The organism is Streptomyces kunmingensis (assembly GCF_039533535.1).
Taxonomy (GTDB): domain Bacteria; phylum Actinomycetota; class Actinomycetes; order Streptomycetales; family Streptomycetaceae; genus Streptomyces; species Streptomyces kunmingensis.
On the sequence record NZ_BAAATS010000001.1, the window covers coordinates 311143 to 367170 of the forward strand.

Annotated in this window: 56 protein-coding genes (1 of these 56 only partly in view); 33 read left to right on the forward strand and 23 right to left on the reverse strand. The window is 71.6% G+C overall.

The features are described from left to right. Positions 1-191: 191 nt before the first annotated feature. Genes ABD366_RS01315 through dapD form a run of 4 tightly spaced genes read left to right on the forward strand, consistent with a single transcriptional unit; the run spans position 192 to position 3543 of the window. Positions 192-1583, forward strand: a complete 1392-nt coding sequence (locus ABD366_RS01315; RefSeq protein ID WP_324775485.1) for a hypothetical protein — start codon at positions 192-194, stop codon at positions 1581-1583. Between the two features lie 54 nt (positions 1584-1637). Next, positions 1638-1958: a DMT family transporter gene (locus tag ABD366_RS01320; RefSeq protein ID WP_324775484.1), complete on the forward strand. Its 321-nt coding sequence runs from the start codon at positions 1638-1640 to the stop codon at positions 1956-1958. Further along, the gene (locus ABD366_RS01325; RefSeq protein ID WP_324775482.1) at positions 1958-2494 is read left to right on the forward strand and encodes a TetR/AcrR family transcriptional regulator; all 537 of its coding nucleotides are present in this window, start codon (positions 1958-1960) and stop codon (positions 2492-2494) included. The genes ABD366_RS01320 and ABD366_RS01325 overlap by 1 nt, the downstream gene beginning before the upstream one ends. Positions 2495-2553: 59 nt before the next feature. Beyond that, entirely contained in the window at positions 2554-3543 is a 990-nt protein-coding gene (gene dapD / locus ABD366_RS01330; RefSeq protein WP_324775480.1) for a 2,3,4,5-tetrahydropyridine-2,6-dicarboxylate N-succinyltransferase, read from the forward strand. On the opposite strand, the gene dapA is transcribed toward dapD, so the two are convergent. Further along, positions 3540-4427: a 4-hydroxy-tetrahydrodipicolinate synthase gene (gene dapA / locus ABD366_RS01335; protein WP_324775478.1), complete on the reverse strand. Its 888-nt coding sequence runs from the start codon at positions 4425-4427 to the stop codon at positions 3540-3542. The genes dapD and dapA overlap by 4 nt on opposite strands. 212 nt (positions 4428-4639) lie before the next feature. Between dapA and ABD366_RS01340 the strand changes: the two genes are divergently transcribed. The 3 genes from ABD366_RS01340 to ABD366_RS01350 are packed head-to-tail and all read left to right on the forward strand — an operon-like array spanning position 4640 to position 5756. Further along, the gene (locus ABD366_RS01340) at positions 4640-4930 is read left to right on the forward strand and encodes a hypothetical protein (RefSeq protein ID WP_324775476.1); all 291 of its coding nucleotides are present in this window, start codon (positions 4640-4642) and stop codon (positions 4928-4930) included. Beyond that, positions 4927-5079, forward strand: coding sequence for a hypothetical protein (locus ABD366_RS01345; protein WP_324775474.1), 153 nt, complete (start codon positions 4927-4929; stop codon positions 5077-5079). Before ABD366_RS01340 ends, ABD366_RS01345 begins: the two co-directional genes overlap by 4 nt. After that, positions 5076-5756: a hypothetical protein gene (locus tag ABD366_RS01350; protein ID WP_324775472.1), complete on the forward strand. Its 681-nt coding sequence runs from the start codon at positions 5076-5078 to the stop codon at positions 5754-5756. The genes ABD366_RS01345 and ABD366_RS01350 overlap by 4 nt, the downstream gene beginning before the upstream one ends. Here ABD366_RS01350 and ABD366_RS01355 read toward each other — a convergent pair. Further along, complete coding sequence (locus ABD366_RS01355) at positions 5753-7579, reverse strand: endonuclease/exonuclease/phosphatase family protein (RefSeq protein ID WP_324775470.1); 1827 nt, start codon at positions 7577-7579, stop codon at positions 5753-5755. The two genes, ABD366_RS01350 and ABD366_RS01355, sit on opposite strands and share 4 nt — an antisense overlap. A 275-nt stretch (positions 7580-7854) precedes the next feature. Between ABD366_RS01355 and ABD366_RS01360 the strand changes: the two genes are divergently transcribed. Continuing rightward, positions 7855-9300, forward strand: a complete 1446-nt coding sequence (locus ABD366_RS01360; RefSeq protein ID WP_324775468.1) for a hypothetical protein — start codon at positions 7855-7857, stop codon at positions 9298-9300. A 199-nt stretch (positions 9301-9499) separates the two neighbouring features. Here the strand turns inward: ABD366_RS01360 and ABD366_RS01365 are convergent, their stop codons facing one another. The 3 genes from ABD366_RS01365 to ABD366_RS01375 all read right to left on the reverse strand — a co-directional run bounded on the left by ABD366_RS01365 (position 9500) and on the right by ABD366_RS01375 (position 11425). Further along, positions 9500-9946, reverse strand: coding sequence for a hypothetical protein (locus ABD366_RS01365; RefSeq protein ID WP_324775466.1), 447 nt, complete (start codon positions 9944-9946; stop codon positions 9500-9502). Positions 9947-9974: 28 nt separating this feature from the next. Then, on the reverse strand, positions 9975-11114 hold the full coding sequence (locus ABD366_RS01370) for a chymotrypsin family serine protease (protein WP_411293870.1): 1140 nt from the start codon (positions 11112-11114) through the stop codon (positions 9975-9977). Between the two features lie 62 nt (positions 11115-11176). Next, the gene (locus tag ABD366_RS01375) at positions 11177-11425 is read right to left on the reverse strand and encodes a hypothetical protein (protein ID WP_324775462.1); all 249 of its coding nucleotides are present in this window, start codon (positions 11423-11425) and stop codon (positions 11177-11179) included. Positions 11426-11730: 305 nt separating this feature from the next. Between ABD366_RS01375 and ABD366_RS01380 the strand changes: the two genes are divergently transcribed. Next, positions 11731-13191, forward strand: coding sequence for an alkaline phosphatase PhoX (locus ABD366_RS01380; RefSeq protein WP_324775460.1), 1461 nt, complete (start codon positions 11731-11733; stop codon positions 13189-13191). Between the two features lie 4 nt (positions 13192-13195). On the opposite strand, the gene ABD366_RS01385 is transcribed toward ABD366_RS01380, so the two are convergent. Next, positions 13196-14671 (reverse strand): amino acid permease, encoded by a 1476-nt coding sequence (locus ABD366_RS01385; protein ID WP_324775537.1) that lies wholly within the window; start codon positions 14669-14671, stop codon positions 13196-13198. Positions 14672-14798: 127 nt separating this feature from the next. Between ABD366_RS01385 and ABD366_RS01390 the strand changes: the two genes are divergently transcribed. Continuing rightward, entirely contained in the window at positions 14799-16037 is a 1239-nt protein-coding gene (locus ABD366_RS01390; RefSeq protein ID WP_344440895.1) for a TerD family protein, read from the forward strand. A 10-nt stretch (positions 16038-16047) separates the two neighbouring features. Here ABD366_RS01390 and ABD366_RS01395 read toward each other — a convergent pair whose 3' ends face one another. The 7 genes from ABD366_RS01395 to ABD366_RS01425 form a co-directional block, all read right to left on the reverse strand. Further along, positions 16048-16269, reverse strand: coding sequence for a hypothetical protein (locus ABD366_RS01395; protein ID WP_324777174.1), 222 nt, complete (start codon positions 16267-16269; stop codon positions 16048-16050). 74 nt (positions 16270-16343) lie between these two features. After that, positions 16344-17333 (reverse strand): zinc-dependent alcohol dehydrogenase family protein, encoded by a 990-nt coding sequence (locus ABD366_RS01400; protein ID WP_324777175.1) that lies wholly within the window; start codon positions 17331-17333, stop codon positions 16344-16346. Beyond that, a complete protein-coding gene (locus ABD366_RS01405; RefSeq protein WP_324777177.1) occupies positions 17330-18163 on the reverse strand; it encodes a carbohydrate ABC transporter permease in 834 nt (277 codons plus the stop codon). Before ABD366_RS01405 ends, ABD366_RS01400 begins: the two co-directional genes overlap by 4 nt. Then, a complete protein-coding gene (locus ABD366_RS01410) occupies positions 18163-19104 on the reverse strand; it encodes a carbohydrate ABC transporter permease (RefSeq protein WP_324777179.1) in 942 nt (313 codons plus the stop codon). Before ABD366_RS01410 ends, ABD366_RS01405 begins: the two co-directional genes overlap by 1 nt. After that, positions 19101-20474, reverse strand: a complete 1374-nt coding sequence (locus ABD366_RS01415) for an ABC transporter substrate-binding protein (protein WP_324777181.1) — start codon at positions 20472-20474, stop codon at positions 19101-19103. Before ABD366_RS01415 ends, ABD366_RS01410 begins: the two co-directional genes overlap by 4 nt. 153 nt (positions 20475-20627) lie before the next feature. Continuing rightward, positions 20628-21389, reverse strand: coding sequence for a DeoR/GlpR family DNA-binding transcription regulator (locus ABD366_RS01420; RefSeq protein ID WP_324777183.1), 762 nt, complete (start codon positions 21387-21389; stop codon positions 20628-20630). Positions 21390-21648: 259 nt separating this feature from the next. Next, a complete protein-coding gene (locus ABD366_RS01425; RefSeq protein WP_324777185.1) occupies positions 21649-22503 on the reverse strand; it encodes an NAD-dependent epimerase/dehydratase family protein in 855 nt (284 codons plus the stop codon). Positions 22504-22750: 247 nt separating this feature from the next. On the opposite strand from ABD366_RS01425, the gene ABD366_RS01430 reads away from it, so the two are divergent. From ABD366_RS01430 to ABD366_RS01500, 15 genes are all read left to right on the forward strand, one after another. Continuing rightward, entirely contained in the window at positions 22751-23707 is a 957-nt protein-coding gene (locus tag ABD366_RS01430; RefSeq protein ID WP_324777187.1) for a 5-dehydro-4-deoxyglucarate dehydratase, read from the forward strand. Continuing rightward, positions 23704-24864: a hypothetical protein gene (locus ABD366_RS01435; RefSeq protein ID WP_324777189.1), complete on the forward strand. Its 1161-nt coding sequence runs from the start codon at positions 23704-23706 to the stop codon at positions 24862-24864. The genes ABD366_RS01430 and ABD366_RS01435 overlap by 4 nt, the downstream gene beginning before the upstream one ends. An 89-nt stretch (positions 24865-24953) precedes the next feature. Then, entirely contained in the window at positions 24954-25523 is a 570-nt protein-coding gene (locus tag ABD366_RS01440; protein ID WP_324777191.1) for a TIGR03086 family metal-binding protein, read from the forward strand. Between the two features lie 227 nt (positions 25524-25750). Then, on the forward strand, positions 25751-26431 hold the full coding sequence (locus tag ABD366_RS01445; RefSeq protein ID WP_324777193.1) for a GntR family transcriptional regulator: 681 nt from the start codon (positions 25751-25753) through the stop codon (positions 26429-26431). Then, on the forward strand, positions 26428-27342 hold the full coding sequence (locus ABD366_RS01450) for a dihydrodipicolinate synthase family protein (RefSeq protein WP_324777195.1): 915 nt from the start codon (positions 26428-26430) through the stop codon (positions 27340-27342). Before ABD366_RS01445 ends, ABD366_RS01450 begins: the two co-directional genes overlap by 4 nt. Beyond that, complete coding sequence (gene araD, locus ABD366_RS01455; RefSeq protein WP_324777197.1) at positions 27339-29081, forward strand: L-arabinonate dehydratase; 1743 nt, start codon at positions 27339-27341, stop codon at positions 29079-29081. The genes ABD366_RS01450 and araD overlap by 4 nt, the downstream gene beginning before the upstream one ends. Positions 29082-29190: 109 nt before the next feature. Further along, positions 29191-30123, forward strand: coding sequence for a carbohydrate ABC transporter permease (locus ABD366_RS01460; protein ID WP_324777199.1), 933 nt, complete (start codon positions 29191-29193; stop codon positions 30121-30123). Between the two features lie 125 nt (positions 30124-30248). Beyond that, entirely contained in the window at positions 30249-31034 is a 786-nt protein-coding gene (locus tag ABD366_RS01465; RefSeq protein ID WP_324777234.1) for a carbohydrate ABC transporter permease, read from the forward strand. After that, on the forward strand, positions 31031-32254 hold the full coding sequence (locus ABD366_RS01470; protein WP_324777201.1) for a Gfo/Idh/MocA family protein: 1224 nt from the start codon (positions 31031-31033) through the stop codon (positions 32252-32254). The genes ABD366_RS01465 and ABD366_RS01470 overlap by 4 nt, the downstream gene beginning before the upstream one ends. After that, positions 32251-33111 (forward strand): DUF6807 domain-containing protein, encoded by an 861-nt coding sequence (locus ABD366_RS01475; RefSeq protein ID WP_324777203.1) that lies wholly within the window; start codon positions 32251-32253, stop codon positions 33109-33111. The genes ABD366_RS01470 and ABD366_RS01475 overlap by 4 nt, the downstream gene beginning before the upstream one ends. After that, the gene (locus ABD366_RS01480; RefSeq protein WP_324777205.1) at positions 33108-34691 is read left to right on the forward strand and encodes a glycoside hydrolase family 43 protein; all 1584 of its coding nucleotides are present in this window, start codon (positions 33108-33110) and stop codon (positions 34689-34691) included. The genes ABD366_RS01475 and ABD366_RS01480 overlap by 4 nt, the downstream gene beginning before the upstream one ends. Beyond that, positions 34688-36037: an ABC transporter substrate-binding protein gene (locus ABD366_RS01485; protein WP_324777207.1), complete on the forward strand. Its 1350-nt coding sequence runs from the start codon at positions 34688-34690 to the stop codon at positions 36035-36037. Before ABD366_RS01480 ends, ABD366_RS01485 begins: the two co-directional genes overlap by 4 nt. Before the next feature lie 94 nt (positions 36038-36131). Continuing rightward, the gene (locus ABD366_RS01490; RefSeq protein WP_411293913.1) at positions 36132-36977 is read left to right on the forward strand and encodes a rhamnogalacturonan acetylesterase; all 846 of its coding nucleotides are present in this window, start codon (positions 36132-36134) and stop codon (positions 36975-36977) included. Between the two features lie 82 nt (positions 36978-37059). Next, positions 37060-38367, forward strand: coding sequence for a pectate lyase family protein (locus ABD366_RS01495; protein ID WP_324777211.1), 1308 nt, complete (start codon positions 37060-37062; stop codon positions 38365-38367). A gap of 104 nt (positions 38368-38471) precedes the next feature. Next, on the forward strand, positions 38472-39611 hold the full coding sequence (locus tag ABD366_RS01500) for a pectinesterase family protein (protein WP_324777213.1): 1140 nt from the start codon (positions 38472-38474) through the stop codon (positions 39609-39611). Positions 39612-39684: 73 nt separating this feature from the next. Here ABD366_RS01500 and ABD366_RS01505 read toward each other — a convergent pair whose 3' ends face one another. Beyond that, positions 39685-39912, reverse strand: a complete 228-nt coding sequence (locus tag ABD366_RS01505; RefSeq protein ID WP_324777215.1) for a hypothetical protein — start codon at positions 39910-39912, stop codon at positions 39685-39687. 232 nt (positions 39913-40144) lie between these two features. Here ABD366_RS01505 and ABD366_RS01510 point away from each other — a divergent pair, with 232 nt between their 5' ends. Further along, the gene (locus ABD366_RS01510) at positions 40145-40948 is read left to right on the forward strand and encodes an HAD family acid phosphatase (protein ID WP_324777217.1); all 804 of its coding nucleotides are present in this window, start codon (positions 40145-40147) and stop codon (positions 40946-40948) included. A 41-nt stretch (positions 40949-40989) separates the two neighbouring features. On the opposite strand, the gene ABD366_RS01515 is transcribed toward ABD366_RS01510, so the two are convergent. The 3 genes from ABD366_RS01515 to ABD366_RS01525 are packed head-to-tail and all read right to left on the reverse strand — an operon-like array spanning position 40990 to position 43276. Continuing rightward, complete coding sequence (locus tag ABD366_RS01515; RefSeq protein WP_324777219.1) at positions 40990-41826, reverse strand: pectate lyase; 837 nt, start codon at positions 41824-41826, stop codon at positions 40990-40992. A gap of 56 nt (positions 41827-41882) precedes the next feature. Then, on the reverse strand, positions 41883-42710 hold the full coding sequence (locus tag ABD366_RS01520; RefSeq protein WP_324777221.1) for a hypothetical protein: 828 nt from the start codon (positions 42708-42710) through the stop codon (positions 41883-41885). Next, on the reverse strand, positions 42707-43276 hold the full coding sequence (locus tag ABD366_RS01525) for a SigE family RNA polymerase sigma factor (RefSeq protein ID WP_324777224.1): 570 nt from the start codon (positions 43274-43276) through the stop codon (positions 42707-42709). Before ABD366_RS01525 ends, ABD366_RS01520 begins: the two co-directional genes overlap by 4 nt. Before the next feature lie 260 nt (positions 43277-43536). Between ABD366_RS01525 and ABD366_RS01530 the strand changes: the two genes are divergently transcribed. Next, positions 43537-44358 (forward strand): hypothetical protein, encoded by an 822-nt coding sequence (locus ABD366_RS01530; RefSeq protein WP_324777225.1) that lies wholly within the window; start codon positions 43537-43539, stop codon positions 44356-44358. On the opposite strand, the gene ABD366_RS01535 is transcribed toward ABD366_RS01530, so the two are convergent. The 5 genes from ABD366_RS01535 to ABD366_RS01555 form a co-directional block, all read right to left on the reverse strand. Next, entirely contained in the window at positions 44294-45754 is a 1461-nt protein-coding gene (locus ABD366_RS01535) for a penicillin-binding transpeptidase domain-containing protein (protein ID WP_324777227.1), read from the reverse strand. The genes ABD366_RS01530 and ABD366_RS01535 overlap by 65 nt on opposite strands. Positions 45755-45819: 65 nt before the next feature. Further along, positions 45820-46491, reverse strand: coding sequence for a response regulator transcription factor (locus ABD366_RS01540; protein ID WP_324777229.1), 672 nt, complete (start codon positions 46489-46491; stop codon positions 45820-45822). Between the two features lie 83 nt (positions 46492-46574). Continuing rightward, the gene (locus ABD366_RS01545; RefSeq protein ID WP_344440906.1) at positions 46575-47837 is read right to left on the reverse strand and encodes a sensor histidine kinase; all 1263 of its coding nucleotides are present in this window, start codon (positions 47835-47837) and stop codon (positions 46575-46577) included. After that, positions 47834-48814 carry a hypothetical protein gene (locus tag ABD366_RS01550; protein WP_324767920.1) on the reverse strand — a complete coding sequence of 327 codons (981 nt, stop codon included), beginning with the start codon at positions 48812-48814 and terminating at the stop codon, positions 47834-47836. Before ABD366_RS01550 ends, ABD366_RS01545 begins: the two co-directional genes overlap by 4 nt. A 97-nt stretch (positions 48815-48911) precedes the next feature. Then, positions 48912-49718 carry an IclR family transcriptional regulator gene (locus ABD366_RS01555; protein ID WP_324767919.1) on the reverse strand — a complete coding sequence of 269 codons (807 nt, stop codon included), beginning with the start codon at positions 49716-49718 and terminating at the stop codon, positions 48912-48914. 128 nt (positions 49719-49846) lie between these two features. Between ABD366_RS01555 and ABD366_RS01560 the strand changes: the two genes are divergently transcribed. The 6 genes from ABD366_RS01560 (at position 49847) to ABD366_RS01585 (ending at position 55714) form a co-directional block, all read left to right on the forward strand. Next, on the forward strand, positions 49847-51379 hold the full coding sequence (locus ABD366_RS01560) for an aldehyde dehydrogenase (NADP(+)) (protein WP_324767918.1): 1533 nt from the start codon (positions 49847-49849) through the stop codon (positions 51377-51379). A gap of 5 nt (positions 51380-51384) precedes the next feature. Further along, complete coding sequence (locus ABD366_RS01565) at positions 51385-51996, forward strand: DUF1349 domain-containing protein (protein WP_324767917.1); 612 nt, start codon at positions 51385-51387, stop codon at positions 51994-51996. A gap of 74 nt (positions 51997-52070) precedes the next feature. Next, a complete protein-coding gene (locus ABD366_RS01570) occupies positions 52071-52787 on the forward strand; it encodes a DsbA family oxidoreductase (protein ID WP_324767916.1) in 717 nt (238 codons plus the stop codon). 46 nt (positions 52788-52833) lie between these two features. Further along, on the forward strand, positions 52834-53967 hold the full coding sequence (locus ABD366_RS01575) for an aminotransferase class V-fold PLP-dependent enzyme (RefSeq protein WP_324767914.1): 1134 nt from the start codon (positions 52834-52836) through the stop codon (positions 53965-53967). Between the two features lie 14 nt (positions 53968-53981). After that, complete coding sequence (locus ABD366_RS01580; RefSeq protein WP_411293670.1) at positions 53982-54593, forward strand: sigma-70 family RNA polymerase sigma factor; 612 nt, start codon at positions 53982-53984, stop codon at positions 54591-54593. After that, positions 54593-55714 carry a maleylpyruvate isomerase family mycothiol-dependent enzyme gene (locus ABD366_RS01585; RefSeq protein WP_324767912.1) on the forward strand — a complete coding sequence of 374 codons (1122 nt, stop codon included), beginning with the start codon at positions 54593-54595 and terminating at the stop codon, positions 55712-55714. The genes ABD366_RS01580 and ABD366_RS01585 overlap by 1 nt, the downstream gene beginning before the upstream one ends. 172 nt (positions 55715-55886) lie before the next feature. On the opposite strand, the gene ABD366_RS01590 is transcribed toward ABD366_RS01585, so the two are convergent. Beyond that, positions 55887-56028: the end of a MarR family winged helix-turn-helix transcriptional regulator gene (locus ABD366_RS01590; RefSeq protein ID WP_324767910.1), read on the reverse strand. Its footprint extends 389 nt past the window's final position; 142 of the gene's 531 nt are visible here — the last part of the coding sequence; its start codon lies off the right edge, out of view; the stop codon is at positions 55887-55889.

Here is a 56028-nt window from a genome sequence, read left to right on the forward strand (position 1 = left end):
GTCTGCCCTCACACGTTTCGTTGCCGGGCGCCGCTCCGTCGTGGTTGCTCGCGCCCACGCGGCGGAGCCGCACATCGATACAGCCCCGCGCCTCTACCGGCGCTGTTCGACCCCTGTACGCAAAGTAGACGCCCGCCGTTGGCGTACGGAGCGGAACCTTCCGTCGACATCAGGTCGACGAAGGAGCCCCCGTGCCGCATCCCGCCCCGCGCACCCGCATACGCCGCGCGAGCGTCGCCGCCGCCACCAGTGGCCTGCTCACGCTGGCCGCCGGCCTCCCGGCGAGCGCCGCCGCCTCGGCCACACCGACGATCTCGCTGTCGGCCGCCTACCTCAGCGGAGCGGTCGGCGGGACCGGTGAGCCCACCCTCACCGTGAAGGTCGCCCAGAGCGGCACCGACGCCGCCGCGCTCACCGTCACCGCGAGCGCCAGCAGCAGGACGTCCGTCGCCCGGACCACCGACGTGAGCGTCACCGGGACGGGTTCGAGCCGCACCGTGTCCGTCGCCGCGCGCGGTCAGGGGTACACGGACCTGACGCTGAAGGTGACGGGCAGCGGAGGCTCCTCGGCGACCACGAAGCTGCACTACGCCGCGTCGGCAGCGGTGAGCGGCGCCGCCGGCACGCGGTACTTCACCGGTTCGTCCGACGCGTCCGCCGCCGTCGACGTGGGCGGCGGCTATCTCGTCGTGGCCGACGACGAGTCCAATGTGCTGCGCCTCTACAACGGCGCGGTGTCCGGTGCGCCGGTGAAGACCTGGGACATGTCCTCGAAGGTCGACGCCGACAAGGAGATCGACATCGAGGGCGCCGCGCGCGTCGGCAACCTCATCTACTGGACGGGCTCGCTCGGCAACAACAAGGACGGCGAGTACAAGGCGGACCGCAACACCGTCTTCACCACGACGGTCAGCGGTTCCGGCGCCGCCACCGAGCTGACGTACGCGCACGCCTACAAGAAGCTGCGCGACAAGCTGGTCGACTGGGACGAGGACAACGGGGACCGGTACGGGTTCGCCGCCGGGACCGGGGACGGCCAGGCGCCCAAGCAGATCGACGGGTTCAATGTGGAGGGGCTGGAGTTCGCCCCCGGCTCCACGACCACCGCGTACCTCGGTTTCCGGGCGCCGCTCGTGCCGCCGAAGGGCGGGGGCAAGGGCCTGATCGTGCCCGTCACCAACGTCGACAAGGTCCTGGCGAGCGGTTCGGCGCCGGTGTTCGGCACCCCCATCGAGCTCGACCTGGGCGGGCTCGCCGTGCGCGACATACGTAAGAACGCCGCGGACCAGTACCTGATCCTGGCCGGCAGCTGGGCCGCCGACGACAACTCCGACCCCTACGCCCTGTACACCTGGGACGGCGTCGCCGGGCACGCGCCGGTCAAGGACGTGGACCTGCCCACCACCGATCCGGGCGGCTGGGAGGCAGTCGTCTCAGTGCCGGACCTCTCCGTGCCCGGGCAGCGCGCCCAGCTGATCACCGACGCGGGCTCCGCCGATCTGTACGGCGACGGCACCGAGGCCAAGGACCTGGACCACGACGAGTGGAAGAAGGCGCGGGCGGCCCTGTTCACGGTGTCGTAGGCCCGTCGCGCTCTTTGTGTACGGGCGTACGCAACGATACGTACACTCGTACGCATGGGATATGTGCTGCTGGCCGGCGCCATCGCCGCGGAGGTGGCCGCCACCACCGCCATGAAGTACAGCGAGGGGTTCAGCAGGCTCTGGCCCTCGCTGATCACCGTCACCGGATACGTGATCGCGTTCGCGCTGCTCGCCCAGACGCTGAAGACCGTCCAGATCGGTACCGCGTACGCGATCTGGGCGGGCGCCGGCACCGCGGTCATCGCCGCCATCGGCATGATCTTCCTCGGTGAGGGCCTCAGCCTCGCCAAGGTCGCCGGGATCCTGTTCGTCATCGGCGGCGTCGTGCTGCTGAACCTGGGCGGGGCGCACTGATGCCGCGGCGCTACGACCCCGAGCGGCGCCAGCGGATCATCGACGCGGCGATCCGGGTGGTGGGGGAGAAGGGGATCGCCGGGCTCAGCCACCGCACCGTCGCCGCCGAGGCCGATGTGCCGCTGGGCTCCACCACGTACCACTTCGCGACGCTCGACGAGCTGATGGTGGCCGCGCTGCGGCAGGCCAACGAGGGGTTCGCCAAGGTCGTCGCGGCGCGCGGTGCCTTCGACGACCCGCGCCGCGACCTCGCCGACGAGCTCGCCGGGCTGCTCGGCGAATGGCTGGGCGGCGAGCGCACCGGCGTGGAGCTGGAGTACGAGCTGTACCTCGCCGCGCTGCGCAGGCCCGCGCTGCGTCCCGTCGCCGCCGAATGGGGCCAGGACCTCGCCGGCCCGCTCGCCGAACGCACGGACCCGGTCACCGCCCGCGCCCTGGTGGCCCTCCTGGACGGCATCTGCCTGCAAGTGCTGCTCACCGGCGGGGAGTACGACGCCGCGTACACGCGGGAGATGCTGGCCCGGCTCATTCCGTAGCCCGAGACGGGGCCGAGGCTGGTTGGCCTCGGTGACCCCGGGCCGGTTAGGTTGCCCTCATGACCGACACGACTGCTACTCGTTCCACCGGCGCCGTCGCCGCAGGCCTCGCCACCGTCACCACCGACGGCACCGTTCTCGACACCTGGTTCCCGGCGCCCGAGCTCGTCGCCGAGCCCGGCCCGGCCGGCACGGAGAAGCTCTCCGCCGACAAGGCCGTCGAGCTGCTCGGCGAAGGCGCCGCCAAGGCCATCGGCCCGGACGCCCGCCGCGGCGTGGAGATCGTCGCCGTACGTACGGTCATCGCCTCCCTCGACGACAAGCCGCTGGACGCGCACGACGCGTACCTGCGACTGCACCTGCTCAGCCACCGTCTCGTCCGCCCGCACGGCCAGAACCTCGACGGCCTCTTCGGCCTCCTCACCAACGTGGCCTGGACCTCGCTCGGCCCGGTCGCCGTGGACGACGTGGAGAAGGTGCGGCTCAACGCCCGCGCCGAGGGCCTGCACCTCCAGGTCACCTCCGTCGACAAGTTCCCGCGGATGACCGACTACGTCGCGCCCAAGGGCGTGCGCATCGCCGACGCCGACCGGGTCCGCCTCGGCGCGCACCTCGCCGGGGGCACCACGGTCATGCACGAGGGCTTCGTGAACTTCAACGCGGGCACGCTCGGCACGTCGATGGTCGAGGGCCGCATCTCCGCGGGCGTCGTCGTCGGCGACGGCTCGGACATCGGCGGCGGCGCCTCCACCATGGGCACGCTGTCCGGCGGCGGCAACGTCCGCATCGTCATCGGCGAGCGCTGCCTGATCGGCGCCGAGGCGGGCGTCGGCATCGCGCTCGGCGACGAGTGCGTGGTCGAGGCCGGTCTCTACGTCACCGCGGGCACCCGCGTGACCATGCCCGACGGCCAGATCGTCAAGGCCCGCGAGCTCTCCGGAGCCTCGAACATCCTCTTCCGCCGCAACTCGGTGACCGGCACCGTCGAGGCCCGCCCGAACAACGCGGTGTGGGGCGGCCTCAACGACGTGCTGCACAGCCACAACTAGGAGAGCAGTACCTCGTACGCCGCTCGCAACCCGTCGACCGCCTGCCGGTCGGCGGGGCGCAGCGGCGGGCGGACCGGGCCGCCGCCGGGCAGACCGAGATCGGCCAGCAGCGCCTTGGCCGTCACGGTGCCGGGCAGGCCCGCGCTCATCATCAACTCCGTGAGTGGGATGGTGTGTTGCTGGTGGCGCGCGGCCAGGGCGGTGTCGCCCGCGTCGAACGCGTCGATGATCGCCCGGAAGGCGCCGGGCACCACGTTCGCCACGGTCGAGACGTAGCCGGCGCCGCCGAGGGCGTACAGCGCGAGGACGTACTCGTCGCAGCCCGTGTAGTACGCGAGATCCGTCGCGGCCATGACCTTCTGGGTACCGAGGAGGTCGTACGCGCAGTCCTTCACGGCGACGATGCGCGGGTGCTCCGCCAGGCGCAGCATCGTGTCCGGCTCGATACGGGTGCCGGTGCGGCCGGGGATGTCGTACAGCATCACCGGCAGGTCCGTCGCGTCCGCCAGCGCGCGCAGGTGCTCCTCGACGGCGTCCTGCGGCGGGCGGCTGTAGTACGGAGGGGCCGCCAACAGGCCGTCGGCGCCCGCCTGTCGGGCCTGCCGGGCGAGGTCGAGCGTGTGCCGGGTGTCGGCCGTGCCCACACCGGTGAGGACGGCCGCCCGCCCGCCGGCCGCCTCGCGCACCGCCCGCACCAGGTCCGCCTTCTCGGCGTCCGTCGTGGTGGAGGACTCGCCGGTCGTGCCGGACAGCACGAGGCCGTCGCAGCCCTCGGTGACGAGCCGGTCGGCCAGCTTCTGCGCGGCCTCCAGGTCGAGGGCGCCGCCCTCGGTGAAGGGCGTGACCATGGCGCACAGGGCGCGGCCGAAGTTCGTGTCGCTCATGGGAGCAGTGTCGGCGGCCCCACCGTGAAGCTCCACTTAAATCTGCTACGAGGTCGAGCGGAGCAGCGCTGAAGGTTGCGGGGAGCGGGGGGCGTCTTCCGGACCTTTTGAGCGATTTTTGGCCGAGAGGGCGTCTTCAGGTTGCGCGGCCGGGCTCCGATGAACTCCACAGAAGGTGTCGACCGGTTCATAAGAGGTTCGTGGTGCGAGACGTGGCGACCGCCCTGGCCATGCCCCTGCTGATGTGCGCGAGCGGGATCTACGCGGCGGGCGACGCGTGGTGGCGCCGCCGGCGCAGGTCATCGGCGTCGTATGTGCAGGTGAGGCGGGACCGGGCGGCGGAGCGGGCGGTCGCGGTGGCCGAGGCGGTGGTGGCCGACGAGTACGCGTTGCTCGTCGCCGACGGCGCGGACGCTGATGCCAAAACGTCCGGCATGCGCCACCATGAGAGGCCGGTGACCGACGACCGCGTCGCCGAAGGCCGTTCAGGGGAGGCAGCATGAGGCTCGGCAAAGCACTCGCCACCGGGATCGCCGAAGAAGCGCCGCGCGAGGCCGGGAAGAGTGAAGCAGGCCCGCAGGACCAGGAGTTGACGATCGGGGCGACCGTCGACGAACTGCCGGAACCCGTCGAGGTCCCGGCCGCCCGATGAGGCCCCGGCTCCCCGACGAACGCCCGACGGAGCCGCCCACCGGATACAAGATCGCCCACCCCGTGCTCGACGCCGACGGTGGGTGCGCCGGGTTCCTCGGCGTCTCCCTCGGCGCGGCCGCGCCCTACCGCGTGCTCGACGAGGCGCGCTGCGTCTACGGCCGCCGCCACCGGGCCCCGCACCGGCGCTGCGACTGCGGCTTCCACTGCGTGCACGAACGCCGGGTCGCCGCGGGCCTGTTGGTCCAGGCGGAGTACCGCAAGGCCGTACTGCTCGAGGTCTCGGTCCTCGGCTCCTACATCCGCTTCGAGCGGGGCTTCCGCTACGAGCGGCAGCGGGTGCGGACCGCGACCGTCGGCCCCTGCCCGTGCGGCGCGACGGCCTCCGTGCTGGCCGACGCCGGCTGGGGCCGGGACGGGCGCCGGGTCCTGGAGGCGGCGTGCGGCGGCTGCGCGGGCGGCCGGCGGCGCTGGACGCTGGACACGTTCGCGCGGCTGGCCGGGGACGGGCTGACGGTGTGGGCCGAGCCGGGCACCGGGCCGGTGGGCCCGGCACCCGACATGCCGGAACTGGTCGCCGAGGCGGCCCTGTTGCAGGCCCGGCTCGACTGGTTCCAGGGGCAGTTGTCACGCCTCGGCAGAGCGATGGGCGGCGACGGCCCGCACCCGAGAGACTAAGGACGCAGGCGCAGTACCTGCGGGTCGTGGTCGCTGATCTGGTCGTGGAACTCGCTGTTGATGTGCACGCTGTCGTAGCGGAACGCGGCCTTCTTCCGGATCGAGGGGCTGATCAGGATCTGGTCGAGGACCTGGCTGTTGCCCTGGTAGTCGTAGGTGTACCGCTCACTGCGCGGCAGCGACTTGATCGCCGACCAGAGCGCTCCGCCGTCCTCCAGGCGCTGCGCCGTCCCGGAGAACTCGAAGTCGTTGATGTCACCGAGCGCGATGACGTCGGCGTTCTTCTGGACCTTCAGGACGGACTTCACGAAGGAGTTCACGGACACCGCCTGCGCGTGGCGCTGCGTCTCCGAGCTGCGCGCCGGGGGCTGGAACTGCGAGGTCAGGCCCTGGTCACCGCCCTTCGACGCGAAGTGGTTGGCGATGACGAAGACGGTCTTCCCGCGGAAGGTGAACTCGCCGGCGAGCGGCTTGCGGCTGTTCTTCCAGGCCTCGTTCGCCGGGTCGATACGGCCGGGCGATGCGGTGAGCGCGGCCTTGCCGTGGCTGCGGACCACGCCCACGGGCGTCGTGGCGTCGCCGCCCGCCCGGTCCGTGAACGACACGCGCTCGGGGTTGAAGAGGAACGCCTGGCGGATGTTGCCGCCGGGCTCGCCGCCGTCCTGCTTGTCGACCGGGTCTATGGAGCGCCACTCGTAGCGGGGACCGCCCGCCGCGACGACCGCGTCGATCAGCTTGCCAAGGGTCACGTCGGCGGCGACCGTGCCGTCGTCCTTCGCGCCGTTGTTGTCCTGGATCTCCTCCAGGGACACGATGTCGGGCGACTTCAGGTTGTCCACGATCGCGGCCGCGTGCTCCTCGAACGTGGCGTCCGTCGGGTCGAGGTTCTCGACGTTGTACGTCGCCACGGCCAGCTCGCCCGACGTCTGCGCCCGGGTCGTCTCACGGGCGAGTCCCGACTGCTTCAGGGTGCCAAACTCCCGTGCCACCAGCGTGTATCCACCGTACTGGCTGAAGTCGAGCGGGCCCTCGGTGCTGCCGTACAGGACATCGCCGACGTTCGCCGCGGGGAAGTCGGCGGCCGCGCCCAGGGACTGGATCTGGAGGCGGCCGGTGTTCTGCGAGGTGTACGAGCCGTACCGGGCGCCGCCCCGCGCGGTCGGGTTCTCGGCGGGCTTGACCGTGACCCACAGCTCCGCGTACGGGTCGCTGGCGGTGACCACGCGCGAGGAGCCGATCCGGATGTTCTGGCCCTCCAGGGACTCGTAGTAGTCGAGGGCGTACTTCTTCGGCCGCAGGGTCAGGCCGTTGACCGAGCCGTTGGCCGCCGGGTCGCCCGCGGGCGTGTACGCGGCCGGGACCGACTTGGCGCCGACCGTCGTGACCGGCACCTCGTTGCCGGAGGAGACCACGGCCACCGTCGGCTTGGTGATCTCGGTGAGCGACTGGTTGCCGGACGAGGCGCCGCCCGGGACGTACTCGGACACCGTGCCCGAGACGGTCACCGCGTCGCCCACCTGCACGGCCGGTGCGGAGCCGGTGAAGACGAAGACGCCCTCACTGGTGGCGGGGTCGTCGTCGGGCGCCGTGTCCTGGAACCAGAAGCCACGGGACGAGCCGTACGTTCTGACCCCGGTCACCACCCCCGTCACACCCGCGACCTGCTGGCCGGCGAGCGGGGACGTGCGGGTGGCGCCCTGGATGTCGTGGATGGCGACGGTGGCCGCGTGCGCGGGGGACGTCACGACGACGGCACCGGTGGCGCAGCACGCGGTGGTGACGGCGAGAGCGGCGAGGCGGGAGCGGGAGAACACAGAGAACACAGAGGACACAGGGTGCGCGGACTTGCTCGGCAAGGGGATCCCTCCGGGGACGTGCGAGTGGCGAGCGCCGGGACGAGGGCGGAACGAGGCGGGAGCGCGAGGTGGCTCTACGCTTTCTACGCGCGTCAATCTCTTTCCTGCGCCCGGGAGTTGTCAAGGTTTCGCGGGTGTCTCCCGGGCGACCGAAACCTGACGGGTACATGAACCGGGCAGCAAAGGGTCAAATCCGTCTAGGCTGAGCGGTCGCACCGTACGCCTCTGAGGAGAACCAGCCGATGTCAGACAGCTCCCCCCTGCCGCCGGTCCGGCTGCCCGCCGAAGCGGAGCTGGCGCGGGACGCCCTTGCCAGCCCCCTCCTGTCCCGCGCGGTGCGTCTCGCCCGCTGGGCCGGGCCCGACACCCGGGTCGGTGCCGGCGGTGAGCTCGCCGAGGAGCAGCTGCCCGCCGCCGCGGCCGAGCTGGGACTGAGCGGCGACGAGGACGGCGCCGCGCACACGAGCGAGGCGTGGAACATCGCCGTCGACACCGGCCTGGTCGAGGTCGTCGACGAGGAGGAGGGCACCGTCGCCGTCGGCGAGGAGCTCGGCACCCTCACCGCGGGCAGCCCCTCGGACGTGCTCGGCCTGTGGCTCGGCGCCCTCGACGTGGTGCTCGCCGACGCCACCGTGCCCGACCTCGACGACCTCGCGGGCGCCCTGGAGGAGAGCGGCGAGATCGACTTCTCGGAGCTCGACTGGGACCCCGAGGCGGAGGCCGAGTTCCTTGAGGGCGTGCTCGGCAATCTGTACCTGCTGACCGTCACCGACGGCGGCGCCGGGGACGGGCCCGTCCCGCTGCCCGCGCTCGCCGCGTCGATGATCGTGCCCGACGACATGGGGGAGCCCACCGACGACATCCTGGAGCAGGTGTCGGACGCGATGATGCGGCTCGACGACCAGTTCCGGCTGCTCGAACCGATCGGCCTCGTGGAGTTCCAGCCGGTCGACGAGGCACTGATGGCCGAGGTCGACGCCGACGAGCCGGTCGCCGGCCCCGATGAGTCTCTTGCCGAGGCGGACGTCGCCCGGTACGGCATGGTGCGGCTCACCCCGCTCGGCCTGTTCGGGATCCGCTCGCGGATGCTGGAGGCGGGGGTGCCCGCGCCCGCCGTCGGTGACCTCGTCGACAAGGGCGCGGGCACGCTGCTCGACGGCGTCTCCACGTTCCCGCAGGCGGCCGCGCAGGCCGAGATCGAGCAGTGGCTGGCGCGGCGTGAACCGCTGGATGCGGCCCGGGAGCTGCTCGCCGCTGCGCGCGGCGCCGACGCGGGCGCGCCGCTGCGCCGGCTCCGCTGCCAGCAGGCGCTCTCGCTGGTCGGCGCCGAGGCCGAACCGGCGCTGCGCGAGGTCCTCGACGACGCCGAGCTGGGCGGCCTCGCCCGGGTCTGGCTCGCCGAGCACGGCGTTGCGGACGTACCCGCGCCGTCGGAGGACCTGATCTTCTGGCTCACCGTCGACACGATCGCCGCGCAGCTCTCCCTGGAGGGCAACTCGGACGAGCTGCAGGCCCTGGTCGAAGGCCTCGCCGCGCAGCACAGCGGCTTCTTCTCGGCGGCGTGGCGGGTCGAGCACCCCGCCACGGCCGATGTCCTGGAGGCGATGGGCCGCCTCCACCCGGACAAGAAGGTGGCCAAAGAGGCCCGTAAGGCGGCTTTCAAAGCGAGGTCGGCCTCCGCCGGTTGAGCGGGTTTCAGTGATACCCCGCCCCCTGGGGCGCGGGGAACTGCGCGACCAGCCACGTACCAGCCGCACGCGCCGTGACACCTCGCGAGGCAGACGCGTCTGCGGACCGGTGCGGGCTGAGCGCGCAGTTCCCCGCGCCCCTTTCGGGGCGGGGCCCGGTGAGGGCCACCTCGATCCTCACCGGCCCACTCCCCACCCCCTAACAGAGATACCGCGTCGTGTGCTTGAACGACGAGCTCGCTCCGTCGAACCCGTACGTGCCCCGGTACGCCGGAGGGTTCTGGTACTCGCCGACCACGGTGATGGTGTTGGCGCAGGACCCCTGGCCCGAGCGCTTCGCGTCGAGGCGGAGCGTGTCGCCGATGAAGCCGCCCGTGATGTCCCACGGGGCGCCGCAGATACCGGACGTGATCTGCCCGCCGGTCACCACGTAGGGGTGCGTGTTCGGGTTGACCTTCGCCGTGATGGCGAAGGTGACCGCGCCGTTGTTGAGCTGGAGCTTGCACTCGACCGTGACCGCCTCCGCGGACACGTCCTGCTGCGCGGCGAACGCCTCGTCCCGCGTCTTGACCTCCGCGCCCTGCGGATTGTGGAAGCGGTGCTCGCCGCGGGACTGGCCCTTCTGCTTGCGTGCCTGAGTCGTCATGGACCGGCCTCCCTTCGGGATTCGGGTGTCAGGCGAGCTGTTCGGAGATCTCGACGCGCAGCAACGCGCGTACGTTCTCGATGTGGTTGAGGATGGTGACCTGCGGCGAACCGGCGTACAGCAGACCCACCGCCACGTTGTCGAGCGAGGTCACCAGGGACCCCGAGTCGCCGCCGGCCGACATGCTCGTGGTCACGATCTGGTCCTTGAACCGGGCCGTGCCGGCCGTGCCGTAGTTGACGTCGACCGTCGCGTCGACGGCCATGATCCGGCCGAAGGAGATGTTCGTCGTGCGGCCCGTCTTCTTCACGAGGTCGCCGACCGCGACGTTCGCCTTGCGGCGCCAGGCGCGCGGAGCGCCGCTGAAGTACTGCTCACGGGTGGCGTCCTCGAACTGGACTTCGCCGAGGGCGCAGTCGACCACGTTGTTCTGCTGCTCGAGCGGCGTCTGCGGAGCGAACTGGATGGTGATGAACCGGGACAGCACCGCGATGCGGTCCGCGGGGTCCGTGCCGCCGTCGAAGCGGCCGGGCTGCACGATGGGGCTGCCCAGCTGGGCCCGGTTGGAGTCGGCGAGGACGTGGTTGTTGGAGAGGACGTAGAACTTCGCCGGGGTGCCGAGCCCGGGGCCCGGCGGGTCCACCGTCGCGCCCGGCAGGAAGTCGTAGACCACGCTGCCGAGGGTGCCGGCGGTGACGGCCACGTTGCCGACCGAGAAGCCGGAAGGGGCGGGCCGCATCCGGCGGACGAGGACCTGCGGCTCGAACGTGCCGAGTCCGCCGATCTCCTCGAGCCGGGGCCGGCCGAACCCGGCGAACTGCTGGGTGACGCCGCCGTCGGGCCCGTAGCCGACGCCTTCCTCGGTGCGCGCGCCGGCCGGCCTGAGCTGGCGGCGCTGGGCGGAGATCTGGCCGACGGCCACGATGTCGGTGGGGGTGCCGTCGTCCATCTGCCGCGGGATCACATCGCGTTCGGGCAGCATCGATTCGGGCAGTTTCTGGGTCACGAAGACCAGGACGGCGGGCTCGCCCGTGGGCTGCCCGTCGCTCCACTTCACGCCGTGGCCGAAGCCGACCACGTTGGCCAGCGGCGCCTCGCGCCGCAGGAAGTCACCGGTCGCCTGCTGGCGGGAGCTGTCGCTGAGCTGACCGCCCGCGGGTCCTCGCATCAATTCGGGCTGGTTCACGCCGGACCACCTCTTCCCCTGACTTTCGCCTGAGTACGAGGTCCCTACGACTCGCCGTCCGCTCCGTCCTGAGCGTGGACGGCGCCGATCGCGAGGACGCGCACCGGCACCCCGTCGAGTTCGTCGGGAACCACGTCGTGCGCACCGAGCCGGTCGCGGGGCACCTTCCGGGTGACGAAGACGACGATCACGTCCGCGCCCGAGTGCTCGTCCCTGCCGGTACCGACTCCGGTGACATGGGCCAGCTTCAACAGCCGGCCCTCATGGAGATCGCGTGCCTGACGTGCGTCCACTGGGCTCGCCACCCCCTAGGCGGGTGATGCAGTGATGCAGGTACCGCCTGTCTATTGCCGCTGAGCAGGGTGGTCAAGGCGTTCCGCGTGAAATCTTGGGATCGGCCGTGATATGTGCTTGTTGACCTTCTTTACGAAGATTCTTCCCGCCACCCGGAGGTTCACGGAAGTCTTGGAAGCGGGCCCCTGGACGTAGGACGGTGTTCAACCGCCGTTCAGGCACAGGCGGGAGCGTGTGGCCGGAAACAGGGTCCGCGACCCCACCCGGCCCCGCCCCCGTTCACCGTCAGCAGGAGACAGCCACCATGTCACTCACTCGCAGGGACTTCGCCGTACGTTCCGCGGCCACCGGCGCGGGCGTCGCTCTGGCCGGGTCCGTCGGCGCCCTCGCCACGGCGCCGGGCGCGCTCGCCGCCACGGACGACGCCGACGACGCCGCCCTGGCCGGCAAGGGCCATGGTCACGGCCACGGCCATCACGGCGCCGGCTACGGTCCGCTGCGCTCCGACCCCAAGGGCATCCTCGCGCTGCCCGCCGGCTTCTCGTACAAGATCATCACGTACTGCGGGAAGACCAAGCTGGAGTCCGGCGAGTTCACGCCGTCCAACCACGACGGCACCGCCACCTTCGACGGCCCGCGCGGCGCCACCCTCCTCGTCAACAACCACGAGCTGGCGGGCGCCCGCGCCTCCTGGCCGCACCCGGTGCCGCTCACCGAGGGCCTGGTCTACGACCCGATGGCGGCCGGCGGCTGCACGGTCGTCGAGGTCCGCCGCGGCGGCGAGGTCGCCGAGTGGGTCGGCATCGCGGGCACCGCCACCAACTGCGCGGGCGGCTCCACCCCTTGGCACACCTGGCTGACCTGCGAGGAGACCGAGGACAAGGCCGGCAAGAACGGCTTCACCAAGGACCACGGCTACGTCTTCGAGGTCGACCCCGCCGACAGCCGCGCCAACCGCTCCCCGAAGCCGATCAAGGCGTTCGGCCGGTACGCGCACGAGGCGGTCGTCATCGACCCCAAGCGCGGCCACGCGTACCTCACCGAGGACGCCTCGGGCCCCAACGGCCTGCTCTACCGCTGGGTGCCGCCGCACGGCTTCCACCACGGCCGCGGCAAGCTGCGCACCCTCGCCGACGACGCGGGTGTGCTCCAGGCCTTCAAGTGCTTCGACTCCGGCGGCCGCTTCGTCGACGACCTGTCGCGCGCCACGAAGACCGGCACGGTCTACGGCGTGGACTGGGTCGACGTCCCCGACCGCGACGCCAAGACGGTCTCCACCCGCAAGCAGTTCAAGGACGGCGAGATCACCCGCGCCCGCAAGCTGGAGGGCATGTGGTGGGCGGACGGCGGCGCCTACGTCGTCGCCTCGTTCGCCCGTGACGAGAGCCCCGTCGCCCACGACGGCCAGGTCTGGTTCTACGACCCGAAGCGCCGCACGATCACGCTGAAGGTGCTGCTCGGCGTCAACCCGGACCCGTCCGTCGACGGCGCCTTCGACGGTCCGGACAACATCACCGTCTCCCCGTACGGCGGTCTGGTCATCGCCGAGGACGGCGAGGGCGTCCAGCACCTGTTCGGCGCCACCGAGCGTGGCAACACGTACCCGATCGCGCGCAACGAGCTGAACATCGGCACCGAGGAGGACCCGGAGTACAGCGAGTTCACCGGCGTCACGTTCTCCCCTGACGGGCGCACCCTGTACGCCAACATCCAGACGCCCGGCATCATGCTGGCGATCACCGGCCCCTGGAAGCGCCAGCGCTGATCTCTCAGCCCAGCGGGTCCACCGGGGGCGCCTCCTGTTCGGCGGCGATCCGGTGGACCCGTCGCCGTACCGCGAACCAGCCGCCCGTCAGGGCGAGCGCGATCGGGATCAGCAGCAGCACCGTGTCGCGGCCCGCGCCGTCCGTGTCGAACCACATCATCACGAGCACCGCGAGCAGGAACGCGATCGTCGTCAGCTCGATCCACGGCGAGGCCCACAGCCGGAACGCGGGCCGCCGCACGAGCCCCTGCTTCGCCCGCCGGACGAAGACCAGATGGCAGATCATGATCATGCACCAGGTGGAGATGACGCCGAGCGAGGCGACGTTGGTGACGATCCCGAACGCGTCCTCGGGCAGCCACGCGTTCAGCGCGACGCCGAGCAGCGCCACCGTCGCCGTCAGCAGGATGCCCGCGTACGGGACATGGCTGCGGCTCATCCGCGCGGTGAAGGACGGTGCCGAACCGGCCATCGCCATCGAGCGCAGGATGCGGCCGGTCGTGTAGAGGCCGGAGTTGAGGGACGACATCGCGGCCGTGAGCACGACCAGGTTCATGATGCCGCCCGCCGCCGGCACCCCGATCTTCGACAGGACCGTCACGAACGGGCTCTCGCCGGCCGAGTACGCCGTCCACGGCAGCAGCAGCGTCAGCATCACGACCGAGCCGACGTAGAAGATGCCCACCCGCCACATGATCGAGTTCACGGCCTTCGGCACGACCGTCGCCGGATCCTCCGTCTCGCCCGCCGTCACCCCGACCATCTCGACGGCCGAGTACGCGAAGATCACCGTCTGCGTGATGAGGACGACGGGCAGCACACCCATCGGGAACCAGCCCCCGTGATCACCGATGAGCGAGAGACCCGCCGCGTGGTCCGCGATCTCCTTGCGCGAGGCGAGGAAGAAGATGCCGATCAGCAGGAACACCACGATCGCGGTGACCTTGACGATGGCGAACCAGAACTCCATCTCGCCGAAGCTCTTCACGGAGATCAGGTTCACGGTGAGCACGATCGCCAGCGCGATCGCCGCCAGCACCCACTGCGGGACCGACGTGAACATCGACCAGTAGTGCACGTACAGCGCGATCGCCGTGATGTCGGCCATCCCGGTGGTCGCCCAGTTCAGTACGTACATCCAGCCCGCGACGTAGGCGCCCTGCTCGCCCAGGAACTCGCGGGCATAGCTCACGAACGAGCCCGACGACGGGCGGTGCACCACGAGTTCGCCGAGGGCCCGCACCACGAAGAACGCGAACACACCGCACACCGCGTACGCGATCGCCAGCGCGGGGCCGGCCTTGGCGAGGTTTCCGCCCGCGCCGAGGAAGAGCCCCGTGCCGATCGCGCCGCCGATCGCGATCATGCTGATGTGGCGTGGCTTGAGGGCCTTGCTGTAGCCGAGGTCGCCCGCGTCGGAGACCCCCTCGGCGGTGGTGGGATCGTCCGGCGGAGTTCCATGATGAGAGCTTTTGTGCAGGTTCACGCCGGAAACTCTCGCATTGCGCGTCGCTCTGACGGTGGCGCCGTCAGCGGGGCCCGGAAGAAAAAGTCCTGGGTAAGGGAACGGTAAAGCGGACCCGCTCGTTACCCCTGGCATGACAGCTATGACCCCAGGTTCGAACATCCCGCTCACGGCCCAGCGTGTCGCGGTGGACGTCTCGGCCCCCGTGCGGCTCGACGTGTCGGGCCTGCTGCTCACCGCCGACGGCAAGGTGCGCTCGGACGACGACTTCATCTTCTACAACCAGCCCGCGGGCCCCGGTGTCACGTACACCTCGGGCGGCGGCACGAGCCCCGACTCGATCACGGTGGACACGGCCGCCGTCCCGCCGGGCATCGAGAAGATCGTCGTCACCGCGAGCCCCGACGCCGCGGGCCAGACGTTCCAGGGCATCGAGCCGACGGCCACGGTCCGCAGCGCGGACGACGGCGCGGTCCTGGCCACGTTCACGCCGCCGCAGCTCGGCGCGGAGACGGCACTGGTCGTCATCGAGGTCTACTTGCGCAACGGGGCGTGGAAGGCCCGCGCCGTCGGCCAGGGTTACGCCGACGGGCTCGCCGGTATCGCCACCGACTTCGGCGTATCGGTCGAGGAACCGGCCGCGCCCGCGGCCCCTGTCGCCCCGCCCGTCGCGGCTCCGGCCGCCAGTCCCGCCGCCGCCATGCCCGCGCCGACCACCCCGCCGGTCGACCCGCGCATCGCCCCGCCCCCGCCGCCCGCCGCGGCCCCGGCCGCCGCGCCCGCCGCTCCCGCGCCCGGCTCGGGGAAGATCAACCTGGACAAGGGCCGCGTCTCCCTCCAGAAGAACCAGACGGTGTCGCTGGTCAAGGGCGGCAAGCCGCTGCTGAGCCAGGTCAAGATGGGCCTCGGCTGGGAGCCCGCGTTCCGCGGCAAGGACATCGACCTGGACGCGTCGGTCATCGCGTACGGCCCGCAGCGCAACCACGTGGACAGCTGCTACTTCGGCAAGCTCTCCATCGTGAACGGCGCGATCAAGCACTCCGGTGACAACCTCACGGGTGAGGGCGCCGGCGACGACGAGGTGATCGTCGTCGACCTGGGCCGCCTGCCGCAGGACGTCACGGGCCTGGTCTTCACGGTGAACTCGTTCTCGGGCCAGAAGTTCACCGACGTCGCCAAGGCGTACTGCCGGCTGCTCGACGCCGCGACCGGTGAGGAGCTGGTCCGCTTCGACCTGACGAGCGCGGAGGCGCAGACCGGCGTGATGATGGCCAAGCTCATCAAGCAGTTCTCCGGCGAGTGGGAGATGACGGCGATGGGCGACTTCGTGAAGTCCCGCACGGTGCGCGGCATGGTCAAGCCGGCGGCCCAGGCGCTCTGACGGAGCTCTGTCAGCGCTGGTTGCGCGGGTGGGAGCGGGCCTGGCGTTCGTTGCCCCGGCGGTAGTTGCCGGTCCAGCGGGCCATGACCAACTGGGCGTCCCCTGACGTCACTTCGGCCAGGAATTGCTCCGCCCGCGCACCGCGCAGCACACCCGCGTCACGTCCCGCGTGGCTGATCGTGACGCTGCCGTCGGCGCGTTCGGTATAGGTGAATCCCTGGGGTCTCGGCACGGTCGGGAGAGTAGCCCGACCGTGCCGCACCCGGCACCGATTTACGGCTCGCCCAGGGGCGATGACACAGGTTCTTACGGCACGACCACGATCTTGCGGCCCACGCCGGACGCGAACTGGTCGAGCGCCTGCGGGTACTGGTCGAGCGGCAGCCGGTCGCTGATGAAGACGTCCGGGTCGAGGACCCCGCCCGCGAACAGTTCCGCCGCCCGCTCGTAGCTGTGCAGGACCGCCATCGAGCCCGTGATGGTGATCTCCTGGTTGTAGATGCGGTACGGGTCGATCTCCACCCGGGTCGCGTAGTCCGCGACGCCGAACTGGAGGAACGTGCCCGCCTTGGCGACGCGGCCGAGGCCGTCCTGGATCGCCGCCGCGTTGCCCGTCGCGTCGATCACCACGTCCCAGCCCTCGGGCCGGTCCAGCTCGTCCGGGCCCGCGGCGGACGCCGAGACACCGAGCTGCTTGGCCGTCGCGAGGCGCTCCGGGTTCAGATCGACGACATCCACGCTGGCCGCGCCGGTGCGCTTGGCCAGCTCCAGCATCATCAGGCCCATGGTCCCCGAGCCGTAGATCAGCACATGCGAGCCGAGGCGGGACCGGAGGACGTCGTAGCCGCGTACCGCGCAGGACAGCGGTTCGATGAGGGCCGCGTCCTGGGTGCGTACGTGGTCGGGGAGGCGGACGCAGTTGGCGACGGGAGCAAGGGCGTACTGCGCCGCGCCGCCCGCCGTGGTGACGCCGATCGCCGCCCAGCGCTCGCAGAGGTTGCCGCGTCCGGCGCGGCAGAAGCGGCACTCGTGACAGTGCAGCGAGGGGTCGACCGCGACCCGGTCGCCGACCCGCACCTCCGTGACGGCGCTGCCGACCTCGGCCACCGTGCCCGCGAACTCGTGCCCCGGCACCACCGGCAGCGTGGGTGCGAACTCGCCCTGCCGGATGTGCAGATCCGTGCCGCACAGGCCGCAGGCCGCCACCTCCACGACGACGTCCCGGGGACCCGGTGTGGGGTCGGGCACCTCGCCGACGACGACCTTGCCCACTGACTCGACGATCGCGGCCTTCATTTCACTGCTCCCAACGACAGGCCCTGGACCAGCTTGTCCTGGGCGGCGAACCCCGCGGCGAGCACCGGCAGGGAGATCACGAGCGACGCGGCGCACACCTTCGCCAGGAACAGGCCCTGGCTGGTGATGAAGCCGGTCAGGAAGACGGGCGCGGTCTGGGCGACGACGCCCGTGAGCACCCGCGCGAAGAGGAGTTCGTTCCAGCTGAAGATGAAACAGATCAGCGCGGTCGCCGCGATGCCGGGCAGCGCGATCGGGGCCACCACCCGGGTGAGGACCGTGGGCAGCCGCGCGCCGTCGATCTGGGCCGCCTCGATGATCGCGACCGGTACCTCCGAGAGGAACGAGTGCATCATCCACACCGCGATCGGCAGGTTCATCGACGTGTAGAGGATGACGAGCAGCCAGATGTTGTCGAGGAAGTCCGTGTTCTTCGCGAAGAGGTAGATGGGCAGCAGGCCCGCCACCACGGGGAGCATCTTCGTGGAGAGGAAGAAGAACAGGACGTCCGTCCACTTCTTCACCGGGCGGATCGACAGCGCGTACGCCGCCGGCAGGGCCAGGATCAGGACGAAGAGCGTCGAGGCCAGCGAGGCCACCGTCGAGTTGATGAGCGCGGGCCAGGGGCTCGCGCCGCCGCCCGCGCCGAAGAAGTCGCGGTAGCCGTCGAGGGTGAGGGAGGCGGCGAAGGACGGCGGGTTGGTCGCCGCGTCCTCCTCGGAGTGGAACGACGTCAGGGTCATCCACGCGATGGGCAGGAAGAAGACGATGGCGGCCAGCCAGGCGACGAGGCCGAGGCCCTTGCTCTTGAAGAAGGTCGAGAGCGTCATCAGCGTGAGCCCTCCTCACGGAACAGGGACGACACGACGCGCAGCGCGAAGGTCGCGATGATGATGGAACCGATGACGACCAGGACGCCGGCCGCGGAGGCGAGGCCGTTCTCGTGGGCCTGGTAGAAGCTCTGGTAGACGGTGTAGGGCAGGTTCGCGGTGCCCAGGCCGCCGGAGGTGAGGGTGAAGACCGCGTCGAAGTTCTGCACGATGTAGATCGAGCCGAGGAGCGCGCCGAGTTCGAGGTAGCGGCGCAGATGCGGCAGCGTGAGGTGGCGGAAGACCTGCCAGGGGCTCGCGCCGTCCATCCGGGCCGCCTCGATGAGTTCGGGGGAGCGCGACTGGAGTCCGGCGAGCAGGATCAGCATCATGAACGGGGTCCACTGCCAGATCAGCGCCACCTCGACCGCGATCAGCGGGGTGTTGGAGATCCAGTCGGGCTGCGGGCCGCCGACGTAGTGCAACAGGCCGTTGAGCAGCCCGTATTCAGGGTTGTACAGGACGTGCTTCCACAGCAGGGCCGCCGCCACCGGCACCACCAGGAACGGGGCGATCAGGAGCGTACGGACCAGACCGCGCCCCTTGAACTTGCGGTCGAGGAGCAGCGCGAGGCCGAGTCCGACGATCAGGCTGACCAGGACCACGGTGACGGTCAGGACGATGGTCGTCAGGACGGACTTGCGCAGATCGGCGTCGGTGAGGACCTCGGAGTAGTTCCCGAACCAGGTGAAGTGGCGGGCGTCCGGGTACAGCGCGTTCCAGTCGAAGAGGGAGATCACCAGCGTGGCAACGAACGGCAGCTGGGTCACGACGATCATGAAGACGAGTGCGGGCAGGAGCGGCGCTCTCGTGGCCCAGGCACGGAGCTTCTGCGGCGCGGGACGCGAGGAGGGGGCACGGCCCTGGGCCACGGGGGCCGGGGCCACGGTCGGTGTCGTCATCGGCCCTCGTACTCCTTCGCGATCTCGGAGGCGAGTTTCTGGGACTTCTTCAGGGCCGAGTCGACGGACTGGCGTCCGGCGACGGCCGCGCTGATCTCCTGCGAGACCTTGGTGCCGAGGTCGGTGAACTCGGGGATGCCGACGAACTGGATGCCGGGCGCGGGCCGCTCCTGCACGCCCGGGTCGCGCGGCTTGGCGCCCTCGATGGCGGTGCGGGTCACGTCCACGAAGGCGGCGGCCTCTTCGCGGTACGCCGGGATCTCGTACGTCGAGGCGCGCTTGCCCGCGGGGACGTCGGACCAGCCGACCTTCTCGCCGACGAGCTTCTCGTACTCCTTGCCCGACGCCCAGGAGATGAACTTCCAGGCCTTCTCGGGGTTGGGGGAGGCTTTCTGCAGGCCCCAGGCCCAGGTGTAGAGCCAGCCGCTGTTCTCCGTCTTCTCGACGGGCGCGGAGACGTAGCCGATCTTGCCCTTGACCGGGGAGTTGGCGGATTCGAGCGAGCCCGCGGCGGAGGTCGCGTCGTACCACATGGCGGTCTTGCCCTGGGTGAGATTGTTGAGGCACTCGGCGAAACCGGCCTGGGCGGCGCCCGACTCGCCGTGCTCGCGGACGAGGTCCACGTAGAACTTCGTGGCGTCCTTGAAGCCCTTGTCGTCCAGGCGCGCGGTCCAGTCCTTGTCGAACCAGGTGCCGCCGAAGGTGTTCACGACGGTCGTCAGCGGCGCCATCAGCTCGCCCCAGCCGGGCAGGCCGCGCAGGCAGATGCCCTTCATGCCGGACTCGGCGCCGTCCACCTCCGCCGCGAGGTCCGCGACCTGCTGCCAGGTCGGGTGCGCCGGCATCTTCAGGCCCTTCTTCGCGAAGACGTCCTTGCGGTACATCAGGAACGACGACTCGCCGTAGAAGGGCTCCCCGTAGAGCTTGCCGTCCTCGCCGGTGAGCGACTCCCGCATGGGCTCGAGGATGTCCTGCTGGTCGAAGCCCGGGTCCTTCTTCACGTACGGGCCCAGTTCGTGCAGCCAGCCGTTGCGGGCGTAGATCGGTATCTCGTAGTTGCTCAGGGTCGCGACGTCGTACTGGCCCGCCTGGTTGGCGAAGTCCTGGCTGATCTTGTCGCGGACGTCGTTCTCCGGCAGGACGGTGAAGTTCACCTTGATGCCGGTCTCGCGGGTGAAGTAACGGGCGGTGAGCTTCTGCAACTCGGTCATCTGCGGGTTGTTGACCATCAGTACGTTGATGGCGTTGCCGCCCGTACCGAGCCCGCCGGCGCCGGCCCAGCAGCCGGACAGGAGGGGGATGAGCAGCGTCCCTGCGGCGGCACTGGCGAGCAGGGCGCCCGGCGGCCTCCGTCGGCTCTGGGTTCGCATGGATGCTCCTGGACTTATTTGGCGTATGGGGACGAAAGGGGCGTGCTTGGGTAGGTGGTTGCCCGACGGGTGGTGCGTGGGGTTGGCGGTGCGTGGGGTTGGCGGTGCGGGAGTGTCGTACGCGGGTGGGGGGTTGGTGTGGTGCCGGGGGTGTCAGACGCGGATGACCTGCGGGCCCATCAGCGAGTACCGGTGTGCCTCGGACGAGGGCAGCTGGCTGCCCGTGACGATCGCCTCCAGCGCGCCCACCGGGGCGAACCGGCAGAAGCTGACGGCGCCGAACTTGGTGTGCACGCCCGCGAAGACGGTGCGCCGTGCGGCCCTGATGGCCTGCGCCTTCACTTCGCTGACCGCGGGATCGGGGGTGGTCAGGCCGTGGTCGCGGGAGATGCCGTTCGCGCCGATGTAGGCGAGGTCGATGACGAAGCCGGCCAGCATCTTCGTCGTCCAGTGGTCGACGGTGGCGAGCGTGCCCGCCCGCACCCGGCCGCCGAGCAGCAGCACGGTGGTGTTGTCGGCCTCGGCGAGGGCGCCGGCCGTGGCCAGTGACGCGGTGACGACGGTCAGCGGCCGGTCCCGGGGCAGCGCCTCGGCGATCAGCTGCGGGGTGAACCCCTCGTCGACGAAGACGGTCTCGGCGTCCCCGAGCAGTTCGGCGGCGGCCGTGGCGATCCGCCGCTTCTCCGGCACATGCATCGTCGTACGGAAGGCGAGGGTCGTCTCGAACCCGGCGCTCTCCACCGGATACGCCCCGCCGTGTGTCCGCCGGACCAGACCGTGGTCCTCCAGGGCGCGCAGATCGCGGCGGACGGTCTCCTTGGCGACACCCAGCTCGACGGCGAGCTGCGTGACGTCGACGGACCCGGTGCGGCGTGCCGTGCGCACGATCTCCCGCTGCCGTTCCTCCGCGCTCATGCCGACCCGCCTCCCTGGAAGAGCTCCGTTGCCCGTTCGGGCCCGGAAATGCCCGCACCGGAAGTTCTACCGGCGTCGGCCGACGGTGACCAGGCCTGTTGCGGACATGATGCTGCCCGTCTCGGTCCGTTCGGAGAGACGGCTGTCCGCCGCGGACCTGCGGGGGAGCGGTGGAGGGTGTGGGTTCGGGCGCCGCGGATGCCCGAACAAGACAGCGGGCGGGCCCGTTCGGTGCCCGCCCGCCGCGAAAATCGGCCGGTCAGTACGGCCAGATCGGGGGGTCGTTGATGAAGCGGCCGCCCATGTACAGGTGCGCCGGGTTCTCGTCGGAGAGCGGGCCGAACTCGGCGAGCAGGTTCTCCGCATACTCCTCGGAGTCGTCCTGCGGCTCGTAGCCGAGGGCGCGGGCGCTGGTCAGGTCCCACCACAGCCGGGTGTTGGCGGAGGAGCCGTAGACGACGGTGTGCCCGACGTTCTCGGCGCTCAGCGCCGCGTGGAAGAGGCGCGCCCCGTCCGCCGGGCTCATCCACACCGACATCATGCGCACGTCGGTCGGCTCCTTGAAGCAGGATCCGATGCGTACCGACACGGTCTCCTGGCCGAATTTGTCCCAGTAGAACTGTGCGAGGTCCTCGCCGAACGACTTCGACAGGCCGTAGTAGGTGTCCGGGCGGCGCAGCGTCTCGACGGGGACCAGGGGAGCACCGTCCTCCGTGCGCGGGCGCGGAGTGAAGCCGACCGCGTGGTTGGACGACGCGAAGACGATCCGGGGGGCGACGCCGTCCGCGCGGCTCTCGCCCTCGGCGCGCACGGCCTCGTAGAGGTGGTAGGTGCCCTTGATGTTCGACTCGAGGATCTTGTCGAAGGTCGACTCCAGGGAGATGCCGGCCAGGTGCAGCACGCCGTCGACGCCGCGTACCGCCTCGCGCAGCGCCTCCGTGTCGTTCAGGTCGGCGACGATCGCGTCCGGCGCGTCCGGGATGGGCCGCACGTCGAGCAGCCGCAGCTCGTAGCCGTGCTCGGGCAGCAGTTCCCGCATCAGGGTGCCGAGTCCGCCGGCGGCGCCGGTGAGCAGGATCGTGCGGGGCCCGGGGGGCGGCGGGGACACTGACATGCGCGTTATCTCCGTGTCTGTGAGCTGCATTCACATGGGTGGACGGGTGCGTGGGCAGGTGCGTGGCCGTACGCGAGGGCGGGTGTGTGGTTGCGACGAAACGCTAAGGAGCGGTGTCCAGCCCGTCAAGGGTCGTGTGGTTACGGTGAGTTCGGGTGCTTGACCGTCCCCTTTGGGGCGGCTTACGGTGAGCGCGTTCAGAAATATAGACGCGGATCAGAAACGTGCACATGTTCAGGGAGAGCCCGTGACGACGCCCCCTTTCGGACCCCTCGCCGCTCGACTCACGGTCCCCAGCGGACCGCTGTTCTTCCCCGTCACCGCGTACGGACCCGACGGCGCCCTTGACCTCGACACCTACCGCACCCATGTGCGGCGCGGCGTCGAGGCCGGGGCCGCCGCCGTGTTCGCGTGCTGCGGCACGGGGGAGTTCCACGCGCTCGCCCCCGAGGAGTTCGAGGCCTGCGTCGCGGCGGCGGTCGAGGCGGCCGAGGGCCGGGTGCCCGTCATCGCCGGCGCCGGATACGGCACGGCGCTGGCCGTCCAGTACGCGCGCGCGGCCGAACGGGCGGGCGCCGACGGCCTCCTCGCCATGCCGCCCTACCTCGTGGTGGCCGGCCAGGAAGGCCTGCTGCGGCACTACACCCAGCTGGCCGAGGCGACCTCCCTCTCCGTCATCGTCTACCAGCGCGACAACGCCGTCTTCACCCCCGAGACCGTCGTCGCACTCGCCCGCCACCCCAAGGTCCTCGGCCTCAAGGACGGCCTCGGCGACCTGGACCTGATGCAGCGCATCGTCAGCGCCGTACGGGCCGAAGTCCCCGAGGCGGACTTCCTCTACTTCAACGGCCTGCCGACCGCCGAACTGACCGGCCTCGCCTACCGCGGCATCGGCATCACCCTCTACTCCTCCGCCGTCTTCTGCTTCGCGCCCGACATCGCGCAGGCCTTCCACAAGGCACTGAACACGGGCGACGACGCCACCGTGAACAAGCTCCTCGACGGCTTCTACCGGCCGCTCGTCGAACTGCGCAACCAGGGCAAGGGCTACGCGGTCTCCCTGGTCAAGGCCGGTGTACGGTTGCGCGGCCTCGATGTCGGCGAGGTGCGCCCGCCGCTCCAGGAGCCGACCGGGGAACACATCAAGCAGCTGACCGAACTCATCGAGCGCGGGCAGGCACTCCTCGAAGGAGCCGGCGAGTGAAGACCTCCGCGTTCGTCTACCCCTGGGACATCAACGGCGACCCCGATGCCGCGCGCCGCATCGCCGGCCTCGGCGTCGAGCAGGTCACCCTCGCCGCCGCCTACCACTCCACCCGCGCCCTCACCCCGCGCCACCCGCGCCACCGCATCGTCACCGCCGAGCACGCCGCTGTTCTCTACCCGCTCGACGAACAGCGCTGGCAGGGACGGGAGTTGAGGCCGTACGCGGCGGGGGGCTGGGCCCCCGGTGACGCGTACGGGGAGGCTGCCGCCGCCCTCTCGGAGGCGGGGCTCTCCGTCCACACCTGGGTCGTCCTCGCCCACAACTCCCGCCTCGGCGCCGAGCACCCGAACACTTCCGTCCGCAACGCCTACGGTGACCGCTACCCCTGGGCGCCCTGCATCGCCCAGCCCGCCACCCGCGCCTACCTCGTCGACCTCGCCGCCGAGGCCGCCACCCGGCCCGGCGCCCAGGGGACCGAGCTGGAGTCGCTCGGCTGGTACGGCCTCGCCCATCTGCACGCCCACGACAAGACGGCCGGCGTCGGACTCGGAGAGGCCGGGCAGTACCTCATGTCCCTGTGCTTCTGCGCCGACTGCTGCGAGGGGTACGCACGACACGGCCTCGACGCCGACGAGTTGGCGCGCTCCGTACGCGACGCGCTGGAACCCCTGTGGAGGGGCGAGGCGAGCGACGACGGCTGGGCGACGGTCGAGAAGCAGCTCGGCGCCGAGACCGCGACGGCCACCCGCGCCTACCGGGACACGACCGCCCGAACTCTCCAGGAAGCAGCGGTGGCGGCGGTCCGGGAAGCCGCGCCCACCGGATTCCAGGTGCTGCTGCACGCCGACCCGGTCTCCTACCACTGCGGCGCCAACGCGGGCGTCGACCCCGCGCACATCCTCTCCGTCGCCGACGGGGTCGTCGTGCCGTGCACGGGCGGCGCCGGTCTGCTGCGGCCGTTCGCCGAGCAGGGCAAGGGCGTCGTCGCCGCGAACCTGACCGTCGTACGCGGTATGGGCGGCAGCCCCGCCACCCTCGCCGAGGACGCCCGGGCCGCCCGCGACCTGGGCGCCGACCAGCTGCGGCTCTACCACGCGGGGCTCGCCCCGGACGCGGACCTGAGCGCGGTCACGGAGGCGCTCGCGGCACTTTGACACGCGGCACCGATGAATTACGGGCTGCGGGCCGGTCCACCCGGTGGAGAACGTCCACTCAGGACGTCGCACCCACCGGAAGGGTCACCATGAGTGACACCGCAGTGGACATCGGCCCGCAGGCCCGCATCGTCGCGCGCCTCGCCGACGCCGTCCGCGAGGACCAGCTCGGCCTGCCCACCCCCTGTCCCGACTACGCCGTACGCGAGCTGCTCGGCCACCTCGTCGGCCTGTCCGCCGGCCTGCGCGCCGCCGGCCGCAAGGAATCCGAGGGGGCCTCACCCGGCCCGGGCCGGCCCGAACTCGGCCCCGACTGGCGCGCCGCCCTGCCCAAGGCGCTGGACGAGCTCGTCGCCACCTGGCGTCAGCCCGCCGCCTGGCAGGGCATGACACGGGCCGGCGGCCTCGACCTGCCCGGCGCCGTAGCGGGTCTCGTCACCGCCGACGAACTGGTCGTGCACGGCTGGGACCTGGCCCGCGCCACCGGCCAGAAGTACACCCCCGACGAGGCGGCACTGCGGGCCGCCCGCGAACTGCTCGAGCCGGACGAGGGTGGCCGCGACGGCTTGTTCGGGCCGGTCGTGCCGGTGCCCGAAGACGCCCCGCTTCTGGACCGTGTCATCGGCCTGAGCGGCCGCGATCCGGCCTGGACGCCGTAATCCCAAGATCGTCAACTACCTTCCGCAGGAGCCTTTTTGAGGCGTCTGCGGGAGGTAGTCGCCGTTTGGGCGGTCACTGTTGAAAGTCAGCCGAACTTCTTTTGACGGAAGCGTTGACGAAACTTCGCGGTGCTTCTAGCTTCAACCGCGTCGTACTTCGTACGTCATATATGAGACGCGATACGAGATACGCGATACGCGATACGACACACAACCGAGAGGCGCGCATGACGTCAGTGCCCACTCCGATCCCCTCCCGTACGCAGTTCGTCCAGGACGAGATCAAGCACCGCATCCTGACCGGACAGCTGAGACCGGGACAGGCCCTGGTCGAGACCGACCTCGCCGCACAGTTCGGCGTCTCCAAGACGCCGGTGCGCGAAGCGCTCAAGACCCTGGCCGGGACCGGACTCGTCGTGATGAGCCAGTACAAGGGCGTCACGGTGCGGATGGTGGACGCGGACATGGCCCGCGAGGTCTACGACGTGCGGCTGCTGCTCGAACCGGAGGCGCTGCGCCGCACCGTGCACCGCCGGGCCTCCCTCGACGCCGCCCGCGAGGCCCTGGAGCGCGCCGCCACCGCGACCGACACGGCCCAACGCTCGCTCGCCAACCGGGAGTTCCACCGCGCGCTCTACGTGCCCTGCGGCAACCCGCTGCTCGGCAAGATGCTCGACGAGGTCCGCGACCAGGCCGCCCTGGTCTCCGCGGTGGCCTGGGCCGCGCACCCGTCCTGGGAGCGGGAGGCCACCGAGCACCAGGAGATCCTCGAACTCTCCCTCGCCGGTGACGCCCAGGGCGCCTCGCGCGCGCTGCGCAACCACATCGCGTCGTTCGTGCGGCGGGCCTTCCCCGAGGTCGAGGTCCAGGTCCAGGTTCATGGTGAAGAGGGTGAGCAGCGCTCATGACAGCGTCGTACTCGTTCCAGACCCAGCGGGCCGCGCTGGCCGATGTCGTCGCCATCCCCGTGACCCCGTTCGCCGAGGACGGGTCGGTCGACGAGGCCGCGTACACGGCCCTGCTGAAGCGGCTGCTCGACGCCGGGGTGCGCACGCTCACGCCGAACGGGAACACCGGTGAGTTCTACGCCCTGGCGCCCCAGGAGCGGCGCAGGGTCACCGAGTTGACCATCGAGAAGGCGGGGGAGCGGGCCGCGATCCTGGTCGGCGTCGGCCATGACGTGCCGACCGCCGTCGACGCCGCGCGCCACGCCCGCGATCTCGGAGCGCACATGGTGATGGTGCACCAGCCCGTGCACCCCTACGTCTCCGAGGGCGGCTGGGTCGACTACCACCGGGCCATCGCCGAGGCCGTCCCCGAGATCGGCGTCGTCCCGTACCTCAAGAACGCGGCGCTGCCCGGCGCCCGTCTGGCCGAACTCGGCGCGGCCTGCCCGAACGTGATCGGCGTCAAGTACGCCGTCCCGGACGCCGCACGCTTCGCCGCCTTCGCCCGTGACGCGGGCCTGGACCGGTTCGTCTGGGTCGCCGGACTCGCCGAGCCGTACGCGCCCTCCTACTTCTCGGCCGGCGCCACCGGCTTCACCTCAGGGCTCGTGAACGTCGCACCCAGCGTCTCACTGTCCATGATCGAAGCGCTTCGATCGAGCGACTACCCGAAGGCCATGAAGGTCTGGGAACAGATCCGCCGCTTCGAGGAACTGCGCGGCGCCGACGCCTCCGCGAACAACGTCACCGTCGTCAAGGAGGCGCTCGCCTCCCTCGGTCTGTGCCGCCGTGAAGTCCGCCCGCCCAGCCGGGAGTTGCCCGAGGCGCAGCGCGCCGAGGTCGCCGAGATCGCGGCCGGGTGGTCCATATGAGCGACGTCCCGAGAGAGCGGCTCACCCCCGAGCGGCTCCGCTCCCACCAGTGGTACGGCACCGAGGGCGCCCTGCGCACCTGGTCGCACAACGCCCGGATGCGCCAGCTCGGTTACGAGGCCGAGGAGTACAAGGGCCGGCCGGTGATCGCCGTCCTCAACACCTGGTCCGACATCAACCCCTGCCACGTCCATCTGCGCGAGCGCGCCGAGGCGGTCAAGCGGGGCGTGTGGCAGGCGGGCGGCTTCCCGCTGGAGTTCCCCGTCTCCACGCTCTCGGAGACGTACCAGAAGCCGACCCCGATGCTCTACCGCAACCTGCTCGCCATGGAGACCGAGGAGCTGCTGCGCTCCTACCCGGTCGACGCGGCGGTGCTGCTCGGCGGCTGCGACAAGTCGACCCCCGCGCTGCTCATGGGCGCCACCTCCGCCGACGTACCGTCGCTCTTCGTGCCCGCCGGGCCGATGCTGCCCGGACACTGGCGCGGCGAGACCCTCGGCTCCGGCACCGACATGTGGAAGTACTGGGACGAGCACCGCGCGGGTAACCTCACCGACTGCGAACTACGGGAACTGCAGGGCGGGTTGGCGCGCTCCCCGGGCCACTGCATGACCATGGGGACCGCCTCCACGATGACCGCCGCGGCCGAGGCGCTCGGCATGACGCTGCCCGGCGCCTCCTCGATCCCCGCGGTCGACTCGGCGCACGAGCGGATGGCCGCCGCCTCCGGACGGCGCGCCGTCGAACTCGCCTGGACCGCGCTCAGGCCGTCCGAGATCCTCACCGCGGACGCCTTCGAGGACGCCGTGACCACGGTCCTCGGCCTCGGCGGCTCGACCAACGCGGTGATCCATCTGATCGCCATGGCCGGCCGGGCCGGGGTGCGCCTGACCCTCGACGACTTCGACCGCGTCGCGCGCAGCGTGCCGGTGCTGGCGAACGTGCGGCCGGGCGGACAGACGTACCTGATGGAGGACTTCTACTTCGCCGGCGGCCTGCCCGCGTTCCTCTCCCGGATCCCCGACCTGCTCCACCTGGACCGGCCGACCGTCAACGGCCGCTTCGGCGACCAGGTCGAGGGCGTCGTCGTGCACGACGACGACGTCATCCGGCCCCGCGGGAACCCGGTCGCGCCCGAGGGCGGCGTCGCCGTGCTGCGCGGCAACCTGTGCCCCGACGGCTCCGTCATCAAGCACATCTCCGCCGAGCCGCATCTGCTCAAGCACACCGGGACCGCGGTGGTCTTCGACGACTACAAGTCCATGCAGCGCACCATCAACGACCCGGAGCTGGGCATCACCGCCGACAGCGTCCTGGTGCTGCGGGGCTCAGGCCCCAAGGGCGGGCCCGGCATGCCCGAGTACGGGATGCTGCCGATCCCCGACCATCTGCTGAAGCAGGGCGTCCGCGACATGGTGCGGATCTCCGACGCCCGGATGAGCGGCACGAGCTACGGGGCGTGCGTGCTGCACATCGCCCCCGAGTCGTACGTCGGCGGGCCCCTGGCGCTGGTGCGCTCCGGGGACAGCATCACCCTCGACGTGGCAGCCAGGTCGCTGCAACTGAACGTGTCCGACGAGGAGTTGGCGCGGCGCCGTACCGAGTGGACCGCGCCGCCGGAGCGCTACGAGCGCGGCTACGGGGCGCTCTACAACGAGCAGATCACGCAGGCCGACACCGGCTGCGACTTCGCCTTCCTGGCCAGGCCGGGCAAGGTCCCCGATCCCTACGCGAGCTGAGCCGCCCCCGCGCCCTCGCCGCCCGCCCCGCCCCGGCGGGCCGACACCCCGAACAGCGCCGAGATACCGAACAACGTCTGCGAAGCGCTTCGAAGAACGGAGTCCAGTCATGGCCGCCCAAGCCACTGCCGTGGCGAAAGCCCCGCCCACCCGGCGCCGAAAGTCGGCCACCCCGCGCAGGCTGCCGTACCTCTTGATCGCCCCCGCCGGGCTGCTGATGCTGGGCTTCATCGCGTACCCCGTGCTCAGCGTCTTCTACTACAGCCTGCAGAACTACAACCCCACCAAGCCCTGGCGCAACGGCTTCGCGGGCCTGGACAACTTCGTCACCGCGTTCACCAAGGACCCCGACTTCTGGAGCACGCTGGGCTTCAGCCTCCAGTGGGTCGTCGTGCAGGTGGTGCTCCAGCTGCTGCTCGGCCTCGGCCTCGCGCTCGTCGTCAACCAGACGTTCGTCGGGCGGGCGATGGCCCGCGCCCTCGTCTTCTCGCCCTGGGCCGTCTCCGGCGTGCTCACCTCCGCCGTCTGGATGCTGCTCTACAACTCCCAGACCGGCATCACCCGCTACCTCGCCGACATGGGCGTGGGCACGTACGGCACCTCGTGGCTGTCGGACACCGCGACCGTCTTCCCGGCCGTCGTCACCGCCGAACTCTGGCGCGGCGTCCCCTTCTTCGCGATCCTCATCCTCGCCGACCTGCAGTCCGTCTCGAAGGACCTGTACGAGGCCGCCGAGGTCGACGGCGCCAGCCGCTTCCGGCAGTTCCTGCACATCACGCTGCCGCACCTGAAGGACGCGATCATCCTGTCCACGCTGCTGCGCGCGGTGTGGGAGTTCAACAACGTCGACCTGCTCTACACCCTCACCGGCGGCGGGCCCGCGGGTGAGACGACCACCCTGCCGCTGCGCATCGCCTCCATCGCCGTCGACTCGCACGACTTCGGCTACGCGTCCGCGCTGACCTCCATCGCCTTCGTCATCCTCCTGTTCTGCTCGATGGTCTATCTGCGGCTGAGCAAGTTCGGGGGCGGGGAGAAGTGACCGTCAAGGAAGCCCAGTTGACCACCGTCACCGCACCCGCCACCAGCACGTCCGGCGGCCGCCACCGGCTCGACACCGTCCCGCCCAAGAAGGGCCGCTCCTACGACGACGTACCGCGCTGGCAGATCTACGTGCCGCTCGGCGTCTACCTCCTCTTCACGCTCATCCCGTTCTACTGGATGCTGCTGTTCGCGTTCCGCCCCACCGGCTCCACCTCGCTGGTGCCGTGGCCGCTGACCTTCGAGCACTTCGACAAGGTCTGGAACGAGCGGGCCTTCGGCACCTTCTTCCAGAACAGCCTGCTCGTCGGCGTCGCCTCGATGCTGATGACCACCGTCGTCGCACTGGCCGGCGGCTACGCCCTGGCCCGCTTCAACTTCAGGATCAAACAGGGCTTCATGCTGGCCCTGCTCTGCTCGCAGTTCATCCCCGGCGCTCTGATGCTGGTCCCGCTGTTCCAGATTTTCGCCAACCTGAAGATGATCAACTCGCTCGGCAGCGTCATCATCGCCGAGACCGTCTTCCAGCTGCCGCTCACGATGATCCTGATCAGCGGCTTCATCAAGAACGTGCCGTACTCCCTGGAGGAGGCCGCCTGGGTCGACGGCTGCGGACGCTTCCGCGCCTTCTGCGCCGTCGTCCTGCCCCTGCTGCGGCCCGGCCTCATCGCGGTGGGCTCCTTCGCCTTCGTGCACAGCTGGAACCACTTCCTGTTCGCCCTGATGTTCCTCTCCGACCAGGACAAGCAGACGATCCCCGTCGGCCTCTCGACCCTGATGGGCGCCGACTCCGTCGACCTCGGCGCGCTCGCCGCCGGCGGTGTCGTCGCGGCCGTACCCGTGGTGATCGTCTTCGCCTTCATCCAGAAGTGGCTCGTCACGGGCTTCAGCGCCGGGGCGGTGAAGGGATGAGCGCCCCGCACACTGCCTCCCGGGCACCGCACGAGCCGGTCCCCGTCGTCCTCGCCGGGGCACGCGGGCACGGCCGCTGGCACCTGAACAACCTGCGGCGCCTCGCCGACGCGGGCCGCGTCACCCTCGCGGGCGTGTGCGAGCTGAAGCCACTGGACGAGGAGGAACTCGCGGGGTTCGCCGCCCAGCACCCGCCGGTCGCGCAAGGAGACGACTTCGGGGCGCTGCTCGACGCGACCGGGGCCCGCGTCGCGATCATCTGCACCCCGATCCCCACCCACACCGACCTGGCCCTGACCGCCGCGCGCCGGGGCGTCCACCTCCTCCTGGAGAAGCCGCCCGCGCCGTCATATACGGAATACGAGCGGATGGCGCGGGGCGTGGCCGAGGCGGGGGTCGCCTGCCAGATCGGGTTCCAGTCGCTGGGCTCGCACGCGATGTCTCATATACGAGATCTCGTACGCGACGGCCACATCGGTGAACCGCTCGGCATCGGCGCCGCCGGGGCCTGGGTCCGCGACGAGGCCTACTTCCGGCGCGCACCCTGGGCCGGGCACCGCCGCCTCGACGACGGCACCGGCACCGGGCGGCAGGTCGACGTCGTCGACGGCGTCCTCACCAACCCCCTCGCCCACGCCGTCTCCACCGCCCTCGCGCTGGACGGGGCGACCGGCGCCGACGACCTCGCCGGCATCCGCACCGAGCTCTTCCACGCCAACGCCATCGAGGCCGACGACACCTCCTTCGTCGAACTCACCACGCACAGCGGCTCGCGCGTCACCGTCGCCGCGACGCTCTGCGCCGAGCGGGCCGACGAGCCGTACGTCCTCGTGCACGGCAGCCGCGGCCGCGTCACCTTCTGGTACAAGCAGGACCGCGTCCTCGTGCAGCGCGCGGGGCACGGCCCGCAGGAGTCCGTGCACGGGCGCACGGACCTCCTCGAGAACCTCCTCGACCATCTGGTGAACGGCGCGGAACTCCTCGTCCCACCCGCCTCGACCGGCGCCTTCATGCGGGTCGTCGAAGCGATCCGCAGCGCCCCCGACCCGCGCGCCCTGCCCGCCGAGGCGTGGAGCACCGCCCCCGGCACGGCCGACGGCACCGTCCGCCGCGTCGTGCACGGCATCGACGGACTCGTCGCCGCCAGTGCCGACTCCCTCACCGGCTACGCCGAGCTCGGAGCGTTCTGGGCCCGGCCAGGACTGGAGGCAGCATCGTGAGTCCCCTCGTGCGACAGGCCGTCGCCCCCCTGACCCTGAGCTGCGCGGGCCGCCCCGTCGCCCGCTACGACCTGCGCCCCGACATCGGGCACGACCTCGCGCCGCGCCCCTGCCTGCACCCCGTCAGCACGCTCGGCGGCACCCCGGTCACCGAGTTCGCCCCCGCCGACCACGTCCACCACCTCGGGGTGAGCGTCGCCGTGCCGGACGTCGCCGGGTACAACTTCTGGGGCGGCCGCACCTACGTCCGCGGCCAGGGCCCCACCGTCCTGGACAACCACGGCGAGCAGCGCCACCTCGAATTCAAGCTGTGCGACCCCGACGGCTTCGTCGAGGACCTGGAGTGGACCGCGGACGGCTGCCTCGTGCTGCGCGAACGGCGCACCGTTGCCGCGACCCAACTGGGCCCCGAAGCCTGGGCGTTGGATCTCACCTTCACGCTGACCAACCCGTCCGCCCAGGAGCTGACCATCGGCAGCCCCGCCACCAACGGCCGCCCCGGCGCCGCCTACGGAGGGTTCTTCTGGCGGGCACCCAAGGAGGCCGGCGCGCCCGCCGTGTTCACCGCCGCCGCCGAGGGCGAGGCCGCCGTGCACGGCCGCGCCGCCGACTGGCTGGCGCTGGCCGGTGACGGCTGGACCCTGGTGTTCGCCGGGGCCACCGCCGAGACCCGCCGCGACCCCTGGTTCGTGCGCACGCAGGAGTACCCGGGCGTCGGCTCCTCGCTCGCCTCCGACGCGCGGCTGCGGATCGGAGCCGGGGACACCGCCGTGCGCCGCATCGTCACGGTCGTCGCCGACGGCCGCCTCGACCGGGCCCGCGCCGCCGCCCTGGTCCGCAAGGCGGTGACGGCGTGAGTACGGCGCGGCGCACGGGTGACCTGGGCGACGGCACGTACCGCAATCCGGTCCTCGCCGCCGACTGGTCGGATCCGGACGTGCTCCGCGTCGGCGACGACTTCTACCTCACGGCGTCCAGCTTCGGCCGTGCCCCGGGCCTGCCGCTGCTGCACTCCCGCGACCTCGTCAACTGGACGCTGCTCGGGCACGCCCTCGACCGCCTCGAACCCGCCGAGGCGTTCACCACACCGCGCCACGACTGCGGCGTCTGGGCACCCTCGCTGCGCCACCACGCGGGCCGCTTCTGGATCTTCTGGGGCGACCCCGACCACGGCGTGTATCAGATCAACTCGCCGTCCATCAGGGGGCCGTGGACCGAGCCGCACCTCCTCAAGGCGGGCAAGGGCCTCATCGACGCCTGCCCGCTGTGGGACGAGGAGAGCGGCGAGGCGTTCCTCGTGCACGCCTGGGCCAGGTCCCGGTCCGGGATCAAGAACCGGCTCACCGGCCACCGCATGAGCCCCGACGGCCGCGAACTCCTGGACGAGGGGCGGGTGTTGATCGACGGGGACGAGCTCCCCGGCTGGTTCACCATCGAGGGCCCGAAGGTGTACATGCACGACGGCTGGTACTGGATCTTCGCCCCGGCAGGGAGCGTGGAGACCGGCTGGCAGGGCGCGTTCCGCTCCCGCTCCTTCTTCGGCCCCTACGAGGAGCGGGTCGTGCTCGAACAGGGCACCACCGACATCAACGGCCCCCACCAGGGCGGCTGGGTGCGCACCGGCGCCGGCGAGGACTGGTTTCTGCACTTCCAGCAGCGCGGCCCGTACGGACGCGTCGTGCATCTGCAGCCGATGCGCTGGGACGCGTCCGGGTGGCCGGTGCTCGGCGACGACGGCGCCCCCGTACACGTACACAAGAAGCCCGCGCTGCCCGAACAGCCGGTGGTCGCGCCCGCAACCGACGACGACTTCCCCGGTGGCCGTTTCGGGCGACAGTGGCAGTGGACCGCCAACCCCCGCAAGGGCTGGACGAGTTCGCACGCCGGGGACGGGCTGCGGCTCGCCTGTGTACGGTCCGCGGACGGGGTGCGTGACCTGCGCCGCGTACCGCATCTGCTCACCCAGCGGCTGCCGCTGCTGCCGTCCCGGGTGACGGTCGACCTCTCGCTCACCAGCACGACGCCCGGCGCCAGGGCCGGACTCGCCGTACTCGGCGACGCCTATGCGTGGATCGGCCTGGAGCGGGACGAGGACGGCAGCGCCCGGGCCGTGCACCGGTTCGCCGAGCCGGTCGCCGAGGCGGAACGCGATGCCGCCAACGCGCGTCCGGCGCCGGACGGGACGGCGCGGCTGCGTGTCGACATCGCCGACGGGGCGCGCTGCCGCTTCGCCGTCGACACGGGCGACGGCGCCGGGTTCCTGCCCTCGGGCCAGGTGTTCGCCGCCGCGCCGTGGCGCTGGGTCGGGGCGCTGCTCGGCCTGTTCGCGTCGGCGCCGCCCGGCGCGGGACCCGCCGGGACGGCCCTGTTCACGCACTTCCAGGTCACCACCGACCAGAACCTCCAGTTGGATCCAGAAGAAGAGAGCCGATCATGAACATCCGTATGCGAAGAAGCGCGCTCCGTACCGGCACCGCCCTCGCCCTGACCACCGTCCTCGCGTTCACCGCGACCGCCTGCGGCGACGACGGCAGCGGCGCGGGCGGCGACAAGGGCGACGAGGGCTCCGGCAAGGGCGAGGTCACCTTCTGGGACAACAACACGGCGGTGCGCCGCGACGTCTGGATGGAGATCATCAAGGACTTCGAGAAGGCCAACCCCGACATCAAGGTGAAGTACGTCGGCATCCCCGCCGAGAGCGTGCAGTCCAAGTACGACACCGCGATCCAGGGCGGCGGCCTGCCCGACGTCGGTGGGGTCGGCACCGCGATGCTCGCCGGGATCGCCGCGCAGGACGCCCTCGAACCGCTCGACGACCGCTACGCCACCAGCTCCCTCAACGGCAAGCTGAACGACGCGTTCGTGGACTCGGTGAAGGCGGCCGGCGGCTCCGGCTCGAAGATGTTCACCCTCCCGACGTCGGCCAACAACGGTGTCCTGTACTACCGCACCGACCTGTTCAAGACGGCCGGCCTGGAAGCGCCGACGACGTGGACGAAGTTCTTCGACGCCGCCGCCAAGCTCACCGACACCGGCAAGAACCGGTTCGGCTACACCATCCGCGGCGGCGAGGGCTCCATCGCCCAGGCCCTCGACGTGATGTACGGGCAGAGCGGCATCACGTCCTTCTGGGACGCGGACAACACCAAGACGACGGTCAACGACCCGAAGAACGTGGCCGCGCTGGAGAAGTACGTCGGCCTCTACAAGAAGTCCACGCCGTCGGCCGACGTCAACAACGACTTCACCAAGATGGTCGCGCAGTTCGACAGCGGCCAGATCGGCATGCTCAGCCACAACCTGGGCTCCTACGGCGACCACGTGAAGGCGTTCGGCGACAAGTTCCGCGGCCTGCCCAACCCGACCGGCGACGACGGCACCCGCGTGCAGGTCTCCAACCCCGTCGACGGGCTCGGCCTCTTCAAGTCCAGCAAGAACAAGCAGGCCGCCTGGAAGTTCATCGAGTTCGCCGCCTCCCACGCGGAGAACAGCAAGTGGAACGAGTCGGCCAAGCAGATCCCGTCCAACAGCGACGCCGCCAAGGACGACTGGGTCCAGAAGTCGGAGCCGACCCGGCTCGCCGCCGAAGCCCTGGCGTCCGGCTCCACCAAGATCGTGCAGCTGCCCTACTACCTGCCCGACTGGAACACCATCTCCAAGGCCGACAACGAGGACGACCTGCAGAAGGTCATGCTCGGCAAGCAGTCGGCGAAGGAGTTCCTCGACCACCTCGCCGAGCAGCTGAACAAGGCGCAGGACGAGTGGAAGGCGCAGGCCAAGTAAGCCTGGTCACGCGCCCGGACGACCGGTCCGGCGGCGGGATGTCACAGGCCCCGCCACTCCCGCCGCCGGACCCACCAACCTCCTCTGGACGTCCATGAAAGGACGGCACATCCACGTGTCGACCACCCGAAGAGCGACCCTGGCCGCGCTCGCCGGACTGCCGCTGGCCGCGGCCGTCGCGGCCCCGGCCGCCGCCCGCCCCGCCGGGGGCAGGGCCCGGACCCTGTTCATCGCGGGCGACTCCACCGCCGCCCAGAAGTACGCGGACGCACAGCCCGAGACCGGCTGGGGCATGGCCCTGCCGTTCTTCCTCTCCTCGCGCGTCGAGGTCGCCAACCACGCGGTCAACGGCCGCAGTTCGAAGAGTTTCGCCGACGAGGGCCGCCTCGACACGATCCTCGCGGCGATCCGCCCCGGCGACCTCCTCCTCATCCAGTTCGCGCACAACGACGAGAAGAGCGCCGACCCCGCGCGCTACACCGAGCCGTGGTCGACGTACCAGCAGTACCTGAAGCGGTACGTCGACGGGGCGCGGGCCAGAGGTGCCCGCCCTGTGCTCGCCACCTCCGTGGAGCGCCGCAAGTTCGACGCCGACGGCAACGCGCTGCCCACCCATGGCGAGTACCCGGCCGCGATGCGCGCGCTCGCCCGCGAGGAGGGCGTCGCGCTCCTCGACATCCAGGCGCGCTCGCTCGCGCTGTGGCAGCGGCTCGGCGCCGAGGAGACGAAGGTCTACTTCAACTGGACCGCCACCGAGCAGGACAACACGCACGCCAACCCGCCCGGCGCGATCGCCGTGGCCCGGCTCGTCGCCGAGGAACTGCTGCGCCGCCGGGTGCTGCCCGCGCGCGACGTGCGCCGCCTCGGCGACGAGATCGACGAGCTGTCCGAGGTGTGGCAGTCGCGGCTGAGCTGGCTGCCCGGCACGACCCCCGCATGAAGCTCCGCCCCCGTCCGACCCCCGCATGAAGCTCCGCCCCTCCCCGTCTGACCCCCGCTGAAATCCCGCAAGGAGTCGCACAGTGAGCACACAGAGATGTCATGGCCGCGTCATAGCTGGGCTCGTGGGCTGCACCGCCCTCGTCCTCGCCGTCACCACCACCGGCACCGCCCAGGCACACGGCCGTGACGCCGCCCGCCAGACGCTGCCCGCGGGCGACGGCTGGGCCTCGGCGACGACCGGCACCACGGGCGGCGCGGCCGCGAAGCGCGTGTACACGGTCACCACCTGGGCCCAGTTCAAGGCGGCCCTCGCCGAGAGCGGCACCGCCCCGCGGATCATCAAGGTCAAGGGCGTCCTCGACGCGGACGGCGCGGACTGTTCCGAGTTCGCCGTCGACGGCTACGACTTCGACCGGTACCTCGCCGACTACGACCCCGCCGTCTGGGGCTACGAGGAGGACCTGGAGGGGGAGAAGGCGACCGCCGGCACCCAGGAGTACCTGCGCAACCAGTCCGCAGCCGCCCAGGCCAAGGCCATCAAGGCCGCCGTCCCCGCCAACACCACGATCATCGGCGTCGGCCGCGACGCGGGCATCGTCGGCGGCAGCCTCCAGATCAACGGCGTCGACAACGTCATCGTGCGCGGCCTCACCCTGGAGTCCCCGCTCGACTGCTTCCCGCAGTGGGACCCGACCGACGGTTCCACCGGCAACTGGAACTCGGAGTACGACGCGGCCGTCGTCTACAACGCCACCCACGTCTGGCTCGACCACAACACGTTCACCGACGGCGACCACCCCGACTCGACGCTGCCCTCGTACTACGGGCGCATCTACCAGCAGCACGACGGCGAACTCGACGTCGTCAGGGGCGCCGACTACGTGACCGCGTCCTGGAACGTCTTCGAGGACCACGACAAGACGCTGATGATCGGCAACAGCGACAGCGCGGGCGCCACCGACGAGGGCAAGCTGCGCGTCACCCTGCACCACAACCTGTTCCGCAACCTCGTCGAGCGCGCGCCCCGCGTCCGCTTCGGGCAGGTCGACGCGTACAACAACTCCTACGTCGCGAACGGTGACTTCGGGTACGCCTTCGGCGTCGGCTTCAAGTCCCAGCTCGTCGCCGAGAAGAACGCGTTCACGCTGCCGCGGGGGATCGGTGCCGGGGCGGTCCTGTACCGGTGGAGCGACTTTCCTGTCACCGGCGAGGGCAACGTGGTGAACGGGGTGCGGACCGATCTCGTCGCGGCGTACAACACGGCGAATCCGGCGACTCCGCTGGCCTCGGGGGCCGGGTGGAAGCCGGTGCTGCGGGCGCAGGTGGACCCGGCGAAGGTTGTGACCCGGGTCGTGGGTCGGGGAGCCGGGGCGGATCAGCTTCGTTGAGGTGGGGTCGTTGTTCGGGTGCGGGGTGTCTGTGGTTGCTCGCGCCCCGCGGCGGAGCCGCTGATCGGCACTGCCCCGCGCCCCTGGCTGGATGGAGTACAGGCATGTCCTCGGGACACCCTCAACTTAGCTTGTCCAGGCGGCAGTTCGTCGCATCCGGCGTCGGCGCCGCGCTCGCTGTCGGGATCGGCGCCGCGCCCGCTCACGCCCGCCCCCGGACCTTCGGGTCCTACGGGTCGCCCGGGCACCGACTGACCCCGCGCACGCTCTACGTAGATGCACGCGGCGCCGGTGACCACACCACCGTCCAGGCCGCCGTGAGCGCCGCGGCCGGAGACGGGTACATCCTCGTCCTCGCCCCCGGCGTCTACCGGGAGACGGTCTCCGTCCCCGCCACCGCCACCGGCATGACCTGGATCGGCGCCGCCCGCGATCCGCGTCGTACGGTCGTCGTGTACGACAACGCGGCGGGCACCCCCAAGCCCGACGGGTCGGGTACGTACGGCACCACCGGATCGGCCACCGTGACCCTGCGCCCGGACGGGTTCACCGCGCGCGGACTCACCTTCGCCAACGACTGGCTGCGCGCCGACCACCCGGAGATCACCGGCACCCAGGCCGTCGCGCTCAAGGTCATGGGCGACCGCTCGGCCTTCTTCGACTGCCGGTTCCTGGGCCACCAGGACACGCTGTACGCGGACTCGCCCGCGCTCGCCACCCTCGCCCGCCAGTACTTCCGCGACTGCTACGTCGAGGGGGACGTCGACTTCGTCTTCGGGCGCGGCACGGCCGTCTTCGACGACTGCCACTTCCGTACGCTCACCCGCACCGACCTGGCCGGCGCCCCGTACGGGTTCGTCTTCGCGCCGTCCACCGCGGGCGCCAACCCGCGGGGTTTCCTGGTCACGCGCTCCCGGATCACCTCGACGGCGCCGGCCGCGTACTACAAGCTGGCCCGGCCGTGGGTGCCGAGCTCCGACACCACGGCCCGGCCGATGCTCGTCGTCCGTGACACACGTATGAGTTCCGGTATCGACGCGGTCGCGCCGTACACGAACATGTCGGACGCCTATCCGTGGCAGGGACAGCGGTTCGCCGAGTACCGGAATTCCGGTGCGGGTGCGGTGGTTTCGGTAGCCGCGAACCGGCCGCAGCTCAGCCCTGCCGAGGCCGCCGCGCACACTCCCGGGATCTACCTCGGCGACTGGCGTCCGGCTTTTCGGCTCCGGTCCGGCGGGGGCTGAGCGCGCAGTTCCCCGCGCCCCTGAGGCATGCGGCTCCGCCGCAGGGGCGCACCCGGCAGCGGACGCCGGACCGTCACCCCAGTTGCCACAACGCGTACACGATCACCAGCAGGACGACCCCGGCGAAGGCCAGCAACCCCCCGAGCCACCGCAGGTGCCCGCCCCGGACCGCCACCCCGCGTATGTCGAGCGCCCAGTTCAGTCCCGCTCCCAGGGCGACGACGCCGCCCACGGCGAACACGGCGAGGAGCACGGGGGACTGCCCGTGCTTCGAGGCGGCGACGGTGAACTGCTGGAACACGGGGGGTCCTTTGCGGCGGGTGCGCCACCGAGCCTAGGCCGGGGCGCTCCAAGCCCAGGTCAAGCGGCTGTCATGGGCGGGCAATGGTTCACCGGGAAGTCCCCGGAACACCTGCGCGGATCAGGTATCGATCGCGTAAAGCCCCTCGCGCGGGGCCGTGTGATGCGCGTAGACCAGGGAGCTCCCCCTGTCGACGACGGCCGTTTCGGGCCAAGATCCGGAGAAACGATTCATGCGGAAGTCCCTCAGAGTCGCTGGTGTCGCCGCCGCGTGTGCCCTGGCCGGCGGAGCCCTGTACGGCACCGGCGCGGCCGGCGCCGACGCCCCCACCGCGCGGACCACGGCCGAGCCCTACAACATCGGCAGACTGGTCGGTGACATCAAGACGTACTACGGGGCCACCCAGGACGCCGACGGCACCTGGCAGGCCGCGCCCGACAGCGCCTACGCCGACGACCTGGCCCGTATCCAGGCGGGCGCCAGGAAGGACATCGCCAAGGCGGCGAAGCAGGCCGAGCGGGCGAAGGGCCACCACGCCAAGCCCGCGATCGTCTTCGACATCGACGACACGCTGCTGCTCAGCCTCGACTACGAGATAGCCACCAACTACGTCTACAACAACGCCACTTGGGCCGCCTACGTGGCCGAGGCCGACCGCCCCGCGGTCTTCGGCACCCCCGCCCTCATCAAGTACGCCAAGAGCAAGGGCGTCGAGGTCTTCTACAACTCGGGGCTGAGCGAGTCGCAGCGCGCCGGCGCCGTCGAAAACCTGAAGAAGGTCGGCATCGACGTCAACCTCGACGCCCGCCATGTCTTCCTGAAGAACGCCGACAACCCGCCCGCCTACCTCAGCGGCTGCGCCACCGCCGGCGCCTGGAAGTGCACGACCGTGCAGTACAAGTCAGGCACCCGCAAGCACATCGAATCGCTCGGCTACGACATCGTCGGCAACTTCGGCGACCAGCAGTCCGACCTCGACGGCGGCCACGCGCACAAGACGTACAAGTTCCCGAACCCGACGTACTTCGTCGGCTAGTGCGGCAGCCGGGCGCCGGTTCGCCGACGCCCGGCCACGGCTCAGTCGTAGGTCAGGTCGGAGGCGGTGTACTGGCAGTACGTGCCGTCGGGGCCGCTGCCGACCTCCTTGGGCTCGGCGCCCGTGTTGTTGCCGGTGTAGCGGATGCACGGCTTGATCTTCTTGCTGCTGTCACCGTGGATCCGGATGTTGCGCAGGGCGGCCGTGTCGCCGTAGTTGGAGTTGATACCGACGATCGACTTGCCCGGCGCGGTCACGTCGACGTCGTTGATGATGATGTTCCGGTTCTTGTACTGCGTCGAGCAGTTGCCGCAGGAGCGGACCAGCTTGCCGAAGTCGGAGACCTGGAACTTGGTGACGACGAGCTTGCCCGCGCCGTTGAACTGGAAGACCTTGTCGTCGGCCTTCTTCGCGCCGCCGCCGTACACGGTGTACACGGACGACGTGGACTTGCCCTTGAAGGTGGCGGCGTCCTCGCCGACATCCTCCCACCAGACGTTCTGCAGGGTGCAGCTGCCCGCGCAGTGCACACCGTCGGCGGCAGGGGAGCCGATGATGACGTTCTTCAGGGTGGCGCCGTCCTTCAGGTTGAAGATCGGGTCCTGGCCCTCGTCCTGGCCGTCGCCGCCGAGGTCACCGGAGCCGTAGAAGCGCTTGTACCCGCCGTCGTAGGTGCCCGACACCGAGATACTGCTGCTCACGGCCTGGGTGCCCTTGGCCGTCGGCCACGCGGTCGCGGCGCCGGCCGTGCTCAGCATGCCGGTCGTGGCGAGGGCGGCGCCGGTGAGGGTCAGCGCGGCGAGCCCGCCGAGGGTGGCCCTGCGCCGGGTGACGCGGCGCCGGTGGCTGTGTGGGGTGCGGTCGGTTTTCTTGGTCATGCCCGGTAGTCGCCGGGCCGTCGGGAAAGGTTGCCGCCTTCTCGCCGGAGGGACGGCTACGCGAAATCCCCGCCGACAGCGGCCCGGTCGCCCTCCTCGGTCCGGGCCGACACGGAGTACGTGTCACCGCCCGCGTCCCGCCCGCCCTGGGCGTGGTCGTACTGCCCGGCGAACACGTACTCGCCGGCCGGCACCGTACGGCCGGCCTTCAGGACCCACCGGTAGACCAGGAACCCGTCCCCCTCGGCGACGGACACCGTGAAGTCCTCGGCGGACAGCGACCGCCAGTTGCCGGTGTCGGAGACCTCCCCCGTCTGCGCGACCCGCAACTCCACGGTCAGCGCCGTCAGTCGGTCCTTCGTCTTGAACGTGATGTCGCTCTGTGCCCAGTAGTCGTTCGAGCCGGGGTCGATGGAGCCGTCCGACCACAGCGGCCCGTCGGTGGTGGCGGTGGCGGCGGGCGTCGTCGCCTTCGTACCGGCCGGGGGACGGGCCGGCTCCGAGGCCGGGTGGTGGGGCGTGGGCGGCTCGACGGGTGAACTGTGCGTGGACGCAGGGGAGTCGGAGGGCTCAGGCCCCCGTGACGTGGCGTCCGCCGTCGGCGTCGGGACGGCCGAGGGCGTCGGCGTCACGGCGACCGTCTGCCGCGGCCCGTCGTCCTGGCGCAGTGCGGCGCCGACCGCGAACCCGCCCACGGCGAGCGCCGCGGCGACCCCGGCGGTGGCCCCGGCGATCCGCACCCAGCCGACGGCGGGACGGCGTTGCCCGGCAGGCGCCGCGAGCGGGTCGGACATGCCGCGCTCGATGCGGGCGAGCATCCCCTCCCGGTCGGGACGGTGCGCGTCGGCGGCGTCGCGCAGCCGCTGCCGCACTTCGTCGTTCACCGCCGGCCTCCTTCCACCGTCGCTCCGACCGCCCGTACCCGGCGCGGTGTCTGTCCGTCCCGCTCGCCGGACCCGAGCCGCCGTTCCAGCTCGGCCATCCCCTTGGACGTCTGGCTCTTCACCGTACCCACCGAGATGCCGAGGGTGAGCGCGGTGTCCTTCTCCGACAGGTCGAACGCGTGCCGCAGCACCACGCATGCCCGCTTGCGGAACGGGAGTTCACGCAGTGCGCCCTGGACATCGACCACGGCCGGCACATCGGGATCCTCGGCGCGCTCCTGCCGGCCCGACCAGAACAGGGCGACGCGCCGCCGCTCACGGACCGCGCTGCGGATCCGCGTGCGGGCGAGGTTGGCGACGACGCCACGGGCGTACGCCACCGGGTGGTCGGCGTCCCTGACCCGGTCCCAGCGGTGCCAGAGCGCGAGCAGTGCGTCCGCCGCGAGATCGTCGGCGGCGTCCGGTTCGCCCGTCAACAGGTGGGCGAGCCGGGCGAGTTCAGCGTGATGCCGTTCGAAGAAGGCGTGGAACTCGGCGGAGGCGTCGTCGTCCACGACGGTACTCACACGGTTCCCTCCCCTCACTGTCGGCCCGACGGGATGCGAGAGCGTACCAGCGTTCTGTACGACTTTTCGAAGGCCGTGCGGGATTTCGTACTTGGCGGAGGAGGGGGTTCCGGAGCGGGCGATTCCGTGCAAGGGAGGAGGACGTGCAGGCAAGCCAGGCTTGCGACCCAGGTAGCCGTACGGTCGAGTGGTCCGGTTGCGAACGGGCCGGCCGGACCACAGCTGATCTACGCTGGGGCGGGGCTCTACCAGGGAGTGCGATGACGGACGCCGTTCTGGACTCCGGTGACTATCTGGCCGAGCTGGCCCGCCTCCTGCTCGCCCGGGGGCTGCCGCCGGACCATGTCGCGGCGACGGTCGCCGACCTCCGGGGGCATCTGGCCGAGTCCGGGCCGGTCGACCCCGCCGAGGAGCTCGGGCCGGTCGCGGACTTCGCCCGCCAACTGGCGCCGGAGGGCACGGACCAGGACGCCGTGGCCCCCGACGAGCATGTGGAGACCTGGCGCTGGAGCGCCGACACCTACGCCGACGAGGCACTGCTCGGCCGCTTCGGCGACGAGGGCTGGGAGGTCGAACGGATCGACGCCCTCGGCCGCTTCGTCAGCCACCGGGACCCCGAACAGCCGCAACGCTGGGAGTACCGGCGGGAGTTGGTGACCCGTGGCCGCGCGGCCCTGGACCGCAGGCTCGCGGTCCAGGACTGGGAGCCGTGCGGCACCTGGGTCGTCTACGGCTGGTACAAGCGCCCCAAGGCGGCGACGCCGGGCCCGGCGGCGCAGTTCACGGCCCCGCCGCCGCAGGCCCCCGCCCGCCATGCCTTCTTCAGCCGCCGCTTCTGCGTGACGACGGCGGTGGCGGCCCTCGCGCTGATCGCCGCCGCGGTCGCCGTGGCCGTCTCGGACGGTGAGCCGAGCACGGGTGCGGGCTTCGTCACCGGAGCCCTGGCGGGAGCGGCTCTCCCCCTCCTGGCCGTCTGGGCGGTACTGGCCTGGAGGGGACGCCGCCGCCAGCCGCGTTCTAGTCCTGCAACGCCGCCGCCATCATCGCCTTCGCGATCGGCGCCGCCAGGCCGTTGCCGCTGACCTCCGAGCGCGCCGCGTTCGACTGCTCCACGACCACGGCCACCGCGACCTTCTCGCCGCTCGCATCGTCCTTCGCGTACGACGTGAACCAGGCGTACGGCGTCTGGCTGTTGTTCTCGCCGTGCTGCGCCGTACCCGTCTTGCCGCCCACCGTCGCCCCGGAGATCCGCGCGTTCGTGCCGGTGCCCTTCGTCACCACGGTCTCCATCGCCGACTGCAACTGCGACGCGGTCGACTCGCCGATGACCCGGTCGCTGTCGGAGTCCGGATAGCTCTTGACCGCGTCCCCGTCGGCGTTCGTCACCTCGGACACCATGTGGGGCGAGGCCTGCTCGCCGCCGTTGGCGATCGTCGCGGAGACCATCGCCATCTGCAGCGGCGTGGCCGTCACGTCGAACTGGCCGATGGCGGAGAGCGCGGTCTGCGCCTTGTCCATGCCGGTGGGGTAGACGCTCTCCGCGGCGCGCACGGGCACGTCCTGCTTCTTGTCGTCGAAGCCGAACTTCTCGGCCATCGCCCGGACCTTGTCCTGCCCCAGCTCGACGGCCATCTTCCCGAACACGTTGTTGCAGGAGTACTGCAGCGCGGTGCGGATGGTGGCGTCCTCGCACGGCGCGCTCGCGCTCTCGTTCTTCAGATACGTGCTGGTCCCCGGCAGCAGATAGGGGTTCGGGGAGTCCGTCCTGTCGTCGACCGACGAGTACAGCCCGTCCTCCAGAGCGGCCGCGGCGACCACCAGCTTGAACGTCGAACCCGGCGGCAGTGCCTGCTTCAGCGCCCGGTTCAGGGTCGGCACGTCCTCGTCGTCCGACAGCTTCTTCCAGGCCTTCGCGTCCGACGAGCCCGAGCCGCTGATCTCGGAGGGGTCGTACGACGGCGACGACACCATGCCGAGGATCTTCCCCGTCTGCGGATCGATCGCGACGGCGGCGCCCTTCTTGTCGCCGAGCGCCTTCGACGCGGCCTTCTGCACGGCCGGGTCGATCGTCGTGACCACATCACCGGGAGCGGCGTGCTTGCCGGTGACCGTGTCGACCGGGTTCTTCAGCTGGTTGTCGCTGCCGTCCAGCACGTCCTGGTACAGGGCCTCCAACTGCGTCGAGCCGTACACCTGTGACGTGAAGCCGGTCACCGCCGAGTACAAGGAGCCGTCCTTGTAGGTCCGCTTGTACTTCAGGTCGCTGCCGCCACCTGTCTTCTCCGAGCCCGTCACCGCCTCTCCGCCCACGATGATGTCGCCGAGCGGATACGCGTACTGCGCGATCGTCTTCCGCCGGTTCTTGTCGTTGTCCGCGAGGGCCTGACCGTCGTAGAACTGCACCCACGTCGCCCTGACCAGCAGAGCGAACACGAGCAGCAGACTGAAGACGGAGGCGCGCCTGATCGTCTTGTTCATCCCGCAGGCAAGACGAACGGCCCGCAGCGAATCGTTCCGATAAGCCCGCTTTTCTCAGAAAGCTCTCATGTCCCCTCCCGCAGGAAGCCCCCCTCGTACGCCGCGATCACCGCCTGCGTGCGGTCCCGCGCCCCGGTCTTCGCCAGGACCGCCGCCACATGCGTCTTCGCGGTGGCCGGGCCCACCCCGATCCGGCCGGCGATCTCCGCGTTCGTCAGACCGGCCGCCATCAGGCGCAGCACATCGCTCTCCCGGCCCGTCAGCCGCGCCACCCACGGGGCGACGGCCCGCCGCGCGGCGTGCTCGGCGGCGAGGGCCCGCACGGCGGCGGGGAACAGCAGGCTGTCGCTGCGGGCCACCAGGCGCACCGCGCCGACCAGGGCGTCGGCCTCGGCCCGTTTCAGCAGGAACCCGGAGGCGCCGGCGCGCAGCGCCTCGTACACGTACGCGTCGTTCTCGAAGGTGGTGACGACCACGATCCGCGGTGGCACCTCCATGGTCCGCACGATCTGCTCGGTCGCCCGGATCCCGTCGACCTCCGGCATCCGGACGTCCATGAGGACCACGTCGGGCCGCAGCTCGCGCACCACGGACACCGCCTCCGCGCCGTTCGCCGCCTCGCCGACCACGTCGAGGTCGGGTTCAGCGGACAGGATGGCGCGCAGCGCGGTGCGGACCATGCGCTCGTCGTCGGCGAGCACGATGGTCACGGGCTTCACGGCCCCAGCGGAGTTCACGGACGAGGTCCTTTCATCGAAGGGTTCATGGGCGGTCGTGCCGGGTGGTCGTGCTGAATGGCTGTACGGGGTGGTCGTGCGTCTCACCGGGATCGCATGGGCAGTCGTACGGCGAGGCGCCACACCCCGTCGTCCTCCTCCGCCCGGCCCGCCGCGGCGGAGCCGCCGAGCAGCCGGGCCCGGTCGGCGATGCCGCGCAGCCCGTGGCCGCCGCCCGGCCGGCTCTGCGCGGCGCCCTGCGCGGGTTGCTGCAGCGGGTTCTCCGCGGTGATGCGCAGGGCGTCCTCCTCGTGCGCGAGGCGGAGGTCGACCCGCGTCCCCGCGTGCCGCAGCACATTGCTGAGCGCCTCCTGCACGATCCGGTACGCCTCTCGGGAGACGAGCGGCGGCACCCGCGCCGGGTCGATGCCGAGCGAGGCGTCGACCGTGAGCCCCGCGGCCCGGGTGCGGCGCAGCAGGCCGTCGAGGTCGTCGGCGAGGGTCGGCGCGGGCGTGGTGCCGGACGCGTCGCCCGCCTCCCTCAACACGCCCAGCACGGCGTCGAGTTCACCGACCGTGCGGCGTGTCGTGTCCTCGATGGCCGCGAGCGCCTCCCGCGCGAAGTCCGGGTCGCTGTTGAGCACCCGGCGCGCGGCGCTCGCCTGAAGGGTGACGGCGCTGAGCGCGTGCCCCACCGTGTCGTGCAGCTCGCGCGCCAGCCGGTTGCGCACGGCGAGGTCGGCGGCGCGTGCCTCGGCGACGGCCAGCCGGTCCTTCGGCGTCGGGCCGAGCAGCGCGGGCGCCCAGCGGGCGAGCAGCCCCGAGGCGAGCGCCGCGCAGCCCGCGAGCGCCGCCAGCATCAGCGCCCCGGCGACCGGCGCGAGCGCCAACGCCCAAGTGTGCCGCAGGACTTGGGGCAGCTCCAGGCTCGCATCCCGCAGGCCGGTGTAGAACGGCAGCGCGATCAGTGTCACCGCGAACGGCGGCAGCGCCAGCGTCGCCCCGCTCAGTACCCCGCCGAGCCCCAGGTGGAGCGTGAACCAGACGGCGGTCCGCCCGCGCGCGGCCCGGCTGCGCGGTGGCCCGTCCGCGAGCGCGCCGGAGTCCACCGTGCACAGGGCCCGCACCGCCGCCACCGACATCGGCCGGGTCAGCGGGAACAGCGCGGTGACCGCGGCGAGCGGCAACCCCACGGCGAACGAGGCGAGTTGGAGCGAGATGTCCGTGAAGACGTCGTTGCCCCCCAGCACCGAACCGACGAGCACCGAGCCCACGAGGACGTACGGCATGGCGAGCGCGCCGCCGAGGATCAGATGGATCCACCGGCGGCGCGCCGTCCGTCCGAACAGGGCGCGGGCGAACCTCATACGCGGACAGGGGCGCCGGCCGTCACGCCGGGGAGCCTGCGCGGGCGCGCGGCGGTGCGGACGTAGTGGATGCCGACGAGGGCGACGAGCAGGCCGACGGTCATCTGCCCAGCGTAGGTGAGCCGCATGAGCGCCGTCGGCCGGTCCGCGGCGTCGCCCGTCGCCGCCAGGGTGGCGAGCAGCATCCAGCCGCCCCAGCAGGCGGCGGCGCCCGAGCCGAGCCAGGCCGCCGCCAGCGGAACCTTCACCGTCAGGGACCGGCCGCGCGGGAAGGCGAGCAGCAGAGCACCGGCGACGGCGGCCACCGGGTAGAGCACGTTCAGGGCCTCCAGGACGTAGAAGTCACTGGCGCGGTCGGCGATACGGCCCGCGGCCAGGCCGGTCTCCGAGCCGAGCGCCCACAGCAGATGGGTCGCGGCCGGGAAGAGGGCGAGCACGGCGGCGGCCACGGCGGCGACGCGCGGAGCGCCGCCCACGGGAGCCAGGTCCCCCAGCCGGCCCTGCCACAGATGTCCCCAGCGCTGCCGGGCGTAGCCGAGGAACAGGGCGCCCAGGCACAGGCCCTGCACGATGAACCCCGGGTAGACGATCATGAACACCCAGGGGTCGAGGAACGGGTCGTCGGAGCTGCCCGCGGGGGCCGTGCCGCCGAGCGCCTCGACCAGGAGCTGCACGGGGTACCCGGCCATGATCGGCAGGAGCAGCCCGGTCGCCACCCACATCGGGACGGCGAGCGGCACCGCCGGTACGCGCTGTCCCCAGGGGCGGGTCAGGAGCAGGGCGAGGACGACGACGGCACTGTCGAGCAGCACCGTGAACGCGTTGGCGACGGCCATGGTCGCGCGGTGCTCCAGCAGGGAGCTGCCGGCCGGGATGCCGACGGTGCCGCCCGCGATCCAGACGACCTTGAGGATCAGATAGGGAAGACACGAGGCGATGGCGACGGTGCGCAGCGCGCCGCGGGTGCGTGGGGTCATGCGTCCAGGCTGGCCGCGGGCGCGGCGCCGCACCTCCTGCGCACGGCCGATCCGTCTCCGCCGTGCGGCGGAGCGGCGGGTCGGCCGAACTGTGTGCTCAGAGGCGGCGCGTGGCCAGGGTCAGCCGGTCCCGTGCGTCGAACAGCGCGTCCTTCACCATCTGCTCGTGCGCGGGGGTGAGGCGCGCCACCGGCACCGAGCAGGAGATCGCGTCCCGGGCCGGCGTGCGGTAGGGGATGGCGACGCCGAAGCAGCGCAGCCCCAGGGTGTTCTCCTCGCGGTCCACCGCGAACCCCTGCTCCCGCACCGTGTGCAGCTCCTCGATGAGCTTCTCGCGGTCGGTGATCGTGTGCTCGGTCAGCGCGGGCAGCGTCTCCGGGAGCAGCTTGCGGACCTGCTCGTCGGTGTGGGTGGCGAGCAGCGCCTTGCCCAGCGACGTGGAGTGTGCGGGCAGGCGCCGCCCGACGCGCGTGAAGGGCCGCAGGTAGTGCTGCGACTGGCGGGTGGCCAGATAGACCACGTTCGTGCCGTCGAGCCGCGCCAGGTGGATGGTCTCCGTGGTGTCGTCGGAGAGCCGGTCGAGCGTGGGCCGCGCCGCGGCCACCACCTCGTCGCCGTCGATGTACGACGTCCCGACGAGCAGGGCCCGCACCCCGATCCCGTACCGCGTCCCGGTCGCGTCCGTCTCCACCCAGCCGAGCTCGACGAGCGTGCGAAGGAGCATGTAGAGGCTCGACTTCGGGTATCCGACCGCTTCCTGGACCGCGGCCAGGGAGTGCATGCCGGGGCGCCCGGCGAAGTATTCGAGCAGCTCGACCGTGCGCACCGCCGACTTGACCTGTGCGCCACCTTGCGCGCCCCCTGTTGCAGCGCCCGCAACAACCCCCGTCTCGCCTGCCGACATCGCCCTTGACCCCTTCGTTCGACGAGAAATAGTCTCCGTACAGTTCATCATCAGAGACAGCGTTCAGTATATCGAACGACCCTCGCGGCTCGTCCGCCGAGCCGCGAGAAAAGCTGGAGGAATTCGCCGTGGCAGCAGCACCAGTCTGGAGTGTCGACCCCCGAACCGGGAAGCAGCGGGAGCAGGTCGCGGTCGAGGCCACGGCCCATGAGGTGGACCAGGCGGTCCGCGCGGCCCATGCGGCCCGCTCCGCGCTCGCCGACCGCACCGTGCGCGCCGCGTTCCTGCGCACCGCCGCCGATCTGCTCGACGAGGCCAAGGGCCACCTGGTCGAGGCCGCCGACGCGGAGACCGCTCTCGGCCCGGTCCGCCTCACCGGTGAACTGACCCGGACGAGCTTCCAGTTGCGGGCCTTCGCGAAGGTCGTCGACGAGGGGGCCTTCCTCGGCGTCGTCATCGACCACCCCGACGACACGGCGACCCCGCCCATCCCGGACCTGCGCCGCTACAAGATCCCGCTGGGTGTCGTCGCCGTCTACTCGGCGTCGAACTTCCCCTTCGCCTTCTCCGTGCCCGGCGGCGACACCGCGAGCGCGCTCGCCGCGGGCTGCCCCGTCGTCGTCAAGTCGCACCCCGACCACCCGGCCACCTCCGAGCTGGTCGCCTCCGTCATCCGCCGGGCCGCCGTCCGGCACGGCATCCCGGAGGGCGTCCTCGGTCTCGTGCACGGCTTCGAGGCGGGCGTCGAGCTGGTCAAGCACCCGCTCGTCTCGGCCGCGGGCTTCACCGGTTCCGTACGCGGCGGACGCGCGCTCTTCGACGCGGCCGCGGCCCGCCCGGTGCCGATCCCGTTCCACGGCGAGCTGGGCTCCCTGAACCCGGTCGTGATCACCGAGGCGGCCGCCACCGAGCGCCCCGAGCAGATCGGTACGGGTCTGGCGGGCTCCATGACCCTGGGCGTCGGCCAGTTCTGCGTGAAGCCGGGCCTGGTATTCGCTCCGAGCGGCGAGGCGGGCGACAGTCTGGTGAAGTCGTTGACGGCCGCCGTCAGTGACACGGCTGCGGGCGTTCTCCTCGACCACCGCATGCGGGACAACTTCGTCGCGGGCGTCGCCGAGCGGTCCCAGCTCCCGGACGTGGAGGCCCCGGTGACGCCCGGCGCGGGCGGCGAGCACACCGTCAGCCCCGGCTTCCTCACCGTCCCGGCCACGAAGCTCGCCGTCGAGGGCGGGGCACACGACCTGCTCCTCGAAGAGTGCTTCGGCCCGGTCACCGTCGTCGCCCGCTACGAGACGGCGGACGAGATCACCGCCGTCCTCTCCCGGCTGCCCGGCAACCTCACGGCCACCGTCCAGCTCTCCACCGAGGAGGCCGCCGGCGAGGGCCGCGGCACCGAGATCCTCGCCGAGCTGACCCCGATCGCGGGCCGCGTCCTGGTCAACGGCTGGCCGACCGGCGTCGCCGTCGCCCCCGCCCAGCACCACGGCGGCCCGTACCCGGCGACGACCTCCACCTCCACCTCGGTCGGCGGCACCGCGATCGAGCGCTGGCTGCGCCCGGTCTCGTACCAGACGACCCCCGAGGCCCTGCTGCCTCCGGAGCTGCGCGACGACAACCCGCTGGGCCTGCCGCGCCGCTACAACGGCCGCCTGGAGAACTGAGCACCATGGAACTCCAGCTGCCCGAGCTGTCCTTCCCGCTGTACGCCCACGGACCCGACGGGCACTGGACGTACGAGGACGGAACGCTCACCGGCCGCGCGGGCGCCCGCCAGGACCGCTTCGTGCCCCCGGCGGGCGACTCCCTCGAACCCGCCTCGGACGCGCCCCGCCTGCTCGGGACCGCGCCCGAGGGCGACTTCCAGCTGATCGCCCGGGTCACGGTCGGCTTCGCGGCGGCGTTCGACGCGGGCGTCCTCTACCTGCACGTGGGGGAGCGGGAGTGGGCCAAGCTCTGCTACGAGCGCTCCCCGGACGAGCCGACGATCTGCACGGTCGTCACCCGCGGCCGCTCCGACGACGCGAACTCGTTCGTGGTGCCCGGCTCCACGGTGTGGCTGCGGATCAGCCGCACCGGTTCCGCCTTCGCCTTCCACGCCTCGACCGACGGCGAGAAGTGGACGTTCGTCCGCGTCTTCTCCCTCGGCGACGAGAAGTCCGCGGCGGCGGCCCAGGTGGGCTTCCTCGCGCAGTCGCCGACGGGGGAGGGCTGCGAGGTCACCTTCGACCGCATCGAGCTGCGCTCCGGCGCACCGCGCGACCTGCGGGACGGGAATTAGCGACCGGCCTCACCGGTTGACGTACGGCGCAGGGCACCCCCTGCGCCGTACGTATCCACTGGAGCGAGAGACCCATGCGCGTCGAGATCTGGACCGACATCAACTGCCCGTTCTGCTACATCGGCAAGTCCCGGTTCGAGCAGGCCCTCGACGCCTTCCCGCACAAGGCGGAGGTCGAGGTCGTGCACCGCTCCTTCGAGCTCGACCCGTCCGCCGCCAAGGGGGAGACCGGCCTCGTCGTCCCGCACATCGCGCAGAAGTACGGCATCAGCGAGGCCCAGGCCGCCGCCAACGAGCAGGGCCTCGGCCGGCAGGCCCAGGCGCTCGGCCTGCCCTACCTCACCGAGGGCCGTGACTACGGCAACAGCTTCGACCTGCACCGCCTGCTGCACCTCGCCCAGGACAAAGGCGTCCAGGACGCCATGATCGACGCCCTCTACCGCGGGAACTTCGCCGAGCAGGACTCCGTCTTCGCCGACGAGGAGCACGTGGTGCGCCTCGCCGTCGCCGCCGGACTCGACGAGGCCGAGGTCCGCGCCGTGCTCGCCGACCCCGACCGGTACGCCGAAGAGGTCCGCGCCGACGAGCGCGAGGCCGCCGAGCTGGGCGCGACCGGCGTGCCCTTCTTCGTCCTCGACCGCAAGTTCGGCGTCTCCGGCGCCCAGCCCGCCGAGGTCTTCACACAGGCCCTCACCCAGGCGTGGGACAGCCGCTCCCCGCTCACCGTGATCGACAGCGCGGACGGCGGCGACGCCTGCGGCCCCGACGGCTGCGCGGTCCCCCAGGCCTGACCCGTCCGCCAGGCCTGACCCGTCCGCCGGCGGGCAGGGTGGAAGCATGCAGACAATCGGTGCACACCCGCCCGCCGCCCCTGCCCTCGACCTCGACGTCGTCCGCGCGCAGTACGCCCCGGCCACGACCTACCTGAACACCGCAAGCTCGGGGCTGCTGCCCGCGCGGGCCGCCGACGCGATGCGCATCGCGATCGACACCATGGCGCAGGGCCGCTCCGTCGACTCCCTGTTCGCCGACGTCGAGGAGGCCCGCGCCGCGTTCGCCCGGATCGCGGGGGTCCCGGTGGCCCGGGTGGCGACGGGCGCGTCCGTCGCCGTCTACACCGGACTGATCGCCGCCTCGCTCCCCGAGGGCGCCGAAGTCCTCACCGCCGAGGGCGAGTTCAGCTCCACCATCAACCCCTTCCACGTCCGCGGGGACCTCAAGGTCCGCACCGTCCCGCTGGACGCGCTCGCCGAGGCCGTCCGGCCCGGCACCGCCCTCGTCGCCGTCAGCGCGGCCCAGTCGGCGGACGGCCGCGTCGCGGACCTGGCGGCCGTGCGCGCCGCCACCCGCGCCCACGGCGCCCGCCTCTACGTCGACGCCTCCCAGGCCGCGGGCTGGTCCCCGCTCGAGGAGTACGCGGCGGACGCCGACTACGTGGCCGCCGTCGCCTTCAAATGGCTCACCTGCCCGCGCGGCACGGTCTTCTTCGTCGGCCCCGCGGACCCGGACGAGCTGACCCCCGTCTTCGGCGGCTGGGTCGCGGGCGAGAAGCCGTGGGACAGCTGCTATGGCCCGGTCACCGAACTGGCCCGCTCCGCCCGCCGCTTCGACGAGTCGCCGGGCCTCATCGCGTACACCGGGGCGCGCCAGTCCCTCGCCCTGATCGAGGAGCTGGGCCCGGCCGCCGTCCGCGCCCACGACCTGGCGCTCGCCGACCGCTTCCGCGCGGGTCTGGCCTGCCTCGGCCAGGAGCCGCTCCCGGCCCCCGGCTCCCCGATCGTCTCCGTCCCCGAAATCGGCGCGCGCCAGGCCGAGTTGCGTGCCTCCGGCATCGAAGTCTCGAACCGGGCGGGCAACTTGAGGGCCTCCTTCCACCTCTACAACACGGCCGCCGACGTGGACCGCCTGCTCGACGCGCTCGCCCCTGATCGACACGGCCGAACCCTGGCGCCGGGGCCCGCCGGACGCTAGGAAGGCACTACGAGGTGGTGGTGCCGGTGGCCCGGAAGGACGGGACAGGACCGACGGCCGACGCCGAGCTGCACCAGCGGCTGGTCTACGGCGACGAGGCCGCGCTCGGTGAGGTGTACGACATCTACGGCGGGCTCGTCCGTGGCGTCGCCGTCCGGGTGACGCACCAGGCAGGCGCCGCCGACGACGTCGCGCAGGAGGTCTTCGCCCACCTCTGGGCCCGGCCCTACGCGTACGACGAACGCCGCGGCACGCTGCGCACCTGGCTGACCATGCTGGCCCACCGCCGCGCCGTCGACTGGGTGCGCAGCGAGGCCCGGCACCGCAAGGCCGCGACCGCGGACGACGAGGTCCTGCACGCCATCCCGGCGTCGGACCCCGGCCCCGACGAGCGGGTCGTGGACCGTGAACGCGCGCTCCTGCTCCACTCCGCCCTCGCCGAACTCCCGCTGCCACAGCGCCAGGTGGTGCACTTGGCGTACTTCGCCGGGCGGACGTACCGTCAGGCGGCGGTGGAGCTCGGGATCCCCGAGGGCACCGCGAAGACCCGGCTGCGCACGGCCCTGCACCGGCTGGCCGAGACCCTGGCGGACCCACCCGACCCGGCCAGGGAGAGGAGCGCGTGATGACGACCGACGCCTACGACCACGCAGCCGTCTGCGAACTCCTCGGCGCCTGGGCCGTGCACGCCCTACCGCCCTCCGAACAACACGCCATACCACGGCACTTGGCGGACTGCGCCGACTGCGCGGCGGAGGCGGAGCGCCTGCGCGAGACGGTACGGCTGCTGGACGGACCGGACGCCCCCACGGCCGCGGCCGAGCCGGGCACCGCAGCAAGGAACGAGCCGAACCCCATGGTCATGTCCGAGCCGACCCCCGCCACCAGGAACGCAGCCCTGGCCCGCATCCTCGCCGTCCGGCCGCCCGCGCCCCGCACCGCCCCGCACGCCGAGCCGTACGCCGCCGCGGTGGCCGCGCTCCGGGCCCTCCTCGCCGAGCTCGACCCGCAGCCGGACGGCGGCCCGGACCTGGCGGCCTGGCGCACCCCCGTGATCCACGACTGGACCGTGCAGGACACGGTCGCCCACCTCATCGCCGCCGACGAACACCTCGCCGCCCACCTGGGACTCCCGGCCAACCACCCCCAGGACCCGCAGGGCGCGGCGGCCCCGGGGGACACCGACTGGCGCACCGCCTGGGACACCCGCACCCACCGCGTCATCGCCCACGAACGCACCCGCCCCCCGACGGCCACCGTCGCCACCTGGCGCGCCCAGGCCTCCGCACTGCTCGCCTGCCCGGCGGCCAATGACCCCGAACTGGCAGCGCGGGCCGCCACTTTGGTCGGTGTACGCCTCCCCGTCGCCGAGCACTTCCTGATCCGCGCCTTCGAGACCTGGATCCACGCCGACGACATCGGCCGCGCCCTGGGACGCCCGGTGCCCCCGCCGCCCGCCGCGCATCTGTGGCGCCTGGTCCGCCTCGCCGTCCGCATCCTCGGCTTGGCGCTCGGCCCTACAGCAGAACCGGTCGCCCTCACCGTCACGGACGCCGCCCGCAGCACGGAGTGGATCCTCGGCGCGGAGGGGGAGCCGGTACGCGCCGAACTCGTCCTGGACCCGGTCGACTTCTGCCTGCTGATGGGCGGCCGGCTCGCCCCGGAGGCCGTCCCCAGGGCCGCCCTCGGCGACGAAGCGGCCGTGCGCACCGTCCTCGGCCGGGCGGCCCGGCTCGCCTGGCTCTGACCTCCCGGCCGGACGCGAGGCCATCCCGGACATCCCGGCCGGACGCGAGGCCATCCCGGACCTCCCGGCCGGACGCGAGGCCATCCCGGACATCCCGGCCGGACGCGAGGCCATCCCGGACCTCCCGGCCGGACACGAGGCCATCCGGGACCGCCCGGCGCGGCGCCGTGACCTACTCGGGACACCCCTCCGGCTCCGTACAGAGATTGCGCTCCACCAGGGAGAGCAGCCGTACGAATTCAGTCCGGTCCCGCTCCGACAGGCCCGCCAGGGTCTGCTTCTCCAGGGCGCCCCACGCCTCGGCCACGTCCTCC

Bases quoted from the DNA above. Each gene is read 5' to 3' on its own strand.
- ABD366_RS01320 (WP_324775484.1), top strand. From the start codon at position 1,638: ATGGGATATGTGCTGCTGGCCGGCGCCATCGCCGCGGAGGTGGCCGCC.
- ABD366_RS01325 (WP_324775482.1), top strand. From the start codon at position 1,958: ATGCCGCGGCGCTACGACCCCGAGCGGCGCCAGCGGATCATCGACGCG.
- dapD (WP_324775480.1), top strand. From the start codon at position 2,554: ATGACCGACACGACTGCTACTCGTTCCACCGGCGCCGTCGCCGCAGGC.
- dapA (WP_324775478.1), bottom strand. From the start codon at position 4,427: ATGAGCGACACGAACTTCGGCCGCGCCCTGTGCGCCATGGTCACGCCC.
- ABD366_RS01345 (WP_324775474.1), top strand. From the start codon at position 4,927: ATGAGGCTCGGCAAAGCACTCGCCACCGGGATCGCCGAAGAAGCGCCG.
- ABD366_RS01350 (WP_324775472.1), top strand. From the start codon at position 5,076: ATGAGGCCCCGGCTCCCCGACGAACGCCCGACGGAGCCGCCCACCGGA.
- ABD366_RS01360 (WP_324775468.1), top strand. From the start codon at position 7,855: ATGTCAGACAGCTCCCCCCTGCCGCCGGTCCGGCTGCCCGCCGAAGCG.
- ABD366_RS01365 (WP_324775466.1), bottom strand. From the start codon at position 9,946: ATGACGACTCAGGCACGCAAGCAGAAGGGCCAGTCCCGCGGCGAGCAC.
- ABD366_RS01370 (WP_411293870.1), bottom strand. From the start codon at position 11,114: ATGCGAGGACCCGCGGGCGGTCAGCTCAGCGACAGCTCCCGCCAGCAG.
- ABD366_RS01380 (WP_324775460.1), top strand. From the start codon at position 11,731: ATGTCACTCACTCGCAGGGACTTCGCCGTACGTTCCGCGGCCACCGGC.
- ABD366_RS01390 (WP_344440895.1), top strand. From the start codon at position 14,799: ATGACCCCAGGTTCGAACATCCCGCTCACGGCCCAGCGTGTCGCGGTG.
- ABD366_RS01400 (WP_324777175.1), bottom strand. From the start codon at position 17,333: ATGAAGGCCGCGATCGTCGAGTCAGTGGGCAAGGTCGTCGTCGGCGAG.
- ABD366_RS01405 (WP_324777177.1), bottom strand. From the start codon at position 18,163: ATGACGCTCTCGACCTTCTTCAAGAGCAAGGGCCTCGGCCTCGTCGCC.
- ABD366_RS01410 (WP_324777179.1), bottom strand. From the start codon at position 19,104: ATGACGACACCGACCGTGGCCCCGGCCCCCGTGGCCCAGGGCCGTGCC.
- ABD366_RS01415 (WP_324777181.1), bottom strand. From the start codon at position 20,474: ATGCGAACCCAGAGCCGACGGAGGCCGCCGGGCGCCCTGCTCGCCAGT.
- ABD366_RS01420 (WP_324777183.1), bottom strand. From the start codon at position 21,389: ATGAGCGCGGAGGAACGGCAGCGGGAGATCGTGCGCACGGCACGCCGC.
- ABD366_RS01425 (WP_324777185.1), bottom strand. From the start codon at position 22,503: ATGTCAGTGTCCCCGCCGCCCCCCGGGCCCCGCACGATCCTGCTCACC.
- ABD366_RS01440 (WP_324777191.1), top strand. From the start codon at position 24,954: ATGAGTGACACCGCAGTGGACATCGGCCCGCAGGCCCGCATCGTCGCG.
- ABD366_RS01445 (WP_324777193.1), top strand. From the start codon at position 25,751: ATGACGTCAGTGCCCACTCCGATCCCCTCCCGTACGCAGTTCGTCCAG.
- ABD366_RS01450 (WP_324777195.1), top strand. From the start codon at position 26,428: ATGACAGCGTCGTACTCGTTCCAGACCCAGCGGGCCGCGCTGGCCGAT.
- araD (WP_324777197.1), top strand. From the start codon at position 27,339: ATGAGCGACGTCCCGAGAGAGCGGCTCACCCCCGAGCGGCTCCGCTCC.
- ABD366_RS01460 (WP_324777199.1), top strand. From the start codon at position 29,191: ATGGCCGCCCAAGCCACTGCCGTGGCGAAAGCCCCGCCCACCCGGCGC.
- ABD366_RS01470 (WP_324777201.1), top strand. From the start codon at position 31,031: ATGAGCGCCCCGCACACTGCCTCCCGGGCACCGCACGAGCCGGTCCCC.
- ABD366_RS01485 (WP_324777207.1), top strand. From the start codon at position 34,688: ATGAACATCCGTATGCGAAGAAGCGCGCTCCGTACCGGCACCGCCCTC.
- ABD366_RS01490 (WP_411293913.1), top strand. From the start codon at position 36,132: ATGAAAGGACGGCACATCCACGTGTCGACCACCCGAAGAGCGACCCTG.
- ABD366_RS01500 (WP_324777213.1), top strand. From the start codon at position 38,472: ATGTCCTCGGGACACCCTCAACTTAGCTTGTCCAGGCGGCAGTTCGTC.
- ABD366_RS01510 (WP_324777217.1), top strand. From the start codon at position 40,145: ATGCGGAAGTCCCTCAGAGTCGCTGGTGTCGCCGCCGCGTGTGCCCTG.
- ABD366_RS01515 (WP_324777219.1), bottom strand. From the start codon at position 41,826: ATGACCAAGAAAACCGACCGCACCCCACACAGCCACCGGCGCCGCGTC.
- ABD366_RS01530 (WP_324777225.1), top strand. From the start codon at position 43,537: ATGACGGACGCCGTTCTGGACTCCGGTGACTATCTGGCCGAGCTGGCC.
- ABD366_RS01535 (WP_324777227.1), bottom strand. From the start codon at position 45,754: ATGAACAAGACGATCAGGCGCGCCTCCGTCTTCAGTCTGCTGCTCGTG.
- ABD366_RS01545 (WP_344440906.1), bottom strand. From the start codon at position 47,837: ATGAGGTTCGCCCGCGCCCTGTTCGGACGGACGGCGCGCCGCCGGTGG.
- ABD366_RS01550 (WP_324767920.1), bottom strand. From the start codon at position 48,814: ATGACCCCACGCACCCGCGGCGCGCTGCGCACCGTCGCCATCGCCTCG.
- ABD366_RS01555 (WP_324767919.1), bottom strand. From the start codon at position 49,718: ATGTCGGCAGGCGAGACGGGGGTTGTTGCGGGCGCTGCAACAGGGGGC.
- ABD366_RS01565 (WP_324767917.1), top strand. From the start codon at position 51,385: ATGGAACTCCAGCTGCCCGAGCTGTCCTTCCCGCTGTACGCCCACGGA.
- ABD366_RS01570 (WP_324767916.1), top strand. From the start codon at position 52,071: ATGCGCGTCGAGATCTGGACCGACATCAACTGCCCGTTCTGCTACATC.
- ABD366_RS01575 (WP_324767914.1), top strand. From the start codon at position 52,834: ATGCAGACAATCGGTGCACACCCGCCCGCCGCCCCTGCCCTCGACCTC.
- ABD366_RS01585 (WP_324767912.1), top strand. From the start codon at position 54,593: ATGACGACCGACGCCTACGACCACGCAGCCGTCTGCGAACTCCTCGGC.